This window comes from Planobispora rosea (assembly GCF_014648175.1).
GTDB classification, from domain to species: domain Bacteria; phylum Actinomycetota; class Actinomycetes; order Streptosporangiales; family Streptosporangiaceae; genus Planobispora; species Planobispora rosea.
On sequence record NZ_BMQP01000057.1, the window covers coordinates 1 to 40780 of the forward strand.

Consider the following 40780-nt stretch of genomic DNA (forward strand, 5'->3'; position numbering starts at 1 on the left):
CGCGCCACCCGCCAGCCGATCCACGAACCACAACCGCCGCTGCCCCAACGAGACCGGGACGACCCTGACCGTCTCAGTCATGGCCCACCCCCAGCTCGCGCAGCAGCTCGGCCAGCTCTTCGCCGTCCCCGACCGCCTCCCCGAGGGCCCGGCCGGCCCGCGCCGCCGAGACGGGGCCGCCGGGGGCGGCCGGGGGCGCGCCCGCGGGGGCCGGGCCGGACATCCGGTCGACGGCCGCGGCCAGGTCGGCGAGGCGGGGGTGCTGGAAGATCAGGCGCATCGCGGCGGCCACCCCGAAACGGCGGCGGAGCCGGGCTGCGACCTGCCCGGCGAGCAGTGAGTGCCCGCCGAGCTGGAAGAAGTCGTCGCCGGGGGCGACCTGGGCGACGCCGAGCACCTCGCACCAGATCTCGGCGACCGCGGCCTGCGTGGGGCCGGCCGGTGCGGCGGCCCTCTCCGCGGACGCCCGCGGCCGGGGAGCGGGCAGCGCGGACACGTCGATCTTTCCGCTGCCGGTCCGGGGCAGCGCCGCCAGCCGGACGACCGTCCCGGGCACGAGGTGCCCCGGCAGCGCGCGGGCCGCGTGCGCGCGCAGTTCCTCCGCCGGCACGTGCCCGGCCTCCGGCCGGAGTACGACGTAGCCGACCAATCGCCCGTCCCGCACGGTCACGGCCACGTCGGCGACCGCGCGGTGGGTGCGCAGGACCGCTTCGGGCTCCGCGGGGTCGATGCGGAAGCCGCGCAGGCTGAGCTGGCGGTCCAGGCGGCCGACGTACTCCAGGGAGCCGTCGGGGAGCCGCCGGGCGAGGTCGCCGGTGCGGTAGAGCCGCCGCCCGGCCGCGAAGGGATGGGGGCCGAACCGCGCCGCCGTACGGCCCGGCTCGGCCAGGTAGCCGCGGGCGAGTCCCGCCCCGCCGATGAAGACCTCACCCGGGACCCCGTCGGGGACCGGCTCGAACCCGTCGTCCAGGACGTGGACCTCGGTTCCGGCGATCGGTCGCCCGATCGTCACCCGTGCCCGGTCGGGAACGGTGTCGAGGAAGGCCGCGGTCGACACCATGCTCGCCTCGGTGACGCCGTAGACGTGCGCGAGCCGTACCCCGGGCGCGGCGGTGCGCCAGGCGGCGAGGCGGGCCGGGTCGGCGGGTTCGCCGCCGGCCACGACCAGCCGCAACGACGGCGGAACGGGCACCCCGTCGTCCGTCACGGCTCCCGCCAGCAGGTTCAGCAACGATGTCGGCAGGTGCGCGACCGTCACGCCGAGCCGGGCGACGCCGTCGAGGAACGCGGCGGGCCCGTCCAGCATCTCCTCGGTGCGCGGCACGAGCGTCGCCCCCGCCGCCAGGCACGGGAAGATCTCCTCGGCGCTGAGGTCGAAGCTCAGCGACCCGGACTGCAGCACCCGGTCGTCCGGCGTCAGCGCGTACATGGCCTGATGCGCCGTGACGTACGCCGCGAGCCCGCCGTGCGGCACCCCGACCGCCTTGGGCCGTCCGGTGGACCCCGAGGTGAACATCACGTACGCGAGGTCCCCGGCCGCGACCGGCACGGCGCGGTCCCGGCGCCCGTCCCCCTCCCCCGCCGCGGTGCGGACCTCGCCGGGCAGGACGATCGCGTCGGCGCCGAGGGCGCGCAGGCGGGGCGCGTGCCCGGGGGTGGTCACGACGGCCGCCGGGCGGGCGCGGGCCAGCAGCTCGGTGACGCGGGCGTCGGGGAGCTCGGGGTCGAGCGGCAGGTAGGCGGCGCCCGCCCGGTGGATCCCGCAGATCGCGGCGATCGCCTCCGGCGACCTGCCAGCGAACAGCGCCACGACCGATCCGCGGCCGACGCCCCGGCCGCCCAGCTCTCCGCCCAGCCGCGCGGCCCGGCCGATCAGCTCCCGCCAGGTCAGGTCCCCGACGGCCGCGGTGTCCGGGCGGCGGCGGGCGGCGGCCTCGGTCCACACGGGAACCGAGCCGTCCGGCCCGGCCGCGGCGGCGCGTCCCCCCGCCAGGACGCGTTCACGCTCGGCGGGACGCAGGGCGGGCAGATCGCGCAGCGGGAGATCGGGCGCGGCCACGGCGGCCTCGGTCAGCGCCGCGAGGCAGCGGGTGTAGGACCGTACGGTCGCCTCGTCGAACAGCTCGGTGCTGTACTCGCAGACGAGTCCCCCGCCCGGACCGATGGTGAGGCTGAGGTCGAACAGCGAGATCCCGCGCTCGGGCGCCGGCACCGGCGTGACCTCGACGCCGGGCAGCCGTAGCCGGCCGGCCACGCCCGGCTCGGCGTCCAGCATGACCTGGAAGATCGGATTATGCCCGGACGTGCGGTCGGGGTTGACCGCCTGGACGATCCGGTCGAACGGCGCCTCGGCGTGGTCCTGCACGTCCAGGACGGCCTCCCCGGCCCGGGCGAGCAACGTGCGGAAGTCGTCGCGGGGGCGCACCGGCAGCCGGAGGGGGAGTGTGTCGGCCAGGCAGCCGACGATCCGGTCGGTCTCGGGCCGGCCGCGACCGGCGTGCGTGGTGCCGATGACGACGTCCTCGGCCCCGGTGAGCCGGTGCAGGAGCAGCCCGGTGGCGGCGAGGGCGGCCGCGAAGGGGGTGACGCGCCCGGCGGCGGCGAGCCCGGCCAGCCCGGCGGGCAGCGGGTCCAGCGTCAGCAGCGAGCCCCGGCGGGTGCGCACGGCGGGCCGCGCCCTGTCGGCGGGCAGGTCGAGCACCGCGGGCGCGCCCGCCAGTGTCCGCGTCCAGTGGCCGATGTCCTCGTCGGCCCCGCCGCCCTCGACGAACGTCCGCTGCCAGACGGTGTAGTCCGCGTACTGCAGGGCGGGCTCGGCCACCGGCTCCCCCCGGTAGGCGGCCCCGATCTCCTCCAGCAGCACCCCGAGCGACCAGCCGTCGCAGACGGCGTGGTGCACCGTCAGCAGCCACACGTGCCGTTCCGGTTCGAGCCGCAGCAGCTCGCTGCGCATCAGGGGGCCGGCGGTGAGGTCGAACCGCGTCCGCGCGTGGACGGCTGCGCGCGCGGCGACGGAGGCGTCCGCCGGGACGGCGCCCGGATCGGCGAGCAGATCGGTGACCGGGGTCGGCACGGCGAGGGTCTCGGCGATCACCTGGTGTGGCCGGCCGCCGATCGGGCGCAGCGTCGTCCGCAGGGCCTCGTGGCGGTCGACCGCGCCCTGGACGGCCGCCGCGAGGGCCGCCGCGTCCAGGCGGCCGGCGAGCTCCACGGCCAGGTGCATGTTGTGCAGGGCCGCTGCGCCGTCCGCGAGGTGCTCCGACAGCCAGAAGCGTTCCTGGGCGTAGGACGCCGGGACCGCCACGACGGACGTCATCGCGCCACCTCCCCGGCCCCGGCGTTCTCCGGGGGGTCGAAGGCGTCCGGCGCGACCCGGTGGGCGCGCCGGTCGGTCCGGGTGACGGCCGGCCGGACGCCCGCGTCGGCGGCGCCGTTCAGCCGCCGTGCCAGGGCCGCGACGCTGGGCGCGGCGAGCAGGTCCCGCACGGACACCTCGCGGCCCAGCGCGCCGCGCAGCCTGACGGCGGCGCGCGCGGCGAGCAGGCTGTGCCCGCCGAGCGCGAAGAAGTCGTCGAACGCTCCGACGGGTACGCCGCCGAGCACGTCGCCGAGGACGGCCGCGATCGCGCGTTCGAGGTCGTCGCGCGGCGCGGTGGAGGGGCCGGGCCGCCGCGCGGGCGCGGTCGCGGCGAGCCTTTCGAGGCCGGAACGGTCGATCTTGCCGGTCGCCGTCCGGGGGAAGCGGGGCAGCACGGTGACCGAGCCCGGCACCAGGTGACCGGGCAACCGCTGCCGCAGCCAGTCGGCGAGCGCTCCGGCGTCGGCCCGGTCGCCCGGCCTGGCCAGCACGAACGCCGCCAGCCCGGCGACCCGGCCGGTGTCCTCGCGGGCGGCGACCACGACCGCGTCGCGCACCCCGGGGCCGCCTCGCAGGACCGCCTCGACCTCGCCGGGTTCCACGCGGAAGCCGCGTACCTTGACTTGGCGGTCGTCGCGTCCGAGGAACTCGATCGCGCCGTCGGGGCGGAGCCGGCCGCGGTCGCCGGTGGCGTACAGGCGGTCGCCGGGCGCCCCCGACGGGTCGGGCCGGAAGCGTTCCGCGGTCCGGGCGGGGCGGCCGTGGTAGCCGCGGGCGATCGTCGGGCCGGACAGGTGGATCTCACCCGCCGTGCCGACCGGGGCCGGGCGCAGGGAGCCGTCGAGCACGCGGGCGGTCACGCCGGGCAGGCCGGTTCCGATCGGCAGCCAGGCCGAACCGGCCGCCTCGCCCTCCCACAGGGTGCTGCCGACGGTGGCCTCGGTGACGCCGTAGACGTTGAGCACCCGGGTGTCCGGACCGGCGGCGCGGCGCAGGGCGGCGTACTCGGCCGGGGTCCACGGCTCACCGCCGACCGCGAGGAGCCGCAGGAACGACAGCGAGGCGCCGGTGGCCGCGCAGTGGTCGACGAGCAACCGGGCCACGGACGGGAGCAGTTCGGCGTACCGGACGTCGTGGTCGCGCAGGGCGCGGTGCAGGGCGGCCGGGTCGAGGACGACGTCGGCGGGACAGACGACGAGCGTGCCGCCGCCGGCCAGGGCGCGGACGATCTCCCCGGTGCACACGTCGAACGCGAACGAGGCGACCTGCGCGTGCCCGCCCGGTTCCAGCCGGTAGGCGAGCTCCCAGGCCCGGTACTCGGCCGCCAGCCCGGCCCGCGTGATCACCACCCGCTTGGGCCTCCCCGTCGATCCCGACGTCGTGATCAGGTATGCCGCGTTGCCCGGCGCGGCCGCCCGGGGCGCAGGGCCGCCGGACGGCGCCCGATCGCCGGGGACGATCACGGGCACCCCTCCGGCCGCCGCCTCCGCGTGGGGACGCCGCCGGTCGGCGGTCAGGACGGCCCGCGCGCCGGACTCCCGGATCACGTCGGCCAGCCGCCCGACCGGCCAGGAGGGATCGAGCGGCAGGTAGGCGGCGCCCGACCGCAGCACCCCGAGGACGAGGACGGGCATGTCGAGGTCGCGGTCGGCGCACAGCGCGACGACGTCCTCCGGCCCCAGCCCGCGCTCCCGCAGCAGCCGGGCGACCGCCGCGGCCCGCCGGTCCAGCTCGCCGTACGAGAGCCCGCCCCCGCCGACGACTCGCACGGCCTCCCGCTCCGGCGCCGCGGCGATCCGCCGCTCGATGAGCGCCACCACGTCCTCGGGCTCGCCGGGCGGCTCCTCCGCGGGGGGAGGCGTCCCTCCGGGGAGGGGGAGGTCGGCGACCGGCGTGCCGGGGGCGTCGAGGGCGGCGGCCAGCAGGGCCTCGTACTGGGCGGCGAGCCGGGCGATCGTGGCGGCGTCGAAGAGGTCGGTGCGGTACTCCCAGATCATCGTGATCCGGCGGTCGCGGTCGCGCTCGGGGAGCCCGCTCTGCCGCTCGGCGCGCGGCACGGCCAGGACGGACAGGTCGAGCTTGGCCGTTCCGTTGTGCCGTTCCAGGTAGCTCGCCCGGACGTCGCCGAAGTCGATCGGGCCGAGCGGCGCGTCGTCCATGTTGAACATCGCGTCGAACAGCGGGTTCCGGCCCGGGACGCGGACCGGCGACAGGGCCTCGACGACGCGGGTGAAGGCCAGTTCCTGGTTGTCCTGCGCGTCCCGGACGACCGCCGCCGCCTGGCCGAGGAGCGTCGCGAACGTCACCGTCCCGGACAGGTCGAACCGGAGCGTGACGGGGTTGACGAACATGCCCGCCACCGACTCGGTGCCGGGCACCCGCCGGTTGGCGAACGCCGACCCGACGCACAGGTCCCGCTGCCCGCCCACCCGGTGCAGCAGCGCGACGTAGGCCGCCAGCAGCGTGCCGAACAGCGTGACCCCGGCGGCCCTGCTGCCCTCGCGGGCCCGTTCGCACAGCGGGGCGGGCAGTTCCACCCGGTGGACGCCGCCGGCGAACGCGGGCGCGGCCGGGCGGGGCCGGTCCCGCGGCAGGTCGACGCCGTGGTCGGCGCCGCGCAGCCGCTCGGTCCAGTACGCCCGCTGTCCCTCCGGCGGGTTGCGCCGCTGCCATCGGGCGAAGTCGCGGTAGCGCACGGGGCCGGCGGGGGCGGGTCGCTCGCCCCGGTAGAGCGCCGCCAGGTCCTCGGCCAGCAGCGCGAACGACCAGCCGTCGTGGACGAGGTGGTGCTCGACGAGCACGAGTTCGTGCGCGGCCGGGGCGGTCCGCAGCAGCGTCCACCGGACGAGCGGCAGCTGCGACACGTCGAACGGCCTGCGCGCCTCGGCCAGCACGAGCGCGTCCACCTCGGCCTCGGCCGCCTCGACGACCGGGATGCGCACGGCGTAGGGCGGGTGCACCCGCTGCGCGGGTGTCCCGTCGGCGGAGGTCTCGATCGTCGTGCGCAGGATCTCGTGCCGCTCGACCAGCCGCGTGACGGCGGCCTCCAGCCGCCCGTGGTCGAGCGGCCCGTCGAGCCGGAACGTGGTCGGCGCGTTGTAGGCGATGTTCCCCGGTTCGAGCTGTTCCAGGAACCAGATCTGCTCCTGCATCAGCGACAGCGGCGCGTACGCGTCGTCGACGGCCGGGATCGGCGGGAACCGCTCGGCCCGCCCGGCGTCGAGCAGCGCCGCCAGGCCCGCGACGGTGGGACTGCGGTAGAAGTCGCGGAGGGCGGGCTCGTGGCCGAGTTCCGTCCGGACGGCGGCGATGACGCGGATCGCGCCGAGGGACGTGCCGCCCAGGCGGAAGAAGTCGTCGTGGACGCCGACCGGCCCGGTGCCGAGGACGCGCCGCCAGATCCCGGCGAGCCGCCGTTCGGTCTCCGTGGCCGGGGTTGTCTCCGCGTGCGGGTCCGGCACCGCCATCGGCGCGTACGGCAGCGCGGACCGGTCGACCTTCCCGGCCGCCGTGACGGGCAGGCGGTCGTGGGCGTGCCACACGGCGGGCACCATCCACGGGGGCAGCCGCTCGGCCGCCCATTCGCGCAGCTCACCGGCCGTGGGCGCGGCCGTACGGCCGGTGAACACCAGGTGCGCGGCCAGCCGGCCGCCGTCTCCGGCCCCGTCTCCGGCTGCGTCTCCGGCTGCGTCACCGGCGGGGCCGCGGGAGACGTCGCGGGAGACATCGCGGGAGACATCGCGGGAGACATCGCGGGAGACGTCGCACGTGACGCAGCACAGGGCCACCGCGGGGTGTCCCCCCAGCACCGCCTCCACCTCGCCGGGTTCCACCCGGTATCCGCTGACCTTGACCTGGTCGTCCGCCCTGCCGACGAACTCCAGGCCGTGCGCGGAGCGCCTGACCAGATCGCCGGTCCGGTACATGCGGGATCCCGGCGGTCCCGCGGGGTCCGGCACGAAGCGCTCCGCCGTCGGCCCCGGCCTGCCCAGGTAGCCTCTGGCCAGCGCCGCTCCCCCGATGTACAGCTCCCCGGTCGCGGTCCCGCGCACCGGCCGCAGTTCCCGGTCGAGCACGGCGAGCCGCCGCCGTCCGACGGCCTTCCCGATCGGCACCGGCGCCGTTCCCGCGGAGACCACCCGGTGCGCGCTGGCGGTGATCACCGCTTCGGTCGGACCGTACGCGTTGACCAGGCCGGCCCCGCCCGACGCGAGCCAGCGCCGGGCGGCGTCGACCGGCAGCCGTTCCCCGCCGACGGTCAGCACCCGCGGCGCCCTCGCGACCGGCGGTCCGGCGGCGAGTTCGGCGAACAGCGCCGCGGGCAGGTCGGCGACCGTCACCCCGCCGGTGTCGAACGCCTCCCGCAGTTCCGCGGTGCCCCACGGCCCGGCGCCCCGCATGAGTACGGTCGCCCCCGCCGACAGCCCGCAGAAGAGCTGCTCGACGAAGACGTCCACCGACTCTCCGGAGACCTGCAGGACGACGTCCCGGCGCCGCAGCCCCACCGCGGCGGTCATCGCCCGGATGTGCCCGGCGGCGGCCCCGTGCGGGACGACGACGCCCTTCGGTTCCCCGGTGGAACCGGAGGTGTAGACGACGTAGGCGGCTCCCAGCGGATCCACGGGCACGTCGGCGGGGAGCCCGGCGGCGGCCGGGTCCACGACGGTCAGCTCCCGGCATCCGGCGAGGGCCCCCGCGGGCGCGACCGCCACCCGGGCCCCGGCGTCCGCGACCAGCGTCCGCACCCGCCCGGCCGGCACGTCCGAGGGGATCGCGAGGAACGCGCCGCCCGCCCGGAGCACCCCGAGCAGCGCCACCGCGAGCGCCGGGCCGCGCGGCACGCGGACCGCCACGATGTCGTCCGGAGCCGTCCCCGCGGCGCGCAGCGCCCCCGCGAGCAGGCCGGAGCGGCGGTCCAGTTCACCGTAGGTGAGCTGCTCGGCGCCGCAGCGCAGCGCCGTCGCCTCCGGCCGGCGCCGGGCCGCCGCCAGGACCGGGGCGTGCAGCGCGACCGCCGGCGGCCGGGCGGCGGTCACCGGCCCACCAGGGCTTCGACGGTGCGCGTGAACAGCGCCCGGTCGTTGTGTGCGGACGCCATGGGGGTGACGACGACCTGGGTGGCGCCCGCCCGCGCGTATCGGGCCGCCATGTCCCGGACGGCGGCCTCGTCGCCGAGGACGGCGATCCCGTCGAGCATCCCGTCGCTGACGGCTCCGCGCGCGAGCTCGTCGCCGAACCCGCTCAGCTCGTACATGCGCCGATAGGTGGGCACCCGCGCGTACGCGGCCAGGTAGCGGCGGAGCAGTTCCCGGTCGCCGGCCAGGTCCTCGCTGACGGCGCCGGGCACCATGGCGACGACCGGGAACCCGTCGGGCGAGCGCCCCGACCGCCGCAGCCCGCGTTCCAGGGCGGGCATGACGACCTCGTGGATGTAGGCCGCCGTGCACATCCACAGCATGAGCCCGTCGGCCGCCTCCCCGGCCAGCTCGGCCAGCCGGGGGCCGAACGCGCCGAGGTAGACCGGCAGCCCGGCCCGCCTGGGCGCCGCGTAGACGGCGTGCGCGCGGTACCAGGCGCCCGTCTCGTGTACCTCGCCGTCCCGGATGAGCGAGGTGACGACCGACAGGTACTCGCGCATCGACCCGACCGGCGGGCCCGTCGGCACGCCCAGCATCCACTCGCCGGTCACCCGGTGCCCGCTGCCGACGCCGAGCGTGAACCGGCCGCCGGACAGCTCGTCCACCGTCAGTGCGGTCTGCGCCATGGTGACCGGCGGGCGCGTGTAGAACGGCAGCACGCCGGCGCCGAGGGCGACGCGCTCGGTGACGCAGGCCAGCGCGGCCAGCACGGCGGCGCTGTCGCGCAGGCTCGGCAGCTGCACCAGCCACACCGCGTCGACCCCGATCTTCTCGGCGAGCCTGGCTCGCTCGATCATCTCGGCCACGGGCAGGTCCTGCCCGTGGATCACGACTCCGGTCTCCGGCGGAACGGGCACGCTCAGCCGCCCATCCGCTCGCGCAGGCTCTTGGGGCGCATGTCGGTCCAGACCTCTTCGATGTAGGCCAGGCACTCGGCTTTCCGGCCGGTGCGGCCGACCTCCGACCACCCGTCGGGGACGGTCCGCTGGACGGGCCAGATGGAGTACTGCTCCTCGTGGTTGATCACGACCGTGTACTCGCGGTCGTCGTCGTCCTCGAACACGCGCTGCTCCTTGTCTGAGGTGCCTGAGAGGGATGCGGGGAGGTCATTCCAGCGTCGCGAGGAGGTCGGCGGCCTCCTCGTCGGTCATGCCGGCGACCTGCTCGGCGAGCGTGGCCTCGATGTCGGCGGCGAGGTTGCGCACGGTGCGGCACTCGAAGAGGACCGCGACGGCCAGTTCGGTCCTGAAGTGCTCCCGGATCCGGGCGACGAGCTGCACGGCGATCAGCGAGTTGCCGCCGAGGTCGAAGAAGTCGTCGTCCACGCCGACCCTGTCGACGCCGAGGGAGTCCTGCCAGAACCCGCACAGAGCGCGCTGCGCCGCGTTCCCCGGTTCCACGTACGGCGTGGCGAGGTTGCGCGCGGTGACCGCGGCGGCCCGCTGCGGCGCCTGGGCGATCTGCTCGCGCAGCGCCTCCCGGGTGACCCCGGCGGCCCGGCGCAGCCGCTCGCCCAGCCCGTCGGGGCACATGATGAGCTGCGGGCGCACGCCGCTGCCGAGGATCTGCCAGAGGGCGGCCGAGCCGTCCTCCGGCTGGATGCCGAACTCGAGGTCGGCCTCGCGCAGCAGCCGCAGTTCCAGGTCGGCCGCGGCCGAGGGCGCCTCCCCGACGACGGCCCCGGCCCCGGGGACGGCCGCCGTGGCCTCGGCCTGACCGCCGGAGTCGTAGGCGAGGAGAGTGAACCCCTCGATCACGACCAGCTCCCGGCCCCCGGCGTCCATGATCGTGATGTCGCTGCGGGTCATGTCGCCGGTGGTGTCGTCGCGGTGCCTGATGTGGCTGAACACCCGCTCGGGGAAGCGTCCCCGGACGACGATGCGGTCGTAGCCGAACGGCAGGAACCGCGCGTCGGCCGCGATGCTCTGGCCGAGGGCGTTGGCGCTGTCCAGCATCGACGGATGCAGCCCGTACGAGGGTAGCTCCGCCAGGAAGGCGGCGGGCTGCTCGATGAGCACCAGCTCGGCGTCCTCGCCCTTCCACCGGCCGCGGATGTTGTCCCAGTGGGCTCCGACGGTGAGCCCGCCGATGACCGGGTCGTAGCCGGGGGTGTCCTCGACGTCGCACAGGGCGCGCAGGGTTCCGAGGTCGTGGGTGGGCCCCGGCTCCTGCGGCACCCGCCTGACCCTGGCCCTGGTGTACTCGGCCCGCGCTCCCCCGGCGGCGTCGCCGGCTGTGACGTCGTCGGCGTCGCCGACCGTCACGTGGTAGCCGCCCTCGCCGTCGGGCCGGTAGACGACCCGGATGTTGCGGCTGTGCTCGAAGGTCAGCGGGCGCATGAACACGACGTCGCGGATCTCCATGTCGGCGCTCCCGGTGCCGAGCTCGAACCCCGCCCTGATGATCTCCACCAGGCCGGTGCCGGGCATGGTGGGCAGCCCTTCGAGGCGGTGCTCGTCGACCTCCCAGTCCTCCTCCGACAGCCGCTTCACGAACACGATCTCATCGGAGTAGAGCTGGTGCAGGCGGCTGTCGAGCAGCGGGTGGTCCACCGGCTCGTACCGGTCGCCGCGCTCGAAGTCGGTGAGCACGGCGGGCGCGTACGTGTCGTGGGCCATGCCGACGTTGAACCAGATCGGCCAGTTGATCGACAGCACCCGTGTGCGGCTCGCGGCCTTGGCCTGGGCGTAGGCGTCCATGACGGCGTTGGCGGCGCAGTAGTCGCCGAGGCCGAAGTCGCCGGACAGGACCGCGATCGACGAGTAGAGCACGAGCAGGTCGAGGGAGTCGCCGAAGACCTCCTCGATCGCGTACAGGCCACCGACCTTGGGGGCGAAGACCCGGGCGGCGTCGTGCGGCGAGCGGGTCTCCAGCATGCCGCCGCCGGACACGCCGGCGGCGTGGAAGACTCCGTCGACCGGGCCGAACGTCTCCTCCGCGCGCCGCCTGACCTCGCGCATCGCGGCGACGTCGGCGACGTCGGCGGCGACGGTCAGCACGTCGTCGCCGAGGTCGCGTACCTTGCGGATGCGGCGGGCGACCGCGTCGTCGTCGCCGTGCGCGGCCAGGTAGGCGTCCCAGTCCGCGCGCTCGGGCAGCCCGGTGCGGCCGACGAGGACGACCTTGGCCCGGACGCGTTCGACGAGGTCGCGGGCGAGCACGAGGCCGAGGCCGCCCAGCCCGCCGGTGATCATGTAGACGCCGCCGTCGCGCAGCCCCGCCGAGGAGGGGGGTTCGTCGAGGTCGATCTTCTCGTAGCCCCAGATCCAGCGCTTGCGGCCGCGGTAGGCGACCTGGTCGTCCTGACCGCCGCCGGCGATCTCGGCGGTCAGCCGGAGCGCGTCGGCCGCCGCGTCCCCCGTCCCGGAGAAGTCGACGCCGCGGCAGGTGACGCCGGTCAGCTCCTTGGGGACGAGTTTGATCAGGCCGAGCAGGGCGGCCTTTGCGGGCTCGACGGCGTCCTGGCCGGACACGTCGTTCATGTCGGTGGAGACCAGGATGAGATCGGCTTCGGGTGGGCCGCCGCGCCTGCGGGTGAGCGCCTGCAGCACGTTGAGCACGCTGTAGAAGCCCAGGTCGAGCCAGCCCTGGGGGCCGTCGGCGGAGTCCGCGGCCGACCAGCCGTGCACGATCGTCAGCCGGTCGGAGCCGGTGACGGCCTCCAGGAGGGCCGAGTGATCGGCCAGTTCCCCGGGGGCGACGGTGACGTCGCCGTCGGCGCCGGGCGGCACCGCCGAGATCACCGGGAGTCCGGCGGCACGGCGGTGCCTGACCAGTTCCTCGGCGACGCCGTGGCCCGGGGAGAACACGATCCAGGGACGCTCATCGGCCGGCGCGGCGGCGGGGAGGGCGGTCTCCCGCCACACCGGCACGTAGTAGGGCCCGGTGTCCTTCGGTCCGGCGGACGGGAGCTCCGAGCCGGGGTCGGGCTCAGCCCAGCAGCGCTGCCGCTCGTAGGGGTAGGTGGGCAGCGGGATCCGCGAACGCGGCTCGCCCGACCAGAAGCGGTCCCAGTCGATCGTGCCGGACGCCTGCCACACCTGGCCGACGGCGGTCAGCAGGGCCGCCGCGTCCGACTGGCGCTGCTGCGGGTGCCGCATGGCGGGCACCGCCAGTCCGGACAGCTCGGCGTCCAGGCGGCGCCTGGCCAGCGTCGTCAGGGTCGTCCCCGGGCCGACCTCGACCAGCACGCGGCGGCGGCCCTCGGTCAGCAGCCCGACCGCGTCGCCGAACCGTACGCAGCGGCGCAGGTGCTCGCTCCAGTAGCGCGGGTCGGTCGCCTGCCCGGCGGTGATCCACGTCCCGGTGACGTTCGACACGTACGGCCGCTCGGGGGCCCGCGGCGCGAACCGGGCGACCTCGGCCGCGAACTCCTCCAGGATCGGGTCCATCATCGCCGAGTGGAAGGCGTGCGAGGTGTGCAGCGGGCGGCCCTCGACGCCCTGCAGCGACAGCACCTCGCGCAGCTCGGCCACGGGCCCGGCGGGCCCGGACACCACGCACAGGTCGGGCGCGTTGACGGCCGCGAGGTCCACACCGGGCACCAGCATCGGCACGAGCAGGTCCTCGGCGAGCGGCACCGCCAGCATGTCACCGCGCGGCAGCCCCTGCATGAGCGCGCCGCGCGCGACCACCAGGGCCATCGCCTCCTCCCGGGTGAACACCCCGGCCAGGCACGCGGCGGCGTACTCGCCGATGCTGTGCCCCGCCATGGCCGCGGGCTCGACGCCCCACGACCGCAGCAGGCAGGCCAGCGCGTACTCGACGGCGAACACCGCGGGCTGGGTGACGGCCGTCTCGTTCAGGCCCTCTCCGCCGAACAACTTCTCGCGCAGGTCCCAGTCCCGGACGAGGGCCGCGCAGGCGTCGATCTCGGCGCGGAACACCGGCTCCGCGTCGTAGAGGTCCCTGCCCATCCCCGCGTACTGGGCGCCCTGACCGGGGAACATGAACACGACCTCGCGCTCGCCCCCGCGCGGCGGCGTCAGCGCCGGGTGCCCGGCGGGCGGTCCGGCGGCGAGCCGCTCGGCGGCGGCGGCCGGGTCGTCGGCGACGACGAAGCCGCGCACGGCCCGCGCGGTACGGCCGACGCTGAGCGTGTGGGCGGCGTCCGCGAGGTCGCCGGGCCGCTCTTCCAGGTGCCGCCCGACGAGCGCGCCCAGCGCCGTCAGCGCCGTCGGCGTCCGCGCCGACAGCGGGATCAGCCGGTACGGCCCCGCCCCCGCCGACGCCGCGGGCCGGGCCGGAGCCTCCTCGACGATCATGTGCGCGTTCGTCCCGCCGACGCCGAACGAGCTGACTCCCGCGAGCAGCGGGTGCCCGTTCGGCTTCCACGGCGCCAGCTCGGTGTTGACGTAGAACGGTGAGGAGCCGAAGTCGATCGCCGGGTTCGGCTCCTCGAAGTTGAGGCTCGCCGGCAGCGCGCGCCGTGACAGGCACAGCACCGTCTTGATCAGTCCGGTGACGCCGGCGGCGGCGCCGAGGTGGCCGACGTTCGACTTGACCGACGCGATCGGCACCTCGCCGACCCGGCGGGTGTGCGCCCTGAACGCCTCGGTGAGCGCGTTGACCTCGATCGGGTCGCCGACGAGCGTCCCCGTCCCGTGCGCCTCGACGTACCCGATGTCGGCCGCGCTCACCCCGGCCCGCGCGAGCGCGTCGGTGATCACCCGGACCTGGCCCTGCACGCTCGGCGCGGCGAACGCGCCCTTGGCGGAGCCGTCGTTGTTGATGGCCGAGCCGCGGATGATCGCGTGGATCGTGTCCCGGTCGGAGAGCGCGTCGTCCAGGCGCTTGAGCACGACGACGCCGACACCGCTGCCGAAGATCGTCCCCTTGGCCTTGGCGTCGAACACGCGGGCGTGCCCGTCGGGCGAGAAGATCCCGCCCTCCTCGTAGAAGTACCCGGAGATGCGCGGCAGCGGTTCGTCCACGCCGCCCGCCAGCGCGATCTCGCACTCGCCCGCCTGCAGTGCCCGGCAGGCCGTGTGCACCGCGACCAGCGACGTGGAGCACGCCGTCAGCGTCGTCAGCGCGGGCCCGCGGAGCCCCAGCCGGTACGCGGTCTGGGTGGCCACGTAGTCGCTGGTGTTGGACAGGTCGATGGCGAAGTGCCCCATCAGCCGGATCGCGTCCGCGTTGCGGATCACGTTCAGTTCCCGGTAGCGGTTGATGCCGACGCCGCCGAAGACGCCGATCCGGGCGTCGTAGCGGGCGGGGTCGTAGCCGGCGTGCTGCAGCGCGCTGTCGGACGCCTCCAGGAACGCCCGGTGCTGCGGATCGAGGATCTCGGCCTCGCGGGTCGACATGCCGAAGTACGCGGGCTCGAAGTCCTCGGTCCCGGGGGCGATGGGGGCGGCCCTGACGTAGGTGGGGAACGCCAGGAGCTCCTCGGGCGTGCCGGCCGCGCGCAGTTCCTCGTCGGTGAAGAAGGTGATCGACTCGACCCCGGCCACCAGGTTCTGCCAGAACTCCTCGATGTCGTGCGCGCCGGGGAACCTCCCCGCCATACCGACGATCGCCACATGCTGTCTGGTCGTGCTCTCCACGTGCGCTCCTGATGTCGATCATCCGGGCACCGGCAGACTCAAGGCTGAGAGAGAGCACCGGCCCCGGCAAGGCCGCGGAAGCCGGTTGGCGACAAGTCGCCAGCGGCGTTGACGGTCCGGTGCCGCGCTTGGTGCGCTGGTCGGCGGTGCCGTCGCAGGGGCTCCGCCAGGCGTCCCCGCAGTGCCCCTCACCGGAAGGAGCGCCGCCACGTGGTGACCCCGCCCCCGCCCCCGCCCGTCACCGAGGGGCGCCGCCTGGGCACCGGATTCTGGATGTTGTGGGCCGCGTTCCTGGTGGCCAACCTGGGCACCGGGATCGGTTCGGTCGCCTTCCCGTGGCTGGCGACCTCGCTGACCAGGGAGCCGCTGCTGATCGCGCTGATCGGGGTGGCGGCCGACCTGCCGTGGCTGCTGCTCAGCCTGCCGGTCGGCGCGATCGTCGACCGGGCCGACCACCGCCGCGTGCTCACCGTGACGCACTGGGGCCGCGCCGTCCTGGTCGGCGCGGTCGCCGCCGCCCTCTACACCGGCCGCATGTCGCTGGCCGTCCTGTACGTCGTCGCGTTCGTGCTCGGCACCCTGACCGTCGCCAACGAGAACGCCGCGCAGACGATCCTTCCCCGGCTGGTCGGGCGGAGCCTGCTGCAGCGTGCCAACGCCCGGCTGACCATCGCCGACACCACCGCGGGCGTGTTCGTCGGCCCGTGGGTCGGCGGCCTGCTCGTGGGGGTGGCGCTGGCGGTGCCGTTCACGGTGGACGCCGCGCTGTTCATGATCTCCGGGCTGCTCGTGCTGGCGCTGCCCGCCAGGCGGCCGGAGCGCCCGCAGGGCCCCCGGTCGATGCGCCGCGAGCTGGCCGAGGGACTGCGGTTCTTCTGGAACCACCGGCCGTTGCGCGCCCTCGGGCTGCTGCTGTCCGCGCTGAACCTGGCCGGCGCGGTCGCCATCGCCACCCAGGTGCTGTTCGCGCAGGAGGTGCTCGGGCTGTCCGCCGTGCAGTACGGGCTGCTGTTCATGGTCGGGGCGGTCGGCGGCATGATCGGCGCGCAGGGGACGCCGTGGCTGGAGGCCAGGCTGGGGCCGCGCCGGGTGCTGCTGCTGTCGCTGCTCGGCAGCGCGCTCGCGCTGACGGTCGTCGGGCTGACCTCCAGCGGCGTCGTGGTCGCGCTCGCCCTGGCCGTCAGCGCCGGGCTGGGGCTGGCGTGGAACATCATCACGATCAGCTACCGGCAGCGGATCGTGCCGGAGCGGCTGCTCGGCCGCGTCAACAGCATCTACCGGCTCATCTCGTGGGGGCCGCTGCCGCTCGGCTCGGCGGCGGGCGGGCTGCTGGTGACGGCGGGCGAGGCCGTCGGCGGGCGCGAGTTCGGGCTGCGCACCCCCGTCCTGCTCGCCGCCGTCGCCATCGCGGCGCTCTTCGTGATCGCCTTCACCCGTCTGGACACGGGGCTGTGGAGCAGGACTGGGAGCGTGGACGATGCCGACGACGGCGAGTAACGGGATCGAGCTGGCCTACGAGGAGCACGGGGACCCCGGCGGGCCACCCGTCCTGCTGGTGTCGCCGGCCGCGTCCGCGTCGGGCCTGTGGACCCTGCACCAGGTCCCCGCGCTGGTCGGGGCCGGGCACCGGGTGATCACATTCGACAACCGGGGCACCGCGCCGTCGTCGTGCCCGCCGGGGCCGTACCGGCTGGCGGACCTGGTCGAGGACACGGCCGGGCTGGTCCGCGGGCTGGGGTGCGGCCCGGTCGCGGTCGCCGGGGCCTCGCTCGGCGCCCTGGTCGCCCAGGAGCTGGCGCTCGCCCACCCCGAGCTGGTCACCGGTGTCGCGCTGCTCGGCACCCGGGCGCGTACCGACTTCTTCCGCGCGAAGATGACGGCCGCCAGCGCCCATCGCGTGCGGGTGGGCGACGCGCTCGACCCCGAGCACGCCGCCGTCTCCCTGATGTGCCAGCTCTTCTCACCGCGTACGCTCGCCGACGACCAGGTGGCCGCCGACTGGCTCGACGTGCTGACCGCCTTCCCCATCCGGGGCGAGGGGGCCGCCCTGCAGTACGAGGCGACGCTGGCCGGCGACCGCCGGGACGCGCTGGCCGGGGTGCGGCGGCCAGCGCTGGTGGTGGCCTTCGGCGACGATCTGCTGATGCCGGCCTTCATGGGCAGGGAGACGGCCGGGGTCATCCCCGGCGCCACCTACGTGGAGATACCGGCCTGCGGTCACTACGGCTTCCTGGAGCGGCCGTCGGTCGTGAACCGCGTCCTGGTGGACTTCCTCGGGCGGCTCTGATCGGGCGGCTCTGATCGGGCGGGAACGCCTCAGACCCAGCTGCGCCGCATCGCCTCCGCGCCCGCCTGGAAGCGGCTCTCCACCCCCAGGTGGGCGAGCAGCTCCGAGACGCGGCGGCTGTAGGTCCGCGGCGAGATCCCCAGCCGGTTGCTGGCCGCCTGGTCGGTGGCGCCCGTCAGGAGCTGGAGCAGCACCGCCTGCAGGTGCTCGGGGAGGACTCGCCGAGTCGTGTCGTGCCGGGAGCTGTCGTCCATGACCGCATTCCTCTCCGCGTGTCCGTCAGGGCCGACGAGGGGTCTCCTCCGCCTGCCGGACTGGATGACCAGCCCGAATCGGACGGTATGTCACGGTACGCACATTGACGTTAATTGTCCTCTACGTTCGCTCTCGCCCCGCTCTCACATATTTTGACCTGCACGGATCACGGTCATCGCTCACAGCTCGTCACGGGCCTGCCTGGTCCTGGCCTCCCAGAGGGAGACCCCGATGTCGGCCCAGATCCGGGCCGCCTGGTCCAGGCAGTCCCCGGCGCGCACCGTCTTGCCCTCCTCGGCGTAGCGGGTGCCGAGGTGGTGGAGGGTGAGCGCACGGCCGTACCGGTCGCCGACGGCCACGAAGATCTCCAACGCCCTGGCCAGCGCGCGGCGCGCGGCGTCCTTGTCGCCGCGCGCGCCGTACAGCGCGCCGAGGTCCACGAGCGTGAAGCCCTCCCCGACGTCGTCACCGCACTCGCGGAAGGCATCCAGGCTCCGGGCGAGCAGCGGTCCGGCGGCGTCCAGGTCCCCGATGGTCAGGTACAGCGTCCCGAGGTGCCGCACGACCAGCGCGCCGCCCATCCGGTCGCCGAGCTCGGTGAAGAGGTCCAGGCTCTGCCGGTAGCAGTCCAGCGCGGCGTCGTAGCGGCCCAGGTCGCCGTGGACCAGGCCCAGCGTGCGCAGGGCGCGGGCGGCGCCGCCCCGGTCGCCCAGCTCGGTGAAGACCGCCAGCGTACGGCGCAGCGTGCGCAGGGCGGTGCCGAGCCTGCCGGTCCTGGCATGGGCGAGGGCCGCCGTGGCGCGGGCGTGCGCGGCACAGCCCGGGGAGCCGAGCTCGGTGAAGATCCCGGCGGCGCCCTCGGCGCACTGCACGGCGTCCGGGTAGCGGTCGAGGTCCAGGTGGTGCTCGCCGAGCGAGCGCAGCAGGTGCGCCTCCCCCAGCCGGTTCCCGGCCCGGCGCACGACGTCCAGCGCCCTGCGGGTGACGTCCAGCCACACGTCGGCGTGCCAGCGGCCCCCCAGGAACCGGCCGGCGCAGCAGCACAGCTCCCACGCCAGCTCGTCCAGGCCGCGCGCGCACAGCTGGTCGCAGACCGCCACCAGCGTCTGCCGTTCCGACTCGAACCAGGCCATCGGATCGGCCATCAGCCGCCGCAGCTCTTCCTCCGGGAGCGGCACCCGCGGCGTCGAGCCCCACCCGAGGGCCGTCCCCCCGGGCAACCGGGCCTGCGCCTGCTCTGCCATGAACAGGAACCGGCCGAACACCCTGCGCAGCGCCGCGTCCAGCGACCCGGCCGACTCCTCCGCCGCGGCCCGGTCCCGCGCGTACAGCCGCAGCAGGTCGTGGATGCGGTAGCGGACGGCGCCGGAATCCCCGTCCACGTGCGCGACGTCGATCAGACGGGCCTCCACCAGGGCCTCCATCAGCTCCTCGGCGCGCTCGTCGGGCACACCGAGGAGCGGCCCGGCCACCCAGCCGGCGAACGTGGGCGCCTCCAGCACGCCGAGCAGCCGGAACAGCCGCGCCGCATGCTCGTCGATGCCCTCGTAGCTGAGCGCGACGCTGGCCCGCACCCCCATGTCGCCCGCGTGCAGGGTGTCCAGCCGGTGGCGTTCGTCGGCCAGCAGGTCCACCAGGCGCGACAACCGCCAGTGGGGACGGCCGCGCAGTCTCGCCCCCGCCACCCTGATCGCGAGCGGCAGCCGCCCGCAGAGCCGCACGATCCTGCGGGCGTCCGGCCCGGCCCCGGCCCGGTCCGGCCCGACGGTCCGGACGAGCAGCTCGACGGCCTCGTCCTCGGTCAGCACGTCCAGGTCGAAGGAGTGGGCGTTCTCCAGCCCGCCGAACCTGCGGCGGCCGGTCACGATCACCGCGCAGCCGTGCCCGCCCGGCAGCAGCGGCCGGATCTGCGCCTCACTCCCGGCGTTGTCCAGCACGAGCAGGACCCGGCGGTCGGCCATGTGCGCGCGGTAGAGGGCGCTGCGCTCGGACAGGTCGGCGGTGTCGCCGCCGTCCTCCACCCCCAGCCGGTGCAGCAACCGGGCCAGGACGACCGAGGCGTCCACGGGTCTCCTGTCCAGCCCGCGCAGGTCGACGAAGAACTGGCCGTCCGGGAACCGCTCCTGGATCCGGTGCGCGACGTGCACGGCCACCGCCGTCTTCCCGGTGCCGGCCCGGCCCGACACCGCGGCCACCGCCGGCACCGGGCCCGGCGCCGACAGCAGGCCGGCCATCTGCTCGACGACCGCGGCCCGGCCGGTGAACCCGGCGATGTCCGGAGGCAGCTCCCTGGGCCGCCGCGGACGGGCCTCCCGCAACCGCGGCGGCGCGGTTGCGGCCTCCGGCATGTCCAGCCGGGGCGCCGACAGGAGGATGTCGCGGTGCAGGTCCTGCAGCGGGCGCCGGGGTTCCACGCCCAGCTCGGCGACGATCAGCCGGTGTCCGTCCCGATACGTCTCCAGCGCCTCCGCCTGCCGTTCCGACCGGTAGAGGGCGAGCATGAGCTGGCCGCGCAGCCGTTCGTTGAAGGGGTGTCTGGCGACCCAGTCCTGCAGCTCGGGCACGACGTCGCGGTGGCGGCCCAGGGCCAGCGCCGCCTCCATCCGCTCCTCCACGGCCAGCAGCCGCAGCTCCTCCAGCGCGGCGGCGGCCGACCGCACGGCGGGCACGTCGACGTCGCTGAACGCCGGGCCGCGCCAGAGCGCGAGCGATTCCTCCAGGAGGTCGGCGGCGGCCGCCCGCGCCGCCTCGGTGCCGGCCTCGGCGAGCAACGCCCGCGCGCGGCCGACGCCGTCCTCGAACCTGGCGAAGTCGAGCGCGTCCCGTTCGACCTGCAGCAGGTAACCGCCCGGCCTGGTGACCAGCACCGGCCGGTTCCCGCCCCCCTGCGCCTCTGCGCCGTTCAGCAGGGTGCGCAACCGCCAGACGCGGGTCTGGACCTGTCCGAGCGCCGTTTCCGGGGGGTCCTCCCACAACGCGTCGATGAGCTCCCGCACGGGGACCACGCAGCCGGTGTTGAGCAGCAGGACCGCCACGAGCGCACGCTGGGTGCTTCCCCCTGGGGACCGGGCCCGCCCCTCGACGATGATCTCCAGAGGGCCGAGCACACCAAACGCTATGGGACTCACGTGATCAATTACTCACGAAACGTGACACTCTGGGAAGACCCAGAGTGGACATGCCCACCAAGGGTCGCCCGGCATTAATCGACAAGCCACCTCCCCGGCCCCTGCTGGCGACAACTCGCCAACGCTCTTCCCGAGCTCCTTTCCCGCCCCGATCCTGCAGGTGGGCCCGGGACGAAAGGGGCGCGACGACACCCCGACCCGGCTGGAGGAGCAGGGGTGAGGTGCCGCGCATGACGACCGCGCAGGAGGTGCTCCGCTCGGCGATCCCCGGCACCCCCGTCGTCGCCGCGGAGGTCTCCGTCCGCGGGCGCACGCACGAGGTGCTGCTGAAGCTCGAGAGCGGCAACCCGACGGGCTCCATCAAGGACCGTACGGCCGCCGGCCTGCTGATGGCGCTCGACGCGGAACGACCGCTGCGGCCCGGCACGGTCGTGGTCGAGTCCACCTCCGGCAACCTCGGCCTCGGCCTTGCCCGGCTCCTGCACCACCTCGACTGCCGGTTCGTCGCCGTCATCGACCCCAACACGCCGCGCGCCACCCGGCAGACGCTGGTGGCCGCGGGGGGCGAACTGCACGAGGTCACCGAACCCGACGGCCGCGGCGGCTACCTGCTGACCCGCCTGCGCGAGGTCCGCCGGATCCTCGGCCGCAACCCCGGCTACCGGTGGACCGACCAGTACCACAACCCCGCCAACCCGCGGATCCACCGTGACACCACCGGCCCGGAGATAGCCGCGCACGGCGGCCGTGATCTCGACGCCGTCTACATCGCCGTCTCCACCGGCGGCACCCTGGCCGGGGTCGCCGGGCACCTGCACGCCCTCGACCGGGGCATCGCCGTCGTCGCCGTCGACGCCGCCGGCTCCCTCGCCACCGGCGGCTCCACCGGCCCCCGGCTGATCAGCGGCATCGGGGCCAGCCGTCCCTCGGTCTTCCTCACCTCCGGCAGCTACGACCGCGCCCACCGCGTCCCCGACGCCGAGGCCGTGGCCGCCTGCCGGATGTTCCGCGCCGACACCGGCGTGGCGCTCGGCGGCTCCAGCGGCAGCGTCGTCGCCGCCTGCCTGCGCGACCTGGCCTCCCCGCGTCCGCCGCGCCGCCCCCTGTGCCTGTGCGCCGACTCCGGCCTCGCCTACGCCGACACCCTGTACGACCCCCGCTGGATCACCGCCCACGCCCTGGCCGCCCCCGTCGCCGAGGCCGAGGCCCGCCTCCGCGCCGACGGCATCCGCTTCCGTCTGGAAGGCGCCTACCCATGACCGCTTCACACCCCGACCGCCCGGAGGTGGCCCGGACGTGAATCTGTTCACCGAATACCCCGACTCCGAACTGCGGTATCTGCCGCGGGCGGCGGTGATCGAGTGCTGCGCCGAAGTCGATCTGCTGGAGGTCGTCGAGGACGCGCTCATGCGGCACGGGACCGGCCAGGCGATTCTGCCCGAGGAGGCGTACCTGGGCTGGCGGACCGCCTCCGGAGCGGCTGCGCGCGCGCTCGCGATGCCGGGCGGGCTGAGGGACGGCGACCGGCTCGTCCTCGGGCTGAAGACGATCAACGGCAGCCTGGGCAATCCCGCGCTCGGGCTGGCCAGGTCGCAGGGCCTGCTGATGATGTTCGACCCCGACGTCGCCTGGCCCCGCACAGTCATGGAGTCGGCATACCTGAGCGCCATGCGCACGGCCGCCGTCACCGCCGTGACCGCGCGGCTGCTCGGCCGTCCCGGGATGAGCCGCGCGGCCGTCCTCGGCTGCGGCACCCTCGCCAAGGCCCACCTGGCGCTGCTCCCGGTCTCCGAGGTCTGTCTCTACGACCTGGACCGGGCGCGGGCGCTGGCCCTGGCGGAGGCCGTACGGGACGAGCTGGACGTGACCGTGGCCGGCGACGCGGAGTCGTGCGTGCGCGGCCGGGACCTCGTGATCACCGTGACGACGGTCACCGAGGGGTACCTGCCCTACGAGTGGCTGAGCCCGGGGGCGCTCGTCGCGCACGTGTCACTCGACGACGTCCTGCCCGGCGTCGTGCGTGACGCGGCCCTGGTCGTCGTCGACGACTGGGACCTGGTCCGCCAGGACCACCGGCGGCTGCTCGGCCGCCTCTACCGGACCGGAGAGCTGCTCGGGCCCGACGGCGGCGCGTGCCCCGGCGTCACCCCGGATCCGCGGGCCCGGCCGGTCGACACGACCCTGGCCCGCGTCCTCACCGGCGCCCACCCCGGCCGCGCGGACCCCGGCGACGTGATCCTCAGCAACCCGTTCGGCATGTCCGTCCTCGACATCGCCCTCGGTCAGGCCGTGGAGGCCGTGGCCGCCCGGCGCGGCGCCGGATTCCTCCTCCCCAGGTGACCCGGCCGCACCCCCGCACCCCCGCACCCCCGCACCCCCGCACCCCCGACAGGAGACCCAGATGAGCAACGACCAGCTGACCCCGGGGACGACCGCCCCGCAGGCGGCGCCGCCCGGCGCCCGGCGTCCCGTGATGACGGCGCTCATCGCCGTCAACGTGCTGGTCGCGATCGCGGCCAGCGTCATGATCACCATCGCCGACGGCTTCGACCCCGGCCTGATCCTGCTGGACGGCGTCAGCCCGCTGCACGAACGGGGGGAGATGAGCGGCAAGGCCGTCGACGGCGGTGAGTACTGGCGGCTGTTCACCACCCTGTTCCTGCACTACGGCCTCCTGCACCTGCTCGCCAACATGGTCCTGCTCTGGCTCGCCGCCCGCCGCCTCGAACCGGCGCTCGGCTCGGTCCCCCTCCTGGTCACGTACGTGCTGTCCGGTTTCGGCGCGAGCCTGGCCGTGTACTACACCGCCCACGACTCCCTGACCGCCGGTGCCTCCGGCGCCGTCTTCGGTCTCTTCTCGGCCCTCCTGGTGGCCGGCCTCAAGCAGCGCCTCGACCTGTGGCTTCCCGCGGTCCTTCTGGCCTTCGGCGTCGTCACCACCTTCCTCCTCCCCGGCATGTCCGTGGCGGCCCATGCCGGCGGCCTCCTGGTCGGAGCCGTGGCGGCCCTCGCCTACACCTACGCGGCGAGCCTGCGCACCGTGATCCTCACCGCGACGGCGGTCATCCTGGTGGTCCTCACCGTCGCCGCCCGGTTCCTCTGACGGAACGGCGACGGAACCGAGGTCCGGGCGGCCCCGGAAATCATGATCGGAATCAGAGGGTGAGGGCTCCCGCCAGGAGGTCGCCGAAGCGGGTCAGGTCCTCGGCCGGGCGGTCGATGCCCCGCAGCGGGCCGTGGTCGGCCAGGTGGGCGTCGGCGTACAGGCGGGCGAGCAGGGCCTTGCGGTCGGTGCCCAGCTCGCGCTGCTCCCAGCCGGCCTGCTCCAGCAGCAGGGCGGCGGCGTAGACGTCGCACATGAACTGGGCCAGCGGGAACAGCCGGGCCTCGGCCACGGCCGCGTCCAGACCCGAGCAGACGGTGATCGCCTTGCGCAGGTCCTCGATCCGCAGCCGCACGAGGTTGGCGGTGGCCTCGGACCCGGGGGGCGCCTGCCGTACGGCCTCGGCCAGCCGCTCCAGGAACGGCTCGTGGGCGTTCTCGCGCACCATCGCCCGCCGCACGTCCAGGCACAGGATGTTGTCGCCGCCCTCCCAGATCGGGTTGACCTGGGCGTCGCGCAGGATGCGGGCGACCGGCCACTGCTCGATGTAGCCGTTGCCGCCGTGGATCTCGATCGCGTCGCTGGCCGCGGTGACGCCGAGGCGGGCGGCGCGGAGCTTGACCAGGGCGGGGGCCAGGCGCAGGCTGGGGTCGAGGGTGGCGTCGAAGACCATGGCCTGGGCGGCCTCGACCTCGACGATCATCTCGGCCAGTTTGCGGCGCATGAGCGGCTGGTCGATGAGAGCCGCGCCGAAGGCCTCGCGGCTGCGGGCGTAGCAGATCGACTCGACCAGCGCGCGGCGGGCGCAGCCCAGGCCCATCATGGCGATGGCCAGGCGGGCGCCGTTGGTGAGCGTCATCATCCGGCCCAGGCCCTTGCCGTCGCCGGTGCCTCTCGGGTCCGGGGCGAGCAGGAACGCCTCGGCGTCGGCGAACTCGACCTCCGCCGAGGCGACGGAGCGGGTGCCGAGCTTGTCCTTGAGCCTGCGGATCCGGATGCCGTTGTGACCGCCGTCGCGGCGCTCGCGCAGCACCAGGAAGGGCGAGACCCCGCGCACCCCGTCCGGGGCGCCCTCGGGCTTGGCGAGAACGACGAAGGCCGAGCCGCCTGCGTTGGAAGCGAACCACTTCAGCCCGTTCAGCCGCCAGGCGTCGCCGTCGGGGGCGGCGGTGGTCTCCAGCGCGCCGAGGTCGGAGCCGCCGGAGCGCTCGGTGAACATCTGCGCGGCCTCGCCGGAGAACATGCCGCCGGCGAAGATCTCCCGGACCCGCTCCCTGACGTCTTCGGGGGCGAACGCCTCGGCCATCAGCACGACCATGTCGCCGCCGGTGCCGAGCGCGCAGCCCATGCCGATGTCGGCCTGGTAGAGCAGGTAGTGCCAGGCCGCGGTCATGACCGCCGGGTCGGCTCCGGCCGCCTCGGCCTCCGCGCGGAACTCCGGCCGGGTGAAGCTCCGCGCGACCAGCTCGCTCCGGGCCGCCTCGAAGGACGGCGGCATGACGATCCGGCTGACGTCGCGGCCCCACCGGTCGTAGCGCTCCAGGCGGGGCGGGTTACGGTCGGTCTCCTCGGCGTACTCCGAGATCGGCCCGGCCATCAGCGCACCGGCCCGCTCCAGGTGGGGGGCGGCCCACTCCAGGGCCGCGGCGCCGAGATGGCGGCGCATCAGGAAGCGCAGGGTGGGATCGGAGTCGTACCAGTTCAGCCCGGCGGCGCCCGGATAGCGCTCGGTCGCGTAGCGCCGGGACTTGTCGGGGGTGCCGAAGGGCAGCCGGTCCACCGGCTCGACGAGGTAGGAAGCCATACCCGGATATTACGTTTTCCCAACATGCGATAGGAAGATGTAATGCCGGGCTCCACCGGAGACGCCCTAAGCTCTGGACGCCGATGAAGAACGAGAACTCCCCGGGACTCCGGCCGCTGACCGCGCGCTCGGTCGTCCTCAGCACGCTGCTGGGCAGCCACCCGCCCCGGCTGAAAGCCCGTCACCTGGTGCGCGCGGGCGAACTGTTCGGCATCTCCGAGGGCACGATCCGGGTGGCGCTCTCCCGCATGGTCGCGGCGGGCGACCTCGGCCAGGCCGACGACGGCTCCTACGGGCTCGGCGAGCGCCTGCGCGAGCGCCAGGCACGCCAGGACGCCAGCCGCTCCCCCGCCGTCCGCACGTGGGACGGCTCGTGGGAGGTCGCGATCGTCACCGCCGAGCGGCGGCCGGCCGCCGAGCGCGCCGCGTTCCGGGACGCCATGGCGGCGCTGCGCATGGCCGAGATACGCGAGGGCGCGTGGATGCGCCCGGACAATCTGGTCCGGGACACACCTCTTCAGGACGCACCGGACCGAGGCGGACCGGTCACGGAGGGCGCGGGACCCGCCGGATGGAGATGGGCCCGCCCCGCGATCGTCACCGGGCAGTGCACGTTCCTGCGGGCCGTCCCGGAGGGCGATCCGGCCGTGCTGGCGGCGTCCCTGTGGGACCTGCCGGTCTGGGCGGAGCGGGCGCGGGCGCTGCGGGCGGGGTTCGACGCGGCCTCCTCGGTCACCGGCCGGTTCACCCTGGCCGCCGCGATCCTGCGGCACCTCCTCACCGACCCCCTGCTCCCGCCCGAGCTCCTGCCCGAGGACTGGCCGGGAGCGGATCTACGCCACCGCTACGACCTGTTCGCGACCGAGTTCGGCGCCCTCCTCCGCGACCATCTCTAGCCGGGCGGGGAGCCCCACCCGGTCACAGCAGGGACTTCAGGAAGTCCCTCGTGCGCTGGTCGCGGCCGAACTCGGAGGCGGCGAAGTCGGTGACCCCGGCCTTGGCGAGCATCTGGAGCTGGGCGCCCACGGTGTCCTCGTCGCCGATGAGCGCCACCTGGGCCGGGCCCTCCGCGCCCTCCTTGTCGAGCATGGCCCGGTAGGAGGGCAGGTGGCCGTAGACGGCGTAGACCTCGGCCGCCCGGGCGCGGGCGGCCTCGACGTCGTCGGTGATGCAGATCGGGAGGCCGCAGACGATCCTCGGCGCGGGCCGTCCCGCCGCCTGGGCCGCCTCGGTGACGACCGGGGCCACGTGCTCGGCGACGGTCTTGGGGCCGGTCATCCAGAGCACGGTGCCGTCGGCGACCTCGCCGGCGAGCTTGAGCATGCGCGGGGCCAGCGCGGCGATGAGCACCGGCATGTCGCCCGTGCCCGGGGTGCTCAGGCCGACCTTCGCGGTGAGGGTCTCGCCCTCGAACTCCACCTTCTCCCCCCGCACCAGCGGGACCAGGACCGACAGGTACTCACGCATGTGCCGGGCGGGCTTGTCGAAGCTGTAGCCGTACATGCCCTCGATGACGATTTTGTGCGAGAGCCCGATGCCGAGCGCCAGCCTCCCGCCGAGGGCCGTGTTGACCGTGAGCGCCTGCTGGGCCAGGACGGCGGGGTGGCGCGGGTAGGTCGGCACGACGGCGGTGCCGAGCTCGATGCCCGGCACCTGGCTGCCCGCCACGGCGAGCGCGGTCAGGGCGTCGAGGCCGAAGATGTTGGAGACCCACGCCGAGGGGAAGCCTTCGTCGGCGGTACGGGCGATCCGGTCCCGCAGTTTGCCGAGCGCTTCGGGGCCCTGGGGCTCGTCGAGGTACAGTCCGATCCTCATCGCTGCCGAACTCCATTCTAGTCGTTCGGGCCAGTCTAGAACTTCCTTCCGCCCTCCCGGAGGGGTGCCCCTCGTTCCGGTCAGGCCGGACCGGAGATCCGGTTCCGGCGGCGCAGGAGGAAGAGCCCCGTACCGCCGAAGAGGAGGATCGAGAGGACCGAGTTCGGGGCGACGCCGAACAGCGCGTCGCCGTGCCCCTCGAAGCGCAGGTGCCCGTTGACCAGCAGTGGGGTCACGAGCGCGTTGCTGACCGTGTGGAGCACCACGCCGGGCCAGATCGAACCGGTCCGAACGCGCATCTCACCGTAGAGGACGGCCAGCGCCATGATGCCCGCGAAGAAGAGCGGCAGGTACCACCCCCACGGCAGCGACGTGCTCTGGCGGAAGTCCGCCCGGGACATCCAGACCGTGTACAGCGGAAGGTGCCACAGCCCCCAGACCAGCCCGACGAGCAGGTGCGGGGCGACGCCGCGCAGGCCAAGGGCCATCGCGGTACGCGTGCCGTAGCCGCGGAAGATGAACTCCTCCAGCAGGTTCTTGACCAGCAGGAAGCCGATCGCGGTGACGAAGGCCTCGGCGAAGGGCGGCTTGCCGGCGACCGGGGTGCCGGAGAACGTCGCGACGCCGGTCGCCACCGCCGCCGCCGCCGCGACGGCGGTCGTGATCGGGGAGAGTCCCGCGGCGAACCCGAACCAGCGGGCCCGGTCCGCGAACCGCAGCGTGAACCCCAGGGGGCCCGCGCCGTCCCGGCTGACGAAATAGAGCACGAGTGCGGTCAGCGCCGGGACGGCGATCCACAGTCCCTGCCCGTTCGTGCCACCGCTGGTGGAGGTCACGCTCCCGGTGCCGACGACCTGCCCGGTGGCCCGGTCCAGGGCGGCGAAGAGCCAGCCCCCGCCGGCGGCGACGACCGAGAAGACGGCGAAGTTGATCCGGGCGCGGAGACGCGAGACCGGACGGCGCCGCTCCGCGACGTCCACGGGATCGGCCTGCATGGTCATGATGACTCTCCGTTCGTGGGGGTGGTGTCGTCCGCGGGGATGTCGCCGAGCAGCGCGAGGGCCTCGTCGGCCCAGGCGATGACGTTTTCGGCGCTGCGCCTGCCGGCGGAGATGGTCGTCAGGACGTACGGAAGGTCCGGGGAGTCCTTCTCCTCGGCGGAGATCTTGCGGGCCAGGCCTTCGTATCCGGCCAGGTTCCGCTCGGCGTCCGCCTTCGCCTCCAGCAGCAGTTCCCGGCACTTCCGCACGCCCAGGGTCCGGCCGAAGAACAGGCGCAGCAGGAGCCCGTTCCGCGGAGGCGCCGCCGTGATCGGTTCGTTCAGCAGCTCGCGCAGGCGCGCGGTGCCGGAGTCGGTGATGACGAAGGTCGACGAGCCGGAGCGCGGCCCCTCGCGGCGTTCCACGTGGCCCTGCCGTTCGAGGGCGCCGAGCGTCGGGTAGATCTGCCCGAAGCTCTCGCTCCAGAAGTGCCCGAGCACGTCCCGGATCGCCTCCCGCAGCGCGTAGGCCGTCATCGGGTGCATGCTCAGCGCCCCCAGGACCGCCGTCTCCGTCTGGCTCCGCCGCGCCATCGGCACCTCGCTCGTCTCTTCCAGTTGTATCTGTCAGTTATCTCTTCCAGAAATATCTAACAGATATAAGCGGCGAAGGCAATCTCCGGATCGCGAGGACCGCATCCGCCGAACCGGACGCCGCTCAGCGGCGGATCGCCCCGCGCAGCGGCAGATCCCGGGAGGAGGCCCCGACGTACACGGTGTAGCGGCCCGGCACCGTCGCCCACCTGCCGCCGCGCCATATCTGGAACGCCCGCTCCGGGAGGCGGAAGGTGACCGTGGCCGACTGCCCCGCTGCGAGCCGCACCTTGGTGAACCCGCGCAGCTGCCGCGGCGGCTCCCCCGCTCCCCCGGGGAACCGCAGGTACAGCTGCGGTACGGCGACGCCCGCCCGCGACCCGGTGTTGCGCACCGTGGCCCGGACCGTGGTCCCGGAGACCGACAACCCCCGGTAGGAGAACGTGGTGTAGGACAGCCCGTGCCCGAAGGGGAACAGCGGCGTGACGCCGGCCGCGTCGAAGTGCCGGTAGCCGACCCGCAGCCGCTCGCTGTAGACCTGCCGCAGGCCCACCCCGGGGAACTGCCGGCGGGTGCTCGCCGGGTAGTCGGAGGCGCGTCTGGCGATGGTCATCGGCAGCCGCCCGCCGGGGTCGGCGTCGCCGAACAGCACGGCGGCCAGCGCGTTGCCCAGCTCCTGGCCGCCGAGGAAGGACGAGACCACGGCCCGCACCTTCCCCGTCCAGGGCATGAGGACCTGCGCGGGGCTGGTGAGCACGACCACCGTGTCCGGGTTGGCGGCGACGACGGTCTCGATCAGCCTGTCCGTGTTCCCGGGCAGCCGCAGGCTCGTGCGGTCCTCCCCCTCCTGGGTGACCAGTCCTGCCACGACCACGGCGACGTCGGCCTCGCGCGCGGCGTCGGCGGCGGCCCGCAGCCCGGCCTCCCCCTCGCCGTCCCCCGGTGTGTAGGTCACCTCGCCGCCGGCCCGCTCCTTGATCCCCTCGTACGGCGTGACCACGTACGGCGGCAGCACCCGGCCGGATCCGGCCGAGGTGATCTGCACGTCGTCGTGGGCGGCGGTCCCGATGACGGCGATGCCGCCGGTGCCCTTCGACAGCGGCAGGAGACCATCCCGGTTCTTCAGCAGCGTGGTCCCGGAGACCGCGATCTCGCGGGCCAGGGCGGTGTGCGCCGCGGTGCGGACGTTCCGGCCCGGCGAGCCGTACTCCGTCTCGAAGACCCCGTCGGCGATCATCGGCGTGAGCACCCGGCGGGCCATGTCGTCCAGGCGGGCTTCGGGGAAGCTCCCCGTGGCCAGCCCCACCCTGAGGTTGGCGGAGAACAGCGGGTCGTCCGGCATCGCCTGGTCGAGCCCGGCGCGCGCGGCCCGCTGCCCGCTCCTGGTGGCCAGCCAGTCCGACATGACCCAGCCGTCGAAGCCCATGGACTCCTTCAGGTCGTCGGTGAGCGTCTTGCGGTTCTCGCAGGCGTACGCGCCGTTGACCCGGTTGTAGGCGCACATGACCGCCCCGGCCCCGGCCACGACGGCGGCCTCGAACGGCGGGTAGTAGATCTCCCGCAGCGTGCGCTCGTCGATGACCGCGTCCACGAGCATGCGGTCGGTCTCCTGGTTGTTGCCGACGTAGTGCTTGACGGTGGGGATGACGTTCCGGCTGCGGATGCCCCTGACCTCCTGGGCGGCCAGCGCCGAGGTGAGGTGGGGGTCCTCCCCGAAGCTCTCCCAGACCCGGCCCGACTGGGGCACCCGCAGGATGTCCACGGCGGGCGCGAGGTGCACGTTGACGCCCTTGCCCCGGGCCTCCGCGCCGAGGGCGGCTCCGAACCGGCGGGCGAGGGCGGTGTCCCAGGCGGCGGCGAGGGTGATCGGCGCGGGGAAGGCGGTCACGCCCTTGACGTCGCTGACGCCGTGCGGGCCGTCATGCATGCGCAGTTCCGGGATCCCGAGCCGGGGGATGCCCTTCACCCTGCCGCGCGGGACGAGCGCCAGGCCGTGGCCGCGCACCATGTTCAGCTTCTCGTCCGTCGTCATCGCGCCGAGCAGGAGCTCCACCCGTTCGGCGACGGGCCTGCTCCCGTCGAGCCAGGGCCGCCGGTCCCGCCCGGAGGCGGCGTCCCTCTCCGCCGCCGTGGTCGCGGCGCCGGTCGCCGGGGGCGGGGAGGCGGGGAGCAGAGCGGCGAGGAGGACGGCGGCCCCGGCTGCGGAACGTCTCAGGCTCGGCACGGCGCCCCCTGAAGTGTCACGACGGTGGGGAGCCGATCCTGACGGCGCCCGCCCGCCGTGATCTATGGCCTCCCGCCACAACCCGGCGGGAGCAATGTGGCATGTGATACGAGAAACACGGAATCACGGTTTCCGGTGCGTCATTCATGGGAGAACCCGATGGACCGGAAACATCGGGAGCCTTCCGTCCCGAAGCCGACCGGCCGGACGGCGACCGTCCTGAAGAGAACCGTCCCGAAGAGAACCGTCCCGAAGTCAACCGCCTCCCCTCGGGGACCGCCGGCGAAGGAGCGACCGTGGCGTCATGGGCCGACCACGCGATCTGGTGGCACGTGTACCCGCTCGGGTTCACCGGCGCCGAACCCGCCGCGCTCCCGCCCTCCGAGCCGGTACGGCACCGCCTGCGGCACCTGGAGGGCTGGCTGGACTACGCCGTCGAGCTGGGCTGCTCGGGCCTGCAGCTGGGGCCGGTCTTCGACTCGGAGACCCACGGCTACGACACGGTCGACCACTTCCGCGTCGATCCCCGGCTCGGCGACGACGCCGACTTCGACCGGATGGTCGCCGCCGCCCGCGACCGGGGTCTGCACGTACTCCTGGACGGGGTGTTCAACCACGTCGCCCGGGGCTTCCCGGTCTTCCGCCGGGCGGATTCCGACCCGGGCGCCGCCGCCTGGTTCCGCCGCTCCCCCGGTGGTACGGACTACGACACCTTCGAGGGCCACCACCATCTCGTCGCCCTCGACCACAGCGAACCCGCCGTACTCGACCACGTCGTGCGCGTCATGGACCACTGGCTCGGCCGGGGCGCCTCCGGCTGGCGGCTCGACGCCGCCTACGCGGTCCCCCCGGGGTTCTGGCGGCGGGCCCTGGAGCGGGTCCGGCCGCGCCATCCCGACGCCTGGTTCGCCGGGGAGGTGCTCCACGGCGACTACGCCGCCTACGTCAGCGAGAGCGGGCTGGACTCGGTCACCCAGTACGAGCTGTGGAAGGCGATCTGGAGCTCGCTCAACGACGGCAACTTCTACGAGCTGGCCTGGGCCCTGGAGCGGCACAACGGGTTCCTGGAGACCTTCGCGCCGCTGACCTTCGTCGGCAACCACGACGTGACCCGCCTGGCCAGCCGCCTGGCCGACGCCCGCCATCTGGGCCACGCCCTGGCCGTGCTGTTCACCGTCGGCGGCGTGCCCAGCGTCTACTCCGGTGACGAGCAGGGCTTCCTGGGCGTCAAGGAGGACCGGGCCGGCGGGGACGACGCGGTCCGCCCCGCGTTCCCCGCCTCCCCGGACGGGCTCTCCCCCGCCGGGCGGCCCGTCCACCGGCTGCACCGGCGGCTGATCGGGCTGCGCCGCCGCCATCCGTGGCTGGCCCGGGCGCGCACCGCCGTACCGCACCTGAGCAACCGGGCCGCCGCGCTGGCCTCGGCTGACCCGGACCATCCCGGCCGGGCACTGCTCACCCTGCTCAACGTGGACGACAGGCCCTACCGCTTCCCGGTCGAGGCCGCGGGCCTGGCCGTGCTGGAGTCGTCGGGGGAGGCTCCGGGAGACCCGTGTCTCGTCCCCGCCCACGGCTGGTCGGTGCTCGGGATCCGATGATCCCGCGTGTCACCGCGTGCGGGGAAGGGCCGTACGGGGACGGATCTCCATGGAGCGGTGCGCACGGGAAGGCCGTAAAAAACCCTGGACTCCCGGGGCGGGCCGCCGGATTCCGTACTTCTCCACAGAGCGGCGCCGGCGGTATTTGTACGGAGACCGGCCCGCGTCCGGAGGAGATGCTGAGGGGGTCCGACGGTCAGCACCCGTAATCGAGACGATCACCGAGGCCCCCCATGTGCCACCACGACCCCCTCTGTCCCCCGGCCCACGCCTCCGACCGCGAAGCCGCGCGTCCCGTGGCCTTCCGCCCCGAGCAGGGGTGGACCCTCCTGTGCAACGGCGTCGTGCTGTTCGACGACACCGGCGCGCTGCTGCCCGACGGCCGCGCCATCGCCCCGCACCGCCCTTCGCCCCCCCGCGTCACCGGCCCCTCGCGCCGCTCCCTCCTCGCCCCGGCGGCCTGACCGTCCCGTCCCGCCGCGGTCCTGTCACCGGCCGGCAGGAACCGGTGATCACTGATAGGGGTCGGTGATCTCACGCAGCCGGGTCAGGATGCGGCGGAGCCGGTCGGCGTCCCGCCTGCCGAGGTGCCGCATCCACTCGGCCTCGACCTCGGCCTCGGCCTCCATGGCGACCTCGAGGGCCGCCCTCCCGCGGGCGGCGATCCGTACCAGCCGGGCCCGGGCGTCGCTCGGGTCCGGCACCCGTTCCACGTAACCGGCCCGTTCGAGCTGGCCGATCAGGAAGGTGGCCGTCTGCTTGGTCACCCGGGCCTGCTCGGCCAGGTCGGTCATCCGCGTGCCCTCCCAGCCGATCCGCTGGAGCACCCGGCCCTGCGCGAGGGTGATGTCGTCGAACCCGGCGGCGGCCACGGCCTTCAGGACCCTGGTCTCCATCTCCCGCGCGGGGATGAAGCACAGTATGCCGAGGTTCATCCGCCCCCGGCGCGGACTCTCGCCCACCCCGTCCCCTCTGCCGCCGGTCCTTGACGATGGACAGATTATCGAACTAAATTAGTTCCATAATCGTACCAGATTGCGGGCGGCGACAACAGGAGGCCGAGATGAACCGCGATGAGGTATGGCAAGCGATCGACCACGAGCGGTCCACTCTCGCGGACCTCTTCGACGACCTGTCCGCGAAGGAGTGGGAGACCGCGTCCCTGTGCGACGGCTGGCGCGTGCGCGACGTCGCGGCCCACCTGACGCTCGCCCACGGAGCAAGCCTCCTGCAGATGGCGTCCTGGATGCTGCGGGCCCGCGGGAGCATGAACCGCATGATCCACGACACCGCCGTACGGCAGGCCGAGCTGCCCGTGGAACGTTACAGCGCCCTGCTCCGGGCCATGGTGGGGTCACGCAAGACGGCAGCGCCCGGCCTCACCCCCTTCGAGCCGCTCATCGACGTCCTGGTGCACGGGCAGGACATCACGATCCCGCTCGGGCGGGACCGGCCCATGCCGCCGCGGGCGGCGGCCGCGGCGGCGACCCGGGCCTGGGAACGGAAGGGCTGGCCCTTCTGGGCCAAGCGGAGGATGAGCGGGTTCGAACTCGTCGCCACCGACCACTCCTGGTCGGTCGGTCAGGGCCGGCGGGTCGAGGGTTCCATCGGGACCATCCTGCTGGTGCTGACCGGCCGGACGGCGGCCCTGCCCCACCTGTCCGGCCCGGGCGCGGCCGGCCTGCGGGCCCGCCTGTCACCGGCCGCCGCCCGGAGGTGACGGCTCCGGGGCAGGCTTGAGCGACTACGGGGCAATCCTTAAGGTGTGGCCGCGCGGGGTCGATAGATATTAGGTCAAGATCAGACCTCGTGCGATGGGTTGGGTGGCATGACGCCAGAGGACCGGAGGACCGGGCGGGACGGCGGCGACGACCTGGTCGCGCTCATCCTGCGGGTGCTCGTCGAGCGCGCGGTCTTCCCGCTGTACCAGCCGATCGTCGACCTCACCACCGGCAACATCGTCGCCGTCGAGGCACTGGCGCGCGGCCCGGCCGGCTCGCCGCTGGAGTTCCCGGACGCCTTGTTCTCGGCCTCCATCCGGGCCGGGGTGATGCCGCTGCTGGACCAGCTCTGCGCCACCCGGGCCATGGAGATCGCCCGGGACGCCGGGGAGAGGGTGCCGCCGCTGCTGTTCTTCAACGCCGAACCGGCCGCGCTGAACCAGCCGTTCACCCCCGAGCTGCTGGCCGTAGTGCTGTCCGAGCGACCGTACCGGGCGGTGCTGGAGTTCACCGAGCGGGCTCTGGCCGATCATCCGGCGGCACTGCTGGACATCGCCGCCGGTGTGCAACGGACCGACGGGGCGCTCGCCCTGGACGACGTCGGCGCCGACCCGCTGTCACTGGCCTTCCTTCCGCTCATCGAGCCGGAAGTGATCAAGCTGGACATGCACCTGCTGCGCGCCCCGCACGCACCGGCCACCATCGCCACCGCCGCGGTCGTCGGCGCGCACGCCGAGCGCACCGGGGCGGTGGTGCTCGCCGAAGGCATCGAGACCGAGCACGACGCGGCGACCGCGCGGGCGCTCGGCGCCCGCTGGGGACAGGGCTGGCTGTTCGGACGGCCCGGGCCGCTCGACGCGCTCGCCGGCCGGCCGATGGACCCGCACGCCCGGCTGCGCCCGCCCCGGCCGGACCTGCACCTGCCCGACGGAACCCCGTTCACCATGGCCGCACTGCGGCACCACAGCCGGGCCGGGGACCAGCCGATGATCGACGGCCTCACCGACTACCTGCTCTCACTGGCGGCGGGCGCCGGCCCCCACGCGGTGGTGCTCGGCGCGTACCCGGACCCGGCGGTCGGCCGGGCCTGGCTGCCCCGCCTGGCGTCACTGGCCGATCAGGCGGCCTTCGTCGGCGTCGTCGGCCCCGCGCCGATCACCGCCGGCGCGCATCCGGTGCGGACTGCGGTGACGCCGGCCGACGGCCCGGCCGCCGCCGACACGGTCCTGGCGGTGGTCGGCCCGCACACCGCGGCCGCGCTGTGCGTCCGGCCGGGCCCGGACGGCGGAGTGGACTTCGTCGTGAGCCACGAACCGGACATGGTGCACGCGATCGCTCGCATGCTGATGCGGCGGCTGGACACCGCGGCCGAGCGGCTGGACCCGCCCGCCGCCGACCGGTGGACCAGCCCCGCCGTGGCCTGACAGCCGGTTGCCGTATCCGTTGCCGGGTCCTGCCGGTCGCCGTCCTGGACTGGCTCCGGTGACTTACGGGACCGGCCTCACGAAGTGATGGCCACGGCTCTCCGCAGGTAGGCGTTGTCGCGGAGTTCGGTGAGCATGAACTCCGCGATGTCAGCGCGGGAGACCCTGGCGGTGAAGGAGAGCCGGAGCTCGGTTCCCGTGCGGTAGCGGCCGGTGCGGGGTCCGTCGGTGAGCACCGGTGCGCGGACCATGGTCCAGTCGGTGTCGCTGGCCCGGACGAGCGCCTCCATCTGTTCCTTGTCGCGGAGAACGGCTCGCTCGATCAGCCACGAGACGGCGACGTAGGCGGTGCGGTGGCGGCTGTCCGCGACGCCGTAGTTGCTCAGGATGACGAGACGGCGGGGACCCTTGCCGGCCGCGGCGGCCAGCACCGTGCGGATGCCTTCGGCGCAGACATCCGGATCCCGCCGCCGCCCGCCCAGTGTGCTGACGATCGCATCGGCGCCTTCGAGCGTTCTGGCCGCCGCCGCGGGGTCGCGCACGTCACCGCCGACGACGCGAAGCTGCGCGTGCGGGCGGATCCGGGCCGGATCGCGGGTGAGCGCACTGACTTCGTGGCCGCGTTGCAGGGCGTGCTCGACGACGACACGGCCGGCGCGGCCGGTCGCGCCGAAGATGGCCAGACGCAATGGATAACTCCTCGACGCATCACTTGATCGAATTATCCGGTACACGCGTACCGTTTAGCTGTTACAGTGCCCCGGTGATGCCCGGACGTCAACCCTGGAGGCCAGTCATGCTGATCGTCGCCGGCACCGGCTACGTCGACCCCGACCACCGCGCCGCACTCCTGGAAGGTCTCGTCCCGTCCCTGCGCCGGGTCAGAACCGCACCGGGATGCCTGGAGTACGTGGTGGCCGCCGACCCGATCGAGCCCGACCGGGTCAACATCTATGAGCGGTGGGAGTCCCAGACGCATCTCGACGCCCACCTGGCCGACGTCGCGCAGACCGCGCCGCCGATGCCGGGCGTGCGCAGCGTGGAGGTCATGCGATACGAAATCAGCGGTGTCAGCCCCCTTCAGAGCTGAGCCGGCAGCCACTCCGGCCGGCGGCTCCGGGAGCGAGAGGAGCCGCCGGCCGGAGCACGGCCTACACCGGAGCACGGCCTACAATCGCAGCGATGCTGCCATCGGACCGAACCCCGGAAACCACACATCACGGTGCGGCCGCGGAGCCCGTCAGGCCTCAGCGCGCCGACGGCCGGCGCAATCAGGCCCGGGTGCTGGAGGAGGCCTTCGCCGCCTTCGCGGCCCACGGCGCCGCGGTCCCGATCCGCGAGATAGCCCGGCGTGCCGGCGTCAGCACCGGCACCGTCACCCGGCATTTCCCCACCAAGCAGGCGCTCTTCCAAGCGGTCGCGCTCCACCGGATCGAGCAGCTCGTCCGCACCGCCGAGGACATCGCCGCCCGGGAGCACCCGGCGACCGCCTTCTTCACCTTCTTCGCGTTCCTGGTACGGCAGAGCGCAGCCGACCACGCCGTCGGCGACGCCCTCACCGGTGCCGGCTTCGACCTCCAGGCCGCCGCGTCGACGGCCATCAGCGACTTCGGCGAGGCCATGGCGGGTCTGCTCACTCGGGCCCAGCAGGCCGGAGCGGTCCGCGACGACGTCGACACCGCCGACGTCAAAGCCCTCATCGCGGGCTGCATCGCCCGCGGTGACGACGACGCCGCACGACAACGCATGATCGAGATCGCCGGCGACGGCCTCCGCCCCCGCCCGGCCCGAGCGCCCGGTCGGGTGAACGCGGACTGAGACCGGGGCCGGGACCCGTGGATCTCAGGAGTCGGCGCCCGGCCGTCTCCGAGTGACCTTGCCGCGCAATCCGGAGACCACGTCCCCGATCGTGCGTTCGGAGGAGGGCCGGGGCGCCTTGGCCTCCCGGCGCGTGAGCACCCTGGCGCAGACCACCGCGCCGGCGGTGAACACCGGCATGGCGATCGTCGCGACGTATCTGGCGACATCGGTCGCGATGTAGACGGCGAGCAACCCCGAAACCAGAGACCCTGCGAGCAACAGAAAGACGGTGGACCAGCGCATCGGAGCTCCCGTATCGTCAGTGGGCCCAGGCCGCGAGTGATCGACTATGGCCGTCAACGAACGAGGGTTCTGCCGCGGTTCCCCCACCCGCGCCCTCCTCCTTCTTCCCGTTCCGGCGCAGATCTTCCTCCAAGCAGCCGGGCAGTGACTGCGGCCCCATGCTCGCGGGCTCCCATTGAGAGACATCGGATGGTCCGTTCGCGCGCATCGCATGCGCCATCGATCAAGATCGAGATACACCACCAACCGGACACGCCCGGTCGAGGAGGGGCCCGACGACGGGCGGGTGACCAGCCGACCATGAGACCTGACACGAGCCGATCCCTTGGCCGGACGAGAACCTTCCCCCGGTCATCGGCGCGGGCTTGTCACTCGCCACGGCCAAGAACCCTGTCCGTTAGCCCGTCAGCACCCGTACGTTCGGCGATGAGGAATTTCCCACGTGGCCGCGCGCTTTCCGGTGGCGCGGCCGTGTGCGACGGCAGGCGGCCGCGCGGTGATTCCGGTGAACGAATCTCCGCGCGGCCGGGCTGTCATTCAGCCATCATCTCCCGTTATCGCCAGGAGTCGTTCCTGCTGGCGGTTCCGGTGGGAGGAGTGGTGAATGTCCGATCGGGGTCGGACTCCCAGATGACTGAGCCGTCGGGGTTCTTTTTGATGTACTTGAACGCGACGGCGGTGTTGGGCGGCAGGAGAAGGGCTCCGCGCCACACGGGGTAGTCACCGGACGACAGCCGCAGGGCCTTGGCGGGGTCCCAGCCACCGAGCTCGGGCAGGTTGCCGACCACGAAGACGTTCTGGCCGAAGGCGGTGGCCGCCTCCACGTTGAAGGAGGCGGCGACCTGCCCGGGCGCACCCTGGGCCCATACGTCGTCGCGGGTCACCGTGCCCGCCGCGGGGGCGGTGAAGGCGCGGTTGGGGCTGGACTCCCAGGTGACGGCCCCGGCGGAATCCTTCTTGATGTACTTGTACTGCACGGCGGTGCCGCCGGGCAGGGGGACCGAGGCCCGCCAGCGGGGATAGTCCGCCGGTGACAGCGCCACCGCCCCCGCGGGGTTCCAGGCGCCGAGCTGCGGGGCGCTTCCCACCACGAAGACATTCTGTCCCAGGTGGGTGGCGGTCTCGACGGTGAAGGTGACCGTGCTCGTATTCGTGCTCGCGCTCGCGGCTCCCACGGGAAGGGCCATGCAGGCCAGCGCGGCGACGAGGGCGGTCAGCAGCACGAACGCCCGCCGGGCACGAGCGGCCCGGGGGGCCGGGGGTGCGTGTTCGATCGAATGCGGGAACACCACTTCTCCCTTGTTCTTGACGGATAAGAACAGCCGGGGACGCCGATGCTGCGGCGGCGGCGTCCCCGGGGCGCGCGGAGCTCCTTGCGGTGATGAGTTTTGCCTGCGATCCCCCCTCCTGCAAGAGCTTGCGGAAACTTTCTGAAGCATTTCTCATCACCATCGGTCCCCTCGGCATCACGGGGTGCAGCAAAAAGTCTTCGGAAGTGCAGTTTCGCGTGGGGTCCCAGGAGCGGAGTTCTCCGTGAAATGAATCACAGTTGCATTTCTGCGGGCTCTCCCAGCGGCACTGCGTTCGCAGGTCTTGATTCGTTCGGCTGCGTCACGGGATGCAGCCTGCTCACCGTCAGCGCGCCACCCGGGCCGCCCGACGGGGTGCTCGTCGCCGACGACACCATCGCCGATCTCGTGAGGCACGCGGGCACCGGCGTCACCGAAGCCGTCTACCGACACCAGCTCAGACTGGTGATCATGAAGGGTGCCCACACTCCGGGGTGAAGCCCCCGCATCGCCGCGATCCGCCCCTCCGGCGTGCTGACCGGAAACGCGCCCGCAGCTCGCGGCGCCCGGCTGCTCGATGGCACCGACGATGTGATCAAGTCCACCGCGCGCAAGCGGCTGATGCCGCCATCCCGCCGCTGACCCGCCACCGGGGCGACCCGAGCAGGGGACGGGCCGCTCCGCCGTACTGGACAGGGAACGAAGAGCGGGGCACGCCGTTTGAGGAGTGGTTTCCGCGGCAGGCATGTTTCCTGTCTCTATTAAACAGAGTGCCTATGCATTCACTTTCCAGCCAAGTCAAGTCTTGATGCTAAATGATCTAGTCGGCAAGGTCTGCACCGGTCGCACGAAAGGTGAAACACACCATGTATTGCAAAAGGATTCACGGATGCGCTTAGGGCTTAAGGTCTCCTTCGCGGTAACCCTTGCCGGCCTCACCGCTATTGCGACAGTCGCCCCTGCAGGAGCAGACATATGGCCCTTCGGTGGCATCCCGCCGGACAAGAGCACCCACAGTTACTGCTACACAACTTCGGTATCTACAGGGCTCAGGTCGTACATCCCAGGCGCGATGAACTATCTCAACTCCGCCACGGCCATCCCGGGAGTCCCTTTCCACTCGCCATGCGAGACCACCAACTCCTCCTCGGACGGAACGCCGGCCACAGACGTGGCATGGTTCCAGGTCTGGGTTGACGGTTCCTACGGCCAGGCGGAGTGCAAGGTTCGAACCGCTTCCGATCCGGGCGTCTGTGACCAGCGCCACACACGAATTAACTCCAGCATGATCAAAGCTACCAGCGACCCCCATTACCAGTTCATCAAGACTGTCTGCCATGAATTGGGGCATAGGTGGCGTCCCGGATGCGGTGTAAAAGACAGCGGGCGTAGGTTGCCGTGTTGAACCGACC

28 protein-coding genes are annotated in these 40780 nt (G+C 73.8%); 12 read left to right on the top strand and 16 right to left on the bottom strand.

Features of this window, described 5'->3' with window-relative positions; translation table 11 throughout:
• Positions 1–73 precede the first annotated feature (73 nt).
• From IEZ08_RS35505 to IEZ08_RS35525, 5 genes are read right to left on the bottom strand one after another with little or no spacing between them, the layout of a single operon-like run.
• The gene (locus IEZ08_RS35505) at positions 74–3316 is read right to left on the bottom strand and encodes a non-ribosomal peptide synthetase (protein WP_068924287.1); all 3243 of its coding nucleotides are present in this window, start codon (positions 3314–3316) and stop codon (positions 74–76) included.
• A complete protein-coding gene (locus IEZ08_RS35510; protein ID WP_189243910.1) occupies positions 3313–8394 on the bottom strand; it encodes a non-ribosomal peptide synthetase in 5082 nt (1693 codons plus the stop codon). The genes IEZ08_RS35505 and IEZ08_RS35510 overlap by 4 nt, the downstream gene beginning before the upstream one ends.
• The gene (locus tag IEZ08_RS35515; RefSeq protein ID WP_176728541.1) at positions 8391–9326 is read right to left on the bottom strand and encodes an LLM class flavin-dependent oxidoreductase; all 936 of its coding nucleotides are present in this window, start codon (positions 9324–9326) and stop codon (positions 8391–8393) included. Before IEZ08_RS35515 ends, IEZ08_RS35510 begins: the two co-directional genes overlap by 4 nt.
• 29 nt (positions 9327–9355) lie before the next feature.
• Positions 9356–9559, bottom strand: coding sequence for an MbtH family protein (locus IEZ08_RS35520; protein ID WP_068924290.1), 204 nt, complete (start codon positions 9557–9559; stop codon positions 9356–9358).
• A 43-nt stretch (positions 9560–9602) separates the two neighbouring features.
• Positions 9603–15044, bottom strand: a complete 5442-nt coding sequence (locus IEZ08_RS35525; protein ID WP_141704113.1) for a type I polyketide synthase — start codon at positions 15042–15044, stop codon at positions 9603–9605.
• 210 nt (positions 15045–15254) lie between these two features.
• On the opposite strand from IEZ08_RS35525, the gene IEZ08_RS35530 reads away from it, so the two are divergent.
• Both IEZ08_RS35530 and IEZ08_RS35535 read left to right on the top strand, forming a co-directional pair.
• Positions 15255–16541 carry an MFS transporter gene (locus tag IEZ08_RS35530; protein WP_084780297.1) on the top strand — a complete coding sequence of 429 codons (1287 nt, stop codon included), beginning with the start codon at positions 15255–15257 and terminating at the stop codon, positions 16539–16541.
• Positions 16522–17331, top strand: coding sequence for an alpha/beta fold hydrolase (locus IEZ08_RS35535; RefSeq protein ID WP_068924291.1), 810 nt, complete (start codon positions 16522–16524; stop codon positions 17329–17331). The genes IEZ08_RS35530 and IEZ08_RS35535 overlap by 20 nt, the downstream gene beginning before the upstream one ends.
• Positions 17332–17360: 29 nt before the next feature.
• On the opposite strand, the gene IEZ08_RS35540 is transcribed toward IEZ08_RS35535, so the two are convergent.
• Both IEZ08_RS35540 and IEZ08_RS35545 read right to left on the bottom strand, forming a co-directional pair.
• Positions 17361–17585, bottom strand: a complete 225-nt coding sequence (locus tag IEZ08_RS35540; RefSeq protein WP_068924292.1) for a helix-turn-helix domain-containing protein — start codon at positions 17583–17585, stop codon at positions 17361–17363.
• Between the two features lie 180 nt (positions 17586–17765).
• Positions 17766–20693, bottom strand: a complete 2928-nt coding sequence (locus tag IEZ08_RS35545; protein WP_189243911.1) for an AfsR/SARP family transcriptional regulator — start codon at positions 20691–20693, stop codon at positions 17766–17768.
• A 251-nt stretch (positions 20694–20944) separates the two neighbouring features.
• On the opposite strand from IEZ08_RS35545, the gene IEZ08_RS35550 reads away from it, so the two are divergent.
• The 3 genes from IEZ08_RS35550 (at position 20945) to IEZ08_RS35560 (ending at position 23817) form a co-directional block, all read left to right on the top strand.
• Positions 20945–21973 carry a pyridoxal-phosphate dependent enzyme gene (locus IEZ08_RS35550; protein ID WP_068924294.1) on the top strand — a complete coding sequence of 343 codons (1029 nt, stop codon included), beginning with the start codon at positions 20945–20947 and terminating at the stop codon, positions 21971–21973.
• Positions 21974–22010: 37 nt separating this feature from the next.
• Entirely contained in the window at positions 22011–23054 is a 1044-nt protein-coding gene (locus tag IEZ08_RS35555) for an ornithine cyclodeaminase (protein WP_189243912.1), read from the top strand.
• A 61-nt stretch (positions 23055–23115) separates the two neighbouring features.
• Positions 23116–23817, top strand: a complete 702-nt coding sequence (locus IEZ08_RS35560; protein WP_189243913.1) for a rhomboid family intramembrane serine protease — start codon at positions 23116–23118, stop codon at positions 23815–23817.
• Positions 23818–23869: 52 nt separating this feature from the next.
• Here IEZ08_RS35560 and IEZ08_RS35565 read toward each other — a convergent pair whose 3' ends face one another.
• Positions 23870–25621 (bottom strand): acyl-CoA dehydrogenase family protein, encoded by a 1752-nt coding sequence (locus IEZ08_RS35565; protein WP_189243914.1) that lies wholly within the window; start codon positions 25619–25621, stop codon positions 23870–23872.
• A gap of 83 nt (positions 25622–25704) precedes the next feature.
• Here IEZ08_RS35565 and IEZ08_RS35570 point away from each other — a divergent pair, with 83 nt between their 5' ends.
• Positions 25705–26517 carry a PaaX family transcriptional regulator C-terminal domain-containing protein gene (locus tag IEZ08_RS35570; protein ID WP_068924298.1) on the top strand — a complete coding sequence of 271 codons (813 nt, stop codon included), beginning with the start codon at positions 25705–25707 and terminating at the stop codon, positions 26515–26517.
• Between the two features lie 22 nt (positions 26518–26539).
• On the opposite strand, the gene IEZ08_RS35575 is transcribed toward IEZ08_RS35570, so the two are convergent.
• From IEZ08_RS35575 to IEZ08_RS35590, 4 genes are all read right to left on the bottom strand, one after another.
• The gene (locus tag IEZ08_RS35575; RefSeq protein WP_068924299.1) at positions 26540–27436 is read right to left on the bottom strand and encodes an LLM class F420-dependent oxidoreductase; all 897 of its coding nucleotides are present in this window, start codon (positions 27434–27436) and stop codon (positions 26540–26542) included.
• 80 nt (positions 27437–27516) lie between these two features.
• Positions 27517–28437, bottom strand: a complete 921-nt coding sequence (locus IEZ08_RS35580) for a CPBP family intramembrane glutamic endopeptidase (RefSeq protein WP_068924300.1) — start codon at positions 28435–28437, stop codon at positions 27517–27519.
• Positions 28434–29009 (bottom strand): PadR family transcriptional regulator, encoded by a 576-nt coding sequence (locus tag IEZ08_RS35585; protein ID WP_068924301.1) that lies wholly within the window; start codon positions 29007–29009, stop codon positions 28434–28436. The genes IEZ08_RS35580 and IEZ08_RS35585 overlap by 4 nt, the downstream gene beginning before the upstream one ends.
• A gap of 124 nt (positions 29010–29133) precedes the next feature.
• On the bottom strand, positions 29134–31233 hold the full coding sequence (locus IEZ08_RS35590) for a beta-glucosidase (protein WP_084780302.1): 2100 nt from the start codon (positions 31231–31233) through the stop codon (positions 29134–29136).
• 296 nt (positions 31234–31529) lie between these two features.
• Here IEZ08_RS35590 and IEZ08_RS35595 point away from each other — a divergent pair, with 296 nt between their 5' ends.
• Both IEZ08_RS35595 and IEZ08_RS35600 read left to right on the top strand, forming a co-directional pair.
• Positions 31530–32831 (top strand): alpha-amylase family protein, encoded by a 1302-nt coding sequence (locus IEZ08_RS35595; RefSeq protein ID WP_068924302.1) that lies wholly within the window; start codon positions 31530–31532, stop codon positions 32829–32831.
• Positions 32832–33064: 233 nt separating this feature from the next.
• Positions 33065–33295: a DUF5999 family protein gene (locus IEZ08_RS35600; protein ID WP_068924303.1), complete on the top strand. Its 231-nt coding sequence runs from the start codon at positions 33065–33067 to the stop codon at positions 33293–33295.
• 48 nt (positions 33296–33343) lie between these two features.
• On the opposite strand, the gene IEZ08_RS35605 is transcribed toward IEZ08_RS35600, so the two are convergent.
• Entirely contained in the window at positions 33344–33793 is a 450-nt protein-coding gene (locus IEZ08_RS35605; protein ID WP_229803881.1) for a MarR family winged helix-turn-helix transcriptional regulator, read from the bottom strand.
• A gap of 101 nt (positions 33794–33894) precedes the next feature.
• On the opposite strand from IEZ08_RS35605, the gene IEZ08_RS35610 reads away from it, so the two are divergent.
• Both IEZ08_RS35610 and IEZ08_RS35615 read left to right on the top strand, forming a co-directional pair.
• Positions 33895–34551 (top strand): maleylpyruvate isomerase family mycothiol-dependent enzyme, encoded by a 657-nt coding sequence (locus IEZ08_RS35610; RefSeq protein ID WP_189243915.1) that lies wholly within the window; start codon positions 33895–33897, stop codon positions 34549–34551.
• A 108-nt stretch (positions 34552–34659) separates the two neighbouring features.
• Positions 34660–35976 carry an EAL domain-containing protein gene (locus IEZ08_RS35615; RefSeq protein ID WP_068924306.1) on the top strand — a complete coding sequence of 439 codons (1317 nt, stop codon included), beginning with the start codon at positions 34660–34662 and terminating at the stop codon, positions 35974–35976.
• Positions 35977–36053: 77 nt separating this feature from the next.
• On the opposite strand, the gene IEZ08_RS35620 is transcribed toward IEZ08_RS35615, so the two are convergent.
• Positions 36054–36665: an NAD(P)-dependent oxidoreductase gene (locus tag IEZ08_RS35620; protein WP_068924307.1), complete on the bottom strand. Its 612-nt coding sequence runs from the start codon at positions 36663–36665 to the stop codon at positions 36054–36056.
• Between the two features lie 107 nt (positions 36666–36772).
• Between IEZ08_RS35620 and IEZ08_RS35625 the strand changes: the two genes are divergently transcribed.
• Both IEZ08_RS35625 and IEZ08_RS35630 read left to right on the top strand, forming a co-directional pair.
• Positions 36773–37066 (top strand): putative quinol monooxygenase, encoded by a 294-nt coding sequence (locus tag IEZ08_RS35625; protein WP_068924308.1) that lies wholly within the window; start codon positions 36773–36775, stop codon positions 37064–37066.
• Between the two features lie 92 nt (positions 37067–37158).
• Positions 37159–37794, top strand: a complete 636-nt coding sequence (locus tag IEZ08_RS35630; RefSeq protein ID WP_068924309.1) for a TetR/AcrR family transcriptional regulator — start codon at positions 37159–37161, stop codon at positions 37792–37794.
• 24 nt (positions 37795–37818) lie between these two features.
• Here IEZ08_RS35630 and IEZ08_RS35635 read toward each other — a convergent pair whose 3' ends face one another.
• Both IEZ08_RS35635 and IEZ08_RS35640 read right to left on the bottom strand, forming a co-directional pair.
• Positions 37819–38055 carry a hypothetical protein gene (locus tag IEZ08_RS35635; protein WP_141704114.1) on the bottom strand — a complete coding sequence of 79 codons (237 nt, stop codon included), beginning with the start codon at positions 38053–38055 and terminating at the stop codon, positions 37819–37821.
• Between the two features lie 578 nt (positions 38056–38633).
• Complete coding sequence (locus IEZ08_RS35640; RefSeq protein WP_189243916.1) at positions 38634–39368, bottom strand: CBM20 domain-containing protein; 735 nt, start codon at positions 39366–39368, stop codon at positions 38634–38636.
• Positions 39369–40780 lie beyond the last annotated feature (1412 nt).

Excerpts from the sequence above, each read along its gene's own strand:
- IEZ08_RS35540 (WP_068924292.1), bottom strand. The coding sequence starts at position 17,585 with ATGGACGACAGCTCCCGGCACGACACGACTCGGCGAGTCCTCCCCGAG.
- IEZ08_RS35505 (WP_068924287.1), bottom strand. The coding sequence starts at position 3,316 with ATGACGTCCGTCGTGGCGGTCCCGGCGTCCTACGCCCAGGAACGCTTC.
- IEZ08_RS35615 (WP_068924306.1), top strand. The coding sequence starts at position 34,660 with ATGACGCCAGAGGACCGGAGGACCGGGCGGGACGGCGGCGACGACCTG.
- IEZ08_RS35560 (WP_189243913.1), top strand. The coding sequence starts at position 23,116 with ATGAGCAACGACCAGCTGACCCCGGGGACGACCGCCCCGCAGGCGGCG.
- IEZ08_RS35585 (WP_068924301.1), bottom strand. The coding sequence starts at position 29,009 with ATGGCGCGGCGGAGCCAGACGGAGACGGCGGTCCTGGGGGCGCTGAGC.
- IEZ08_RS35580 (WP_068924300.1), bottom strand. The coding sequence starts at position 28,437 with ATGACCATGCAGGCCGATCCCGTGGACGTCGCGGAGCGGCGCCGTCCG.
- IEZ08_RS35565 (WP_189243914.1), bottom strand. The coding sequence starts at position 25,621 with ATGGCTTCCTACCTCGTCGAGCCGGTGGACCGGCTGCCCTTCGGCACC.
- IEZ08_RS35610 (WP_189243915.1), top strand. The coding sequence starts at position 33,895 with ATGAACCGCGATGAGGTATGGCAAGCGATCGACCACGAGCGGTCCACT.
- IEZ08_RS35600 (WP_068924303.1), top strand. The coding sequence starts at position 33,065 with ATGTGCCACCACGACCCCCTCTGTCCCCCGGCCCACGCCTCCGACCGC.
- IEZ08_RS35570 (WP_068924298.1), top strand. The coding sequence starts at position 25,705 with ATGAAGAACGAGAACTCCCCGGGACTCCGGCCGCTGACCGCGCGCTCG.
- IEZ08_RS35625 (WP_068924308.1), top strand. The coding sequence starts at position 36,773 with ATGCTGATCGTCGCCGGCACCGGCTACGTCGACCCCGACCACCGCGCC.
- IEZ08_RS35575 (WP_068924299.1), bottom strand. The coding sequence starts at position 27,436 with ATGAGGATCGGACTGTACCTCGACGAGCCCCAGGGCCCCGAAGCGCTC.
- IEZ08_RS35550 (WP_068924294.1), top strand. The coding sequence starts at position 20,945 with ATGACGACCGCGCAGGAGGTGCTCCGCTCGGCGATCCCCGGCACCCCC.
- IEZ08_RS35535 (WP_068924291.1), top strand. The coding sequence starts at position 16,522 with ATGCCGACGACGGCGAGTAACGGGATCGAGCTGGCCTACGAGGAGCAC.
- IEZ08_RS35630 (WP_068924309.1), top strand. The coding sequence starts at position 37,159 with ATGCTGCCATCGGACCGAACCCCGGAAACCACACATCACGGTGCGGCC.